We start from the raw sequence: 57671 nt of genomic DNA, 5'->3' as shown, positions 1-57671 counted from the left end.
CCGAAGGGCCGCTGTGAGAGTTTTGGAAGTAACGGGCAGGGATTTGTTCCGGGTGAAGGAGTTGGAGCAGTAGTATTAAAACGACTTTCAGATGCACAGAAAGACGGAGACCAGATTTATGCAACAATTCTTGGAACAGCTATTAATCACGGAGGTAAAGGTAATGGGTATACCATTCCTAATCCTGCTTCACAGGCGAATGTAATCAGTTCTGCATTGTCAAAAGCTGGTTTGTCCGGCGAATCAATTAGTTATATTGAAGCTCATGGTACCGGAACCAGTTTGGGAGATCCAATAGAAATTGAAGGACTGACAAAAGCGTTTAATTCAGAAAAAAAACAATTCTGTAAAATCGGTTCCATTAAGTCCAATATCGGGCATTGCGAATCTGCTGCCGGGATTTCAGGACTGACGAAAATACTTTTACAGCTCAAACACAGACAATTGGCTCCATCTCTTCATTCCCAAAGTCTTAATCCGAAGATACGTTTTGGTGATACACCTTTTTCAGTCCAGCAAAGGCTGGAAGAATGGAATGTTGAAGACGGCACTTTACGAACAGCAGGAATCAGTGGTTTCGGTGCAGGGGGTGCCAATGCACATATGATTGTTCAGGAATACAAGGCGGTACAAAAAAACTATACATCAAACGATCCTGCACTGATAATAATTTCTGCGAAAAACGGAAAGCAGCTACAATATTATGCACAAAAACTAAAACTTTATATTCAGGATCACCCGGATCTTTCTGTGTATAATGTTGCATACACGCTTCAAACAGGGCGTATGGCTATGGAACACCGTTTGGTCATTGAAGCAGATGACCTGCATGATCTGACGAAGCAGTTAAATGCTTTTCTTACTGGAGAATCAGGTAAATACCTTGTAGGTTCTTCAGAAAACGGTACTCGATCCGGAGTATTTTTTTCTGTATTTAATGAATTGGCAAATCAATGGGTAAGCGGATCAAATATAAACTGGTTAGAGATTTATAACGGACAATTCCCACATAAGATCAGTTTACCAACGTATCCATTCGACAATAAACGGTATTGGTTTGATAGCTTTTTGGATAAAGAGATCAAAAAGAAATTAGATACTGAAATAAAACCGGCCATTATCCCGGTTTCAAAATCACTATACCTCAATGGTCTGCAAGGTAAATCAACAGGCACGGTAAATACGACTTTTCCTGAAAATGGAATTGCTGTTGTGGCCATGGAATCCAGAGTTTCAAAAAATATGTTTACTTATGATATGGTCAATGACCTTTATCTGGCTTTCCATCAATTGAGCAAGCGAACAGATTTGAAAGTAGTAATTCTGACCGGATATGATACCATTTTTGCAATGGGTGGAGATAGGGAAGGACTTACAGATCTTTCCGATAATAAAGGAGCTTATACAGATTTGCCGTTTTTATATAAAGGACTGCTGGAATTTGATTTACCAGTGATTACAGCAATACAGGGGCATGCATTTGGCGGCGGCCTAGTTCTCGGATTATACGGTGATATAGTCTTACTTTCAGAAAAGAGTACTTACAGCGCCAATTTCATGAATTATGGATTTACACCGGGAATGGGAGCTACTTTCCTGTTGGGAGAAAAACTTGGCATCAACATAGCAAATGAAATGCTCTTTACCGGAAAAATGTACAGTGGTAAAGAATTGCGCGACAAAGGTTCATCAGTGAGAATCTGTATGGATGTTGTGGGAGAAGCTTTGAAAATTGCACGTGACATGGCAACAAAACCGGTTTCTGCACTGAAGCTCTTAAAAGAGAAACTGGCTTATGACCTTTCTGTGAAACAAACAGAACATATTGCCCGGGAGGTAGAAATGCAGAAAATTACTTTTGCGCAGCCAGAAGTAAAACAGAAAATAGCCGAGCAGTTTTCCAAACCTCATATACCGGTAGTTCACTCAGTAATCCTAGAAAAAGAATCAGTGCCTGGGAAAGTTAAGTTAATACCACCAGTAGAAGTTGCAGGAAGAAAATCAATCACAGATTCTACGGAAACAATAAAAATAACTCTGAGCAGGCTGTCATCAGATAATATACTGGTTCAGAATCCAATATTGAATGATCAAAGTGAAGAACAGTTGTTCGGGACCCTGCAAAGAATTGTGGGAAAAATACTTCATATTCCAGATTCTGAAATTACCGCTGATATTCAATTTACGGAGTTGGGATTGGATTCCATCAACGGAGTTGAGATACTTCGGGAAATAAATGAAACCCTGCAGCTGCAACTTGAAGGCCCTGTATTGTATGAGTACGGGACACTCAATTTGCTTGCTGCTCACTTGAACGGTCATAATTCGAAAGCTGTGGAAATAGGTGCAGATACAGCGATAATTGTATCAGAAACAATGCATGAAGATACTTCGATACTGTTTTTCCTGAAAGAGATTGTAGCAGAAGCACTTCATCTTCAAACTACAGATATCACTGACAGCAGCGTATTTACTGAGCTTGGAATGGATTCCATTAATGGAGTGGAAATCCTTAGGGAAATCAATACCAGATTCAGTCTTGATCTTGAAGGAGCCGTTTTATACCATTTTGCTACACCCCATCAGTTGGCCAGCCATATTTCCGGATTAACAGAAAAAGGACCTGCTGTCCAAACTCCTGATAACCATACTGTAGGGATAGAAAAAGAACTCCCTTTTCTTGAAAAAACAATAGGAATAGACCTTTCTGAAGCACGAAAAACCATCAGGATCATCATTTCCAACTGTTTGCATATTAATAGTGCTGATTTCAATGATAACAGCGTATTCAGCGAATTGGGAATGGATTCCATCAATGGCGTGGAAATCATACGTGAAATAAATACAGCATTTGGAACGTCTTTAGAAGCAGGAGACCTGTATCAGTATACTAGTATTGATGATCTGATTAAACAGTTCATTACTTCAGATAATAATGCTGCAGAACAGGTTGCTAATCCAGTGAGCGAAATTTCTGCAGATATTACTCCGTTTGAATTGTCCTATATGCAACAGGCATATTGGGTGGGTGAAAACAAAGAGCTTGAATTGGGAGGAAAGCAAGCACATCTTACAGTTCGTTTTGAATTTGATTCCATAGATGTAAAACAATTGGATCAGGCAATCAATCAGTTGATTCACCGACATGGTATTTTGAGAACCAGGTTTTTGGAGACCGGTCAGCAACAATTGATAGAACATATTCCGCTTTACAATACGGTAATAAGACATCTTGTTGATATGGATCAGGAAACTACTGAACAAGCCGTAATCAGTTATGTGAATGAAAAAAGAAAATCAAGTCCTGATAAACTTAGCTGGCCATTGTTTGATTTCACAGTCTTCAAAACCAATCTTAAAGATCAGGTGGTGGTTAATCTGAGCTTACTCGTATGTGACGGAAGTAGTGTAGCGATATTTTTCAAGGAACTATTTGATCTTTATACAAATCCGGATTTAATTCTTGAACCTTTAACAATTTCATTCAGGGATTATGTTGATTACCAAAAAGAGCTTCGTAATAGCCAGAAGTACAAAGAGGCAAAAGCATACTGGAAAACCCGCCTGAAAGATTTACCACTTGGCCCTGAACTGGCTTACAGTAATGGAACGGATGAAGGCATAATGATACACAAAGAGAAAAAAATAGATCGCGAAACCTTTTCCGGTCTAAAAGATAAAGTACGTAAAAGTAATTTGTCACTTTCATCAGTATTGTGTACTGCTTATACAAAAGTATTGGCGACATACAGCCGAAGCAAACATTTTTCATTAACGATGATGACCTTGGGAAGAGAATTCCCGAATGCAGAAATCAATAAGGTTATTGGAAACTTTTCCCGTATTTCAGTTTTAGAGCTGGATTATAGAAAAGAGCAATCCTTTTCTGCAGAAGTAGCTGCCGTTTCGCGTCAGATCTGGGAAGACCAGAAATACAAGTCGTATAATGGGATTGAGGTGATTCGAGATCTCAATATCGAACGTGGATTACTTGGAAAAATTGCTATTCCGGTAACTTTTGCCAGTGCTTTTGGCCTAGGATACGATGAAAAGCATCCATTCAGAAGAGTTTCTGCAAGCCTTCAGGTTCCCCAGGTTGCGATGGATCATCAGGTTTGTGAGGAACCGGACGGATCATTACTGCTTTCATTTGACATCGATGACGGATACTTCCAGAATGGTGTCACTGATGATATTATACGTTCCTATGAAAAAGCCATCCGTATGCTTGCTGCAGCAAACTGGAATATACCTTTGGAGTCTGTTATATTGGAAGATCAGTTAGCATTGATTAACCATACCAATGAAACGGAGGCTGAAATTCCGAAAACCTTTTTATTCGATCCTTTCGAGAAAAGTACACAACGATATGGAGATAAAGTAGCAGTAATCGACGGAGAAGTAAAACTCACTTATAAAGAGATACAACGCTTATCGAATCGTATTGCAAACAAACTTAAAGAAAACGGAGCCAGCCCGAATAAGCTCATAGGGGTGTTAATGCACAAAGGTTGGGAACAGGTTCCTGCAACACTTGGAATTATGAAATCCGGCGGAGCATATCTTCCATTAGATCCTACAATGCCAGAAAGCAGATTAAATTATATTCTGGAAAAAGCCGGAGTGCACCAGGTGATAACTACAGTTTCTGTTCAGGTAGAAGAATTTGCATTCCCTGAACACGTTCGCTGTTGGAATATTGAAACCGATTTTGCATATGAGTCAGATACAAGACCTCAAATCGAACTGACAGACAGTGACCTGGCATACACTATTTTTACTTCAGGTTCTACCGGCTTCCCAAAAGGAGTGATGATTGATCACCGGGGAGCGCTCAATACCTGTATAGATATAAACAGTCGATTTAAATTGGATAATCAAAGTGTGGTACTGGCACTTTCTGCTCTCTACTTTGATTTATCTGTTTTTGATATTTTCGGAATACTTGGCTGTGGAGGTACCATTGTATTTCCGGATTATAAAAAGCTGCGTGATCCAGGACATTGGATAAAACTGATTCATGAATATGAAATCACTGTCTGGAATTCTGTTCCTGAATTGATGAATATGCTTATCGAATACAATGCATTGCTGGAGAAAAAAGTTATTCCACAACTTAAACTGGTAATGATGAGCGGGGATTGGATTCCCGTAACGCTTCCTGAAAGGATACGGCAGTTTGTACCGAATGCAAAAGTAGTGAGTCTGGGCGGGGCAACTGAGGCTTCTATCTGGTCCATTTATCACGAAATCAAAGAGGTTGATCCAACGCTGCGTAGCATTCCTTACGGAAAAGCTCTGTCCAATCAAACCATGCATGTATTTGATCAGTTTATGAATCCTTGTCCTTTTCTTACTACCGGAGATATTTATATCGGTGGAATTGGAGTGGCAAAAGGCTATCTGAAAGATGAAGAAAAAACCAGAAATCAATTTGTCCGTCACCCGGAAACAAACGAAATCATTTATAAAACGGGTGATTTGGGGCGTGTGATGCGAAATGGTGATATTGAGTTTTTAGGAAGAGAAGACTTTCAGGTGAAAGTACAGGGTTATCGCATTGAAATGGGGGATATAGAAGCTGCTTTACTGCGTTCCGATCAAGTAAAAGCTGCTGTAGTTGATATACGGAAAGATATCATTGGTAACAATTACCTTGTGGCTTATACTGTACCTAAAAACCAGCCTATCAATGAACAGGAATTAACAGAAGAGCTGCGATCTCAGCTTCAAGCCTACATGATTCCGAAATACATTGTTTCCCTCGATGATCTTCCAGTTACACAAAATGGAAAAATCGATAGGAAAAGTCTTCCTGATCCGCGAACAGCTGAGCAAAAAGAGCCTAGCGCGGAAGCAGTATCGAAAAATCTCACCATAGCACTTCAAACAGTTTGGAAAGAACTGCTTCAGGTAAATCATATTTCAGGATCAGATGATTTCTTTGAATTGGGAGGCAACTCTTTGTTGGTAATTCGATTGGCTGCTTTGCTGGAAAGTAACCTTCAATTGAAGATCGACTTAAGTGAATTATTACAAAACAGCCGCTTCTCTGCCCAACTTCAGGTGATTGCCGGTAAATCCTCAGGCCAGAATACTATAAAATCGGTTGTTGCCATCCGAAATGCCGGTGCTGCCGGTCAACCGCTCTTTTTGGTTCATCCGATCGGAGGATCCGTCTTTTGCTATAACCAGTTAGCTCGCTTAATGGATCCGGAAACACCTGTCTATGGATTTCATGCCACAGGAAATGAATCTCAGGATGTAGTGAAAATGGCCGCAGCTTATATTAAAGACATGAAATCCGTTCAGCCCGAAGGTCCTTATTGTATAGGGGGGTGGTCTTTCGGCGGAATTATTTCGTTTGAAATGGTTCGCCAGCTCGAGCTGATGGGAGAAAAAGTAGAAGATCTGTTCCTGATTGATTCTTACTTCCATTCCAGTGGATATCAATTGGAAAACGTTCACGAAACGGAAGTTTTTGAAAAATTTCTGAAGGATCTTAGTTTTCAGAAAGGTGGGCAGCTTATAAAAGGAAGCACCATGCAGCAAATGTTGGATGAGGCAGTTGAAATGAAACTGTTTCCAGCCGAAATAACCATGGAAACCGTACAGAAACTCCTCGAAATGTTCAGGAATAATTGTGTTGCTTATTCCCATTATAAGGCATTATCAACGGTGAACAGCAATACCCACATTTTAGTGGCAACAGACCGTTCATTTATCGGATCTGAAAGAGATGCAAAAGCTTGGGAAGCCTGGCTTACCGGAACCTATACTTATTATGAACTGGAAGGAGATCACTTTACAATTTTCGAAGGAAACAGTCTGAAAAAATTGGTTGAAATAGTAACCATCTCATCAAAAATTACAAGCGTATGAAAAAAGCATTAATCTTTCCGGGACAAGGTTCCCAATTCAAAGGAATGGGAAAAGGATTGTTTGAAAAATATCCGGAAATAAAAATAAAAGCCAGAGAAATCCTGGGATACGATTTAGAAGCATTATGTTTGGAAGATAAAGACGATTTGCTTGCACAAACCCAATATACCCAACCTGCAATTTTTACTGTCAGTGCTATGAATTACTGGGAATACCTGAAAGAGAATCCCAAACCGGACTTCCTGGCCGGACATAGTCTTGGAGAATATAATGCCTTATTGGCGTCTGGAGTATTTGATTTTGAAACAGGATTAAGACTCGTTCATAAGCGCGGAGCTTTAATGGCTGCTGCTTCAGGAGGAGGAATGGCTGCTATTTTGGGTACTTCAGCAGAAAAATTAAAAAAATTACTCGCTGAAGGTGGCTTTGATGGAATTGATATAGCCAACTATAATACAACGAGTCAAATTGTAATTGCAGGTCAGGCAGAAGATATCCGCCGTGCAGTGACTTACTTTGAAGAACAAAAGATCCAGGCAATTCCACTTCAGGTTAGTGCTCCCTTCCATTCCCGTTACATGAAAAACGCGGCCCTGGAATTTGAGCAATTTATCAGTGGGGTTGATTTGAACCCGTTACATATTCCTGTAGTTGCAAATACTACTGCCAATTGGTACACATCAGCAGTTAAAGAAACTTTGGGATCACAGATAGCCCAATCTGTAAGATGGGTAGATTCCATTCGGTTTTTAATGGGGAATGAAGTAACAGAATTCAAGGAAATAGGCGGCCATATTCTTACAAGAATGGTAGCAGATATCAAAAAAAACTGTTCCCCCTTGACTCATCATAAATCTTCTGTACTTTCAGGAAACGAAAAGAAAGTTTTTCTTGGAAGCAAAGATTTTTGCCGGGATTATAATATTAAATTACCTTATGTTGCCGGTGGAATGTATCGCGGAGTCGCCTCTCCCGAAATGGTTATCCGGTTGGGAAAAGCAAAAATGTTTGGATTTTATGGTACGGGTGGATTACAGTTGAATGAAATTGAAAACGGAATCAGGCAAATAAAAACTGCTCTAAAAAATGGTGAATCATTCGGTATTAATTTACTGCATCATTTCGGAGATCCGGAAACAGAATGGAAGCTGGTAGACCTTTACCTTAAGGAAAATATAAAATATATTGAAGCTTCTGCATTTATGCAAATGACAAAACCGTTGGTATACTTCCGTGTCAAAGGACTTGGAAAAGATGCTCATGGTAATATTATTTCCAGTAACCAGATCATGGCAAAAATCTCCAGACCCGAAGTAGCTGAGGTATTCATGAATCCTGCTCCGGAACGCATATTGAAACAACTTATCGCTGAAGGAAAGATCACTGAACAGGAAGCAGAAATGGCAAGAGAAGTGCCGGTTAGCCAGGATATCTGTGTAGAAGCGGATTCCGGTGGGCACACTGATGCCGGAAGAGCATTGGTTATTTTGCCTGCAATCCGAACATTGCGTGATCAGATTTCTACTGCCAGTCGTTATTCAAAACCTATCAGAATTGGTCTTGCAGGAGGAATTGGCACGCCAGAATCAGTGGTTTGTGCTTTTATGATGGGAGCTGATTTTGTACTTACAGGTTCCATAAATCAATGTACCGTTGAGGCTGGAACCAGCGACCTTGTCAAGGACCTGCTACAGGAAATGAATGTTCAGGATACAGACTATGCACCGGCAGGCGATATGTTTGAAATAGGAGCAAAGGTACAGGTACTTAAAAAAGGAGTACTCTTTTCTCCAAGAGCCAATAAGCTATATACACTTTACAATCATTATGAAAGCCTGGATGAACTTCCCGTAAATATCCGGAAACAGCTTGAAGAATCCTATTTCAAAAAAAATCTGGATGAAATCTGGCAGGAAGTCAAAAATTATCAGTTATCAAAAGGGAATAGCAGTGACATTGAAAAAGCAGAAAAGAATGGAAAGCAGAAAATGGCTATGGTATTCAAGTGGTATTTTGGATTCAGCAGCAGAAGTGCCTTGAATGGATTCAGTGACCGAAGAGTTGATTTTCAGATTCATACCGGCCCGGCATTAGGAGCCTTTAATCAATGGGTAAAGGGAACAGGATTAGAATCCTGGCGGGCACGTCATGTTGATCAGATTGGTGAAAAACTGATGCATGAGGCCACCCTCTTTTTTGAAGAAAAAGTAAACACTATATATAACAACTAAAACTAAAAAAAAATGAAAGAAGAACTAGAAACAGTAATCCGTGAAAATTTAATCGAAATCATGCCTGAATTGGAAGACCAATCATTTTCCAACGAAGAAACATTTGTTGATCTGGGAGCAAACTCCCTTGATCGTGGAGAATTAATTACATTGACTCTGGAACGTATTGGACTGGACATTTCAAGAATTGATTTTGTGAATGCAAAAACGATCGGAGAATTGGCGGATCTGATTGCCGAAAAACGTAAGGAATTAAACTAAGTGTATGAGTATCTCTGTTGAAATAACAGGAATAAGTGCAGTGACTCCAATTGGGGTTGGAATTGCTGAGTTTACAGATGGGCTGAAGAATGGACATGCAAACTATACTTCTGTCAATCTGGAATTGGAAAATCAGCAGTTCCGGTTCCCAATAGCGCAAAATCCGGATTTAGACATCAAAAAATGCTTCCAGCAACACCCTTCAAATGATGAGCTCTTTAAAAAAGCAATTCGCCTGAGAAACCTTTCAAAAGGACTTCAAATGGGTATTTACACTGCACTTGATGCCTGGTGTAATGCTCGTTTGAATGATACACAGGTCGATCTTTCCCGTGTAGCAATTGTGGCCTGTGGAAGTAATTTTCAGGCAGGAAATCAATTTGAAACCATGGAGAAATACAGACTCAAACTTCAAAGTCTGTCTGCCAGCTATGGAATCAACTTTCTGGATACCGATATCGTTGGCACTATCAGTGAACTAATAGGAATAAAGGGAGAAGGTTATACTCTGGGAGCTGCTTCCGCAAGCGGGAATATGGGATTGGTACAGGGCAGCCGTTTAATCAGAACAGGTGAATACGATGTAGTAATTGTCGTTGCACCGATGATGGCTTTATCTATTTATGAATTTGTAGGATTTACCGAGATGGGTGCAATGGCAAAACTGAAAGATAATGGTGATCCTGAACACTTGTGCCGTCCTTTTGATAAAGAGCATGCAGGTTTTGTATTTGGAGAAAACGCAGCATGTGTTATTCTTGAATCTTCAGAACATGTGCAAAAACGGAATGCAGAATCATTAGCAGAAATCAGAGGATATGGGGTAGTACTGGATGCAAACAGAAATCCGAATCCGGATTTGAACGGTGAAGCTGCTGCAATGGGGAAAGCCCTGAAAATGGCAGAAATATCTGGTAATGAGATTGATTATGTCAATTCACATGGCAGTTCATCCCCATTAGGCGATCAGACTGAAGCCGAAGCACTGTTGCTTGCAGGATGCCATTCGGCGCTTGTTAATAGTACAAAATCGCTGATTGGACATGGTATTACTTCTGCGGGACTGGTAGAGGTAGTAGCAAGTGTCATTCAGATGAAAGAAGGATTTGTACATGAGTCACGAAATCTTGAATCTGCAGTAAAAAATAATATAAACTGGGCAAAGACCCTTAACGATCAACGCCAATTGAGCTGGTGTATCAGCAATAGTTATGGATTTGGAGGCATCAATACCTCCATCGTATTAAAAAATAAAATAAATGAGAGCAGGAATTGAAAAAATGAACGTTTATTGTGGCTCTGCTGCCATTAATGTAAAAGAACTTGCCGTTCGAAGAAATCTGGATAATGAACGTTTCGAAAACCTCCTGATGAGAGAGAAAACGGTTCCTATGCCGTACGAAGATCCGGTTACAAATGCTGTGAATGCTGCAAAACCGATCATTGATCGCTTAAGTAAAGAGGAAAAGGAATCCATTGATATGGTGATTACCTGTACAGAATCCGGCTTGGATTTTGGTAAATCACTCAGTACCTATGTACATCACTACCTGGAGTTGGGCAGAAACTGTCGTTTATTTGAGATGAAAAACGCCTGTTATTCCGGGACTGCCGGATTCCAGATGGCCGTTAATTTCATTTTCTCGCAGGTTGCGCCAGGGAAAAAAGTATTGTTAATTGCAACGGATATCACAAGAGCATCTGTAGTAGAAGGCCTTTCCGAATTAGGCTATGCAGAGCCAAGTTCCGGATCAGGAGCGGTAGCAATGCTGATCAGTGATAATCCCCTGATATTTGAAGTGGATAAAGGAGCCAATGGTTACTATGGCTATGAAGTGATGGATTCCTGCAGACCAATTCCGGATCATGAAGCCGGAAATGCTGATTTATCCTTGCTTTCATATCTTGATTGTTGTGAGAAAACGTTCCTGGAATATCAAAAAAGAGTTGAAAATGCCGATTATCAGGATTCGTTTGATTACCTGGTCTTCCATACTCCATTCGGCGGAATGGTGAAAGGAGCACATCGTACCAATATGCGAAAGTTCAAACGGGCTAAACCTAATGAAATTGAAACTGATTTTCAACAGCGGGTTGAACCGTCGTTGCATTATTGTCAGCGTGTTGGAAATATCATGGGTGCTACAGCTCATCTTGCGTTAGCCAGTGCAATTGATAATGGTGATTTTTCTGTTCCGAAACGCTTAGGTATATTTTCTTACGGATCAGGATGCAGCTCTGAATTTTACAGTGGAGTAGTGACTCCGAAATCACAGGAAATATTAAGAGAATATGGTTTGAAAGAACATTTGAATGACCGTTATGTGATGACAATGGACGAATACGAAGAAGTTATCTATTCCAACAAAGATATCCGATTCGGATTGAGAGATCTGGAAATTGATTTTAATCGTTTCCCAAAACCATTTAATCATGTTAAAGGAAAAAACAAGTTGGTCTTTTCAGCAATCAAAGATTTTCATAGAAAATATGAATGGGTATAACAGTATGACAGGAATTCTGCAGACAGTATTTTCTACGGTCAAACTCAGACAGGATGGAGGGACTGTAACCATTCGCATAGATCGGCCTGAAGCACAAAATTCTATAAACAGTGTTTTGCTGTCCGAAATGAGAAGTATATTGACCGGAATTGAAGAAAATACGGAGATAAAAGTGGTTATTCTGGAAGGAACCAACGGTATTTTTTGCACTGGAATGGATTTCAGGGCATTAACATCCGATGTTGAAGGGAAACTGGCTTCAAGAGATTCGGAAGAATATTATGAATTATTGAAACAATTTTCATCAACAGGTAAAATCATTGTTTCCAAAGTAGATGGAAGGGTAAATGCAGGAGGTATTGGTTTGGTAGCTGCATCAGATATCGTTATTGCATCAGAGCGTTCCACATTTGCCCTGTCAGAAGCCTTATTTGGTTTGCTTCCGGCATGTGTACTGCCTTATTTGATCCGGAGAATAGGCTATCAAAAAGCATTAATGATGACACTCACCACTCAGGTATACCCATGTGAACGGGCCTATGAACTTGGCTTAATTGATGTGAAAGCGAATGACCCGGATAATGAAGTACGTAAACTCTTACTTCGGCTGACAAAACTTGAAGCACAAACCATCAAAGGTGCTAAAAATTATCTGGAAAAACTTTGGATTATTGATGAGCAGACCAAACAACTTGCAGTAAATACTATTTCAGAACTTGCCGGATCGGATCAGGTACAGACGACAATTAAAAATTATCTATCAACAGGGCGTTTTCCCTGGGAAGGAAAGTAATATGAAAGAAACAAAGAAAAAATATGCCATTATTGGCGCAGGATTTTCAGGGCTTGCTATGGCGAATGAACTGAAAAAATCAGACGTTGATTTTGTAGTTTACGATTCAAATTCACAAATCGGAGGAAACTGGTACAACATTGTCTACGAAAGCGGGCATACCATTACCCCTAAGAAGGTCATGGAATTTCCAGACTTTAAAATGCCGGAAAGTTTCCCTGTTTTTCCAAGTAAGAAACAAATTCAGGATTATCTTCAGGATTTTGTAAAACAAAAAGGATTGGAAGAACATCTCAGGCTCAATACCGGAATTCAATTAATCAAATGTTTGCCAGATGAGCGATGGCTTATTCAGTTCAGGGATGGTAATGAAGAAGAGTTTTCTGGAATTGTTCTGGCAATCGGTTTGTTTAGAATTCCTGTAATACCAAACTATGAAGGGACCTTTACAGGTGAAATCCTGCATTCTTCAGTATACAAAACACCGGAAATCCTGAAAGGGAAAAATGTATTGGTCGTAGGTGCAGGAAATTCAGGAGTGGATATCGTTGTTGAGTCCGGATTGAATGCCCAAACAACAGATGTGAGCCTGAGAGATACTCCATGGATTATTCCGAAAATGTTCAAGAAAAAACCCATTACAGATTACCTTGGAATGAATGTTCCTTTGTGGATTAAAAAGCGCATTATCAAACATACTCACAATGTAATATTCGGAGATATTCGTGATTATGGGCTTCCAAAACCCAAACATGAATTATTTACCAAACCTCCAACGGTCAACGAGAGCTTTATTCACAGCATAAAACACGGGAAATTTGCCCTGAAACCTGAAATAAAAGGTTTTGATGGGAAGAATGTTCTGTTTGTGGATGGTACAGCTAAAGAATATGATTTGATCATCTTTGCTACAGGATACCGGCCCTCTTATCAGATCGTTGAACCTGGAGTGATCCCGGTTGAAGAAAATAGGCCTGCATTGGTTCACGGAATTTTTACTCCATTGGCTAAAGAATTTTATGTGATAGGCTCCGGAGTACCGAATAATGGTATTGGTCCTATTGTCTTTACCAACGCAAAACTGATTTCCAAAGCAATCCAATTGCAACAGAAAGAATCCAAACCTGTAGGTATCATCTATGCCGGTCTCGGCGAACGGACGAATCCGTTAAGAACAACGCCTAAAGCTTGTATCAAAAGATTTAGGAAACTCATAGAGAAAACTGATAGTCTTATCGCATTGCAAAAAAACTAAAAACATGTACGAAGAAAAAAAACTGGTAACAGACAATACTGTTGAATTATTTACAAGGCAATGGAGAGTAGAACAACCTATTGCAAATGTGGTTATCACACACGGATATACTGATCATAGCGGTCGCTATGAAGAGGTAGCTCAATACCTTAATCAGCATCAGATTTCTGTTTTTGCTTTCGATCTGAGAGGGCATGGTCAATCTACCGGAGAACGAACTGCTATTCAGTCATTTGATGAGTATGTTCATGATCTTGATCATTTTGTAAAAAGCCTTGGAACAGTTACACCCCTCTTCTTGTTGGGGCATAGTATGGGAGGATTAATCACTTACAAGTATGTTACAGGCAGTAAAACTCCCAATGTCCGTGGAATGATTCTAACATCTCCATCGCTGATTCAAAATGCCTCGGCATCAAAACTGAAGATAAAAATTGTTCTTGCTCTGTCAAAACTCCTGGCACGCAAACGTTCTTCTGTCAAATTGAATGCATTGGCACTTTCAACAGACAAAGGAGTAATTGAAAAGTATAATAATGATCCACTTGTAGCTAATATTGGGGCAAAGTGGAAGTTTTTGGGAGAATTAATGCGTGCCATGAATACAGTTCCACCATCAATTAATCAAATGAAAATGCCATTTTTAGTATTTCATGATTTAAATGACCAATTATCAAATCCAGCCGGAAGTAAATTATTATTTGAAAAATCAACTTCTTCTGATAAAACGTTTGAAACTGTTGAAAACTGTGGTCATGAATTACTGCAGGGAGATAGAAGTATAGGGCAAAAAAGAATGATAATAGATTGGATAAAGAATAGATTATAATAAATTTGTAATAAAATAATAAAAAAGCTAAAAAAAATGAAACTTGCAACAGTAGTAGATAATATAAATAGTAGAGACGGACAATTGGTTGTGGTCAGCAGAGATCTGAAAACTGCCGTTAAAACAACTGAAATAGCCAAAACAATGCAGGAGGCAATTGATAACTGGAATGTTGTAGAACCTCAGCTACGTAAAGTTGCAGAAGATCTCGAAAAGGGTGTATTGGAGAATACTTTCGGGTTTTCAACAGCTCACGTTATGTCACCGATTCCAAGAGCCTACCACTGGGTAGATGGAAGTGCGTATGTAACGCATGTTGAATTGGTAAGAAAAGCACGGGGAGCAGAGCTGCCAGCTTCTTTTTGGACAGATCCGTTGGTTTATATGGGGGCTTCGGACGCTTTTATTGGTCCCAATGATGATATTCTGGTAGAAAACGAAGAATGGGGAATCGATTTTGAAGCTGAAGTTGCTGTAATAACTGATGATATTCCTGCCGGAACAAAAACAGAGCAGGCTCAAAAACATATTAAGCTGGTTATGTTGGTAAACGATGTAACCTTGCGTAATTTGATTCCAAACGAATTGGGTAAACAATTTGGATTTTACCAGTCGAAACCTTGGACGAGTTTTTCTCCCGTTGCTGTTACTCCTGATGAATTAGGGGCTTCATGGGATGGTGCAAAAGTTCATTTGCCATTGACTTCTACATTAAACGAAACTAAAATAGGATCTCCCAATGCCGGAATTGATATGACATTCGATTTTGCCCGTTTAATTGAGCATGTTTCAAAGACGAGATCTCTAACTGCCGGGACAATCATAGGTTCCGGAACAGTAGCCAATAATGGCAGCCCTGATGGCTCGAGTTGTTTAGCAGAAGTAAGATGCCTGGAAACCATACAAAACGGTGCTCCGGAAACACCTTACATGAAATTTGGAGATACAATCGAAATAGAAATGCTTGATCAAGAGGGGAACTCTGTTTTTGGAAAAATAAAGCAAAAAGTAGTTCAATATTTTCCGGGCTAATTGTATGGAACCCTATTTTGTGAATGGAAATTTTCCTTTATTAAGAAAAGATGGAGTATATACTATCGGCTATGCGTTCATTACAGGAGAATTTTCATCTTTAAATAAATTAGCATATTTATTAAGCGGAAAGGAAGAAAAAGAGTATCATCATTTCAGATTTGAAAAGAGGAAGATAAGCTATATTTTAGGAAGGGTCTCCGCAAAACTGGCGATTTCGAATCTGTTGCCTGATATCCAATCCAACTCTATAAGTATTGGACATGGTGTTTTTGGATTTCCTGTTGTAACCGGATTATCTGAAAATATAAGAGTAAGTATTTCACATTGCTCTAACCTGGGTGTAGCATTGGCTTTTCCAGAAGAACATCCTGTCGGAATTGATATTGAGCAAATTGACTATAAAAAAACAGATCTTATAAAACAGTTTGTTACGCTGGATGATCATAATTGCTTTCCCGGTATCACTGAAACTGAAGAAGCTTTTATGCATTGGAGTGCTATGGAGGCATTGTCAAAAATTTTAAATACAGGCTTAACTCTTGACTTTAAATTCCTGGCTTTAAATCAGTCCAGACCTCTTACAAATGATGTATGGGAATGTCATTTTAAAAATTTCAGCCAATACAAAGGGATTATGTTTAAAACAGTTACCCATGTGTGTTCAGTTGTTATTCCTGCTAAATCAGAGATGGAATTAAACAGTATAATAAGGTTTAAAGATCATTTGATAAAGGTACTTTCAATGAATATGGAAGGTAATATTCCAAAAAACTGTATATAATACCTGAAGTTTGTGATCTTATTATATTTTTAAAACTCTTTATCCATAAGGATTAAATAAAGTTTAGGCTTTACGGATTTCGTAAAGCCTATTTTTGTGATAAAGTGAGAACCCCAATTGAGATGCTTTCAGAAATCTAATTCCCGAGGAAGCCTTTAAACCTCATATGAATGGATAGAGCTGGATGAGGATCTTTTATCCAGGAACACCATTTAGTCAGCTTAAGAAATACTACTTTTTGAGTCTGACCTGTCCAATTCTGTCTATAAAATGGGGATAAGATAATAAGTGGTATCAGAATTGCAACTATAGGAGTAATCACACTTAATCTAATATTATGGCAACAAAAACAGTAACAAGAAAAACATCTGCAGCCAAATCGGCAACTACTAAAAAAACAGCGAAGACTCCTGCAAAGAAAAATGCAGCAAAGGAACTGAGAGACCTGTTTGAAGATGGAATGAAAGATATCTATTGGGCTGAAAAGGCATTGGTAAAGGCTTTACCAAAAATGTTTAAAAATGCAACAGACAAAAAGCTTAAAACAGCCATTGAGAATCACCTGATGGAAACACAAATACATGTCAAAAGACTTGAAGAGTGTTTTAAATCTATCAAAAAAAGAGCACAGGCTAAAAAATGTGATGCTATGCAGGGGCTATTGGACGAAGGTAAAAGCATCATGGAAGAAACAAAGCCCGGTTCTGTAAGAGATGCCGGAATTATTGCAGCGGCACAAAAGGTGGAACATTATGAAATTGCAACCTATGGAACCCTTGCAGCATATGCAAAGATTCTCAAAGAAAATGTATGTCTTAAGAATTTCCTGGCCACACTTAATGAAGAAAAGAAATGTGATAAGCTCCTGACAAAGGTTGCTGATGTAGGATTAAACAGTAAGGCACTGTAATCCATCATTTCTCATATACTTAAAAAATATCTTCCTTCAACGGAGGATATTTTTTTATTTTCTACTCAATAAAATGATAAAGGAAAACCACATCACCTGTATAAGCAGGCTTAATCTGATTTTTAATCAACAATTTCGCTTCAACAACGGCTTTTACTGTACCCTTAAGGTTGGTGACTGATTTTACTGTGGCTTGCAGCCTCACTTCACTATTTACAGGGACAGCCTGTCCGAACCTGAGATTTTCTATTCCGTAGTTGATTTCCATTTTTACATTTCGTACCGCTGCAATCTGTTTCCAGAGATAGGGAATGAGGGCTAATGTTAAATAACCGTGAGCTATGGTGGATTTAAATGGACTTTCCTTTTCCGCTCTGTCTTTGTTGACATGGATCCACTGATCATCTAAAGTTGCACCGGCAAATCTGTCGATCTGATCCTGATTTATTTCATGCCAGCCGGAAACACCAATCATCTTACCCTCCAGAGATTTATAGTCGTTAAAACAATTTATAACAATCATATTATATTCTTTGTTTTTACAGGAATTTTTTCATGTAGTGAAAAAAAAATTTATACCAATGGCATTACGAATGCCTTTTAATATTTTTTGAATTGTATCCTATTCAAAATACAGTACAAAAAACAGGCTAAACCATAAAAAAGTCAGTTTTTAAGCCCATAAAAACCTCTCACATGGTGTGAGAGGTTAAATGAACATTATAGAAAATAAAAAGTAATCTAACTTGCATCAATGTTCTTTTAAACATTTGGTCCGAATACTGATAGTATATGGATTTTGAATTTGTAAAAATGAAACTGAGGTTGCAAGGTTATTATTTATATACCTTCAATCAGGGTTTCAATTATGCTAACTTAACGTTAATAGCATTTAAACCTTTGTCGCTTTTTTGAACTTCAAAAACTACTTTGTCGTTTTCACGAATTGCTTTTGTACTTAATCCTGAAGAATGTACAAATATATCCTTACTCCCATCTGCAGGAGAAATAAATCCGAAGCCTTTTGCTTCATTGAAAAATTTTACTGTGCCTTGTTGCATTGTAATTATTATTAAAAATTGTATATTTTAATCTGTAACTCACAGATCTTATTTATTAAATTGTCTGACAGCTATTTTAAAGCCTATCAGGTTTTGCATATTCTTTTCCAACATGTCTGATCATTTTTGCCGGTGAAGTTACAGGAACAGCCGTAACTTCTACAGGGTTACTGAGAATTGTTTCAGAAAACTTTCTTACGCTCAATGACATAGTTGAAGAAAAAAACAGCGTTTGTCTTTTCCGTGGAATTAACTGTAAGATTTTTTTTACATCATTCATCAATCCCATATCAATCATTCGGTCTGCCTCATCCAAAACAAATATTTCAATTTTAGACAAGTCAATATGTCTTTGATTGATCAAATCTAAAAGTCTTCCGGGAGTAGCGACAAGTATATCCACTCTTTTTCTTAAGGCAGCAAGCTGACCTCCTATTGAAACTCCACCAAAAATAGAAAGCTGTGATAATGGCAGATACTTACTGTAAATACCAAAGTTATTTTCTATCTGTATTGCTAGTTCCTTGGTTGGAGTAAGTATTAATGTTCTTATTTCTGAGTGATCGGGAGTATATTTTTTAAGTAGCTGTAAAATGGGCATAACAAATGCTGCTGTTGTTCCAGTTCCTGTCTGTGCACATCCTATAATGTCTTTTCCGGCTAAAATATAAGGAATAGCAGTATACTGTATTTCAGTAGGCTTAGCATATCCCGCTTCTGTAACAGCACGAATAATTGGATTGATTAGGTTTAAATTCTTGAAATTCATTATAAAATTCCCCGGCCTTCCGGTAGTTTGTAAACAAATCTGTTTATCAGTATTTGAGTGGGTATATTGTGATAAACAAAAAAGGAATATTCTTGTCGGCTTATCATGGTTTGCTTTAGCTGTAGCAATAAGACTAAAGTATTATTGATGAACCTGCAATAACATATCGCTCCTATTTACAATAGGACTTTTATAACCTTTACTACTTTATTTTGAAATCAAGATTATAAATTGGCAGCTGAAAAAGCAAAACTGAAAGAAAAAATTGTGATTTTAAACTATTACAGAATAGCAAAGGCAGTGGCCTGTTTTATAAATACATCACAAACCTACGATAAATAAAATAAACAATACTATGTTTAATTGGTTGATTATCAAAAATATATTCGTAGCTTCCGCCCGATGCAGATTTATATAAGGATTAAACTGGCTCAAGCCATTATAATTTCAATAATTTTTTGTATCGTCTTCCTGATTAGAAAAACTCTTCAAATATTCAATATTTAAGTTCTATATCATTAAAAGAGATTTGTAATATTATATATTTGTCAGTAGATATTACGAAACTAACTTGAAATAAAACTAATAACACACTCAGATGTTTAATCAGCCATTTATTAAAAAATCAATTCTTACGGCATCAGTATTTTTATATTCTTCTGTTGTACTTGCACAAAAAGCACCATTAAATGTATTACCCTCCGGGCATCTTATTGTGCAGGCTGAAGTAGAAGGGAAAAAAGGAAATTTCATTTTCGATACCGGAGGAGGAATTAATCTGTTCCTGGGAAATTTTCACAAAAACTTTCCTCAGAAAGAATCCTATAACTTTCTAACTGCTTTCCGTGCTACCGGTGAAAAAATGACCGTTCCTATCTTCAAATCAAAAGAGGTCATTTTTAACGGCAAAAAATTTAAAGATATTTGGTATGCTACTCATGATATGGAAATCAAAGGAATTGACGGCTTAATTTCTTTGCCTATGTTTTATGACACGGAATTTATTATTGATTATACCACTAAGGAGATCATATTCCCTAAAGAAAAACTAAATGGCAGTAAAGTGTTGGATATCCAATTAAGTACTAATGCAGACCAGTCATTGGATATTTCAACGTATATTCTTGTCAATGATATTTACAAAATCAATGTTCTTCTGGACTCTGGGGCAGGCAATGATTCTTTCTGGCTTAGTGAACGTCTTATGGGTACTTTGGGGATTAAAAAAGAAAATCTGCAGCTTATCGAAAAGAAAAGTGAATTTGATCCTTCAATTGTCAATAAGTTTTACAAAGGAAGCATAAGCTCCGTTTCCAATTCGTTTGCGAAGGTAGAGAAGCCTAATGTACTTTTTGTGGAGGGATTAATCTATGAAGGGAAGACAAGTATCAACTGGCTAGGGAAGAAACTTGGATTTAACCTTAAAGAAAAGAAAATCTATATTTTAGATTAATTTTTTTAACTTATTGACTGGTCCTAATTGATCTGTATGTTTATTTAGGACTGGTATTTTCTTTTTATACCGCTAGTTATGGCGTCTGTTGTAGATTAAATACGGTGCCTGCGGGGTCTGTAATCCAGTGCATGTTTTCCGGAAGCTCTTCGATTTCGTCACAGGTTTCTACACCATTTGATTGCAGATATTCTGTGGCTTCTTCTACATTAGGAACCGTCAGCTGTAACCATGTTTCTGAATGGGTATAATTATCTACACAGTCTAACCAAATAATATTATTTCCAAACTTCACTTCATGAGTTCGGGAAATTGTAGGATTATCAATCCTTTTTTCTTCTACAGTAAGTTTTAAAATATCTCTGTAAAAAGCAACTGTCTTTTCATACTTGTTTTTCGGAATTTTAATGGCAATATTGATCCCGGCTTCAAATCTTGTCGTCATATCTGATGTTTTTTCAATTAATTTCATAAAGCTATTAAAATGATTCTTCAGTCAGCCTGTCTTATGACAAGATTTGTTAGTTGTTTACTGTTTCTGTACAAAATAAAAAACGGGCTTCCAAGGAAAACCCGTTTTCTGTTTGTAAGGCGATGGACCAGATTTTATATTTTCACATTGATATAATTGATCCAGATCTGTTCCCGGTCTTTAGTGTCATTAAAAATCTGCAGCATGAATTCCCGGTTATATTTTACTTTCTCACTGAAATATAATTTCCCATTGACATACACTTTTACTTTTTCCTTCAGATCCACAGCTTCAGGGGATATGTTTACTGAAAAAGATTTAATATCTGATGTTTCAATCCGGAAAACATTATGGTCATATACTGCTTTTATTTTACCAGATTTTCTTGGGAAATCAAATGCTTTTTTATCAACTTGTTTGGCAATAAGACTGTCTTTGTCATCATAAGCCAGCCATTTGTTTATTGTAAAGTTCAGTTCTTTATGCTGGCGGATTGTCCTGTTTAGAGTATCTAGTTTTATATCGGAAATCCAGTCAATATTTCCATATTTATTATCATCAAACTCCCATGAGATTTCTTTTGGAAACGGATTTCTTTTTCGGTTTTTCAGGTCTTTAAAGAGAATCTGATAGGCAGGTTCCGATTCATTAAATTGAGGAAACCAATGAGGAAATCCATTATAACGGTACTCCTTGTAATCAGCAGATATTCCGTTCATCAGTTTTGTAAAATCATCGTTGGCATTGGGCGGATAGTAGTAATCATTATCTGTTGAGAAATTAATAAACGAGCGGTTTTTAATATTCTCTACAAAAGTTCCCCCTGTAAAAACTTTTGGATAAGTGTTGAATCCATAAAATCCTGAAAATTGTGTGGGCTGTTTCATCAGATAGGAAAAAGAACCTGTTGCTCCGTTCGAATGTCCTGATATAAAAACTTTATTATCATCAATATTTATGGACTTTTTGATCTGTTTAAGCATTCCGGGAATCATAAAAAAACCATGGTCAGACAACATCCAGTTATATTGTTTACTAGCCCTTGGAAAGACCAGAATCACATCATCCGGTTCTGCATATTTTGTATAGTACCTGTTCCAGCCGCCTAAATTCCAATCAGCCTTCTGGTAATCTATCAGTTCATTATTTCTTACCGCACCATGAAGAAAAAAGAGTAAAGAATATTTCTTTTGAGGATTATAATTTTGGGGTAGATGAATAATAAACGAAGTGGTGGCAGAATCATTTATTTTGAAAGCAATAGAGTAGTCGCGATCCTTTTTTGGCTCATAAGGGTTGAAGTTTTTGATTTCTCTGTACAAAGCCTCTGGATTTTCAACTGTACTTAGGGTGCTTTTATGGGTGTGATAAAACTCAGTTTCCCTTTCCTGTAGCTCATTATAGAACTGTTTTTTATATCCGTACGCTTTTTGTTTCAAAGCATTCCATGCCGGATCTGAAAGTAGGTTTTTATATTCTTTTTCAGCATTTTCACCAAAGATATAGCTCCAGCCGGGATAATTGTTTCCGTCATCTTTTATTTGAGAAAGTGGGATAAGATACTGAAATGCCTTTTCATTATTTTTCAGTGTTGAAGCCAATACCGATGCATTATACAAACCTTCTCCGTCTATATTTTCAGGATACATTTTAAATGCTTTTTCATATAGGGCAAGTGCATTTCGGTACCCGGTCTCATCTTTGGCTTCCTCCATTAATTCTGATGCCTTTTCAGTTAATTCAGAATATTCTTTCTGTGCTTTTGCAAAAAAGCTGAACAGAATCAAAAGCAGTACAGTATAATATTTCATAGATATTGTTATCCGGCAAAAATAAAGACAACAGATCAAAAAACTTGTAAAAACAGGAAATTACTTTCGCAAGACAAAAAAATAACCATACAATTTTGGAAACTGAAAATATGATATTGACACAGGTCTGAATCCCTATCAGAACATATTTTAAATATTTTGATGAAACCATAATTTTGCATCTCCTTTAAAAAAATAGATTTACTTTAATGAAAAGCAAAGGTTTTATAGGCTTTTTAATGTAAAATAAGACCTTGTTTTCTTAATTTTATCAGATATTTTATATTATTGAGTAGACAAAAATTAATTTAACTTTGTCAATTGAATAATATGTTACGATTATTAAATATTTATTAATAATATTATATTGTTTAAAACTAATAAAAGAGACTTAAGAAAACAGAAGATTAATTTAGCTGGCAGTAGACATGAAATATAAATTCTTAAATTTTAAATTGAGGAAGGTTGTTCATTACTCATTGATTATGTGTATTTTATTGATACAGGTAATTATAGGCGTATTTTTTTATAATGAGGTTGTCAATGAGAAAAAGTTGCAGTTTATCAAGACACAGCTTGAAGATAGCAGGGCTCTCGGCGGATTAACGGATAATTCAAGAAAGGATTTTATGGATGCCCAGGAGCATCTTCAAAGATATATGGCCACCCAGGATAATAAGGATCTACAGCTTTATTTTGAATCCCTTAGAAAACTGAAAAAGAATTTTGATAAGATCGGGGAGTATGAAAATACAAGCCCAAGACTGAAAAAAAGCCTGGCCCAGAAGAAAATGGATACCCTGAAGGTTACCAAACTGAAAACACTTATAGATTCTGTATACGAATCTTCTCTGAAAGCTCCTGCAAAGATTGAGGATAAACAGTACGAGCCGGAAAAGTATAAGAATGACTTTGAGAACTTCAATGTACAGACCCGTACCTATGCTGATACGATCAAGAAGAAAGGGTTTATGGGACGTTTAAAAGATGCCATTACAGGAAAAGTTAACGTTCAGAAAGAAAGTACAGTCATTACTTTAACAAATAATAAAACGATAGACCTTTCCAATGTAAAGACTGAAATGAATAAGGCTTTGAAGTCTATGGATAAGCATTATGCGGCGGAAGTAAAGAAAGCACAGCAGTATGCCATCAAAAATCAGCGTGAGAATATACAGTTTTACAGTAATTTCAGTAAGCTGCTGGTCTATAGTAATGGATTGATCGATGTATATGAAAATGCGATCAAGGATTTCAAATCTGAACTCGAAAAAGAATATGCCAAGCAAAGCTCTGACAATAATAAGATCAGAAGATATCTGGTACTTGGGCTGATGATTCTGATGTTCATCGTATCTATTCTGATCATGTACTTTACAAGAGTAGCTTTTATCTATGAAAGAAAACTGAATGCTGCCAATAAGGAAATTAAGAACAACCTGAACTTCAAGAACAGGATCCTGGGAATGCTGAGCCATGATTTAAGATCTCCATTGAAGATCATTAATATTTTTATTGATAAGATTTACAGAACAACAGGAGATGAGACAATTAAAGATTATCTGAAATCTATTAAATTTACCAATAGCACTCTGCTTTTACAGTCCAACCAGATTCTGGAATATACAAAGAATCAGGATGCTGAGAAGAAACTTATAAAGTCTGTTTTTAACCTTAAAGATGAAATTGGTTCTATTGTAAAAGTTATTTCTCCTTATCTGGAAACCCGAAATAATAAGTTTGCGGTAACGGACAGGATTCCCGAAGGAATAGTGGTATTCTCTGATAACATCAGAATTAACCAGATTTTTATGAACATTCTTGGAAATGCCAATAAGTATACGGAAAACGGGAAAATAGATCTTGTTATGGCAACAGAGCCATTGGGAAATGATAAAATTACCCTGATCACAACAGTAGGAGATACCGGAGTGGGAATTTCGGAATCTGATCTTAAAAAGATTTTTGATCCTTATTATCAGGGAACTGTTTCAGATGAGGTGGATAATCTTGGAGTAGGACTGGGATTGAACCTTGTTAAGGAAATTGTAGAATTGTTTGAAGGAGAAATTTCGGTTTCCAGTAAATTACACAAAGGAACACAGGTAACATTCAGGATCAATTTAAATATCAATAATAAATAATGGAAATGCCAATTGAAAACAGGGAGATAACATTCCTTTTAGCAGATGACCACAGTATTGTAAGACAGGGAATGGAAATCGTTATTAGTGATATTGCTCCCAATGCTAAAGTGTATCATACTTCATCTTTACAACAGGCTGTGGAGCTGGTAGAGACAAAAGGAATTGAAATTGCCATTATTGACGCACATTTTCCAGAAGGAAACAGTCTCCACATTTTACCAAAATTGAAAAGTGTAAATCCGGATATTAAAATTCTTGTTTTTACAGGACTTGAAGAAGATCTGTATGCTCTTAAATTTATAAAAGCCGGAGCTAATGGGTATCTGAGCAAGCTGAGTGAAGAGGATGAAGTAAGACAGGCCATCTCAGTTTTTATCCAGAAAGGAGAATATTTCTCTGATCTGACAAGAAATTTATTGGTACAGTTTATTTATAATCCAAATGTAATAAGCCCGCTTAGCAGTTTAACCAAAAGAGAGCTGCAGATTGCAGAATTGTATGCCGAAGGATATGGCAATCTGGAAATTGCAAATAATTTAAATATAAAGCAAAATACCGTAAGCACTATCAAAAAAAATATCTTTGAAAAATTGAAAATTGAAAATCTTGTTGAGCTCATTGATCTTATCAAGACCCATCATAAAATATAGATCCACTAAGGGATATTCCGCACTTCTTCATCCATTTTAAATTTTTATCGATAAATATCTATAGAATATCCGATATGTATCTACGGAGTTTGTAGGTGATATTATCCTGCGATGTTGTTACTTTGTAGTATAAAATTTACCAAATGAAATGCGAATGCTTTTTTTTAGTTTTTTCACTTCATGATCACAGGTAAATGAAATAACTGTAAAAATAATAAACTATAGTTATATAAAACACAAGTGATGAGAAAGAATTAATAAGTGATGAGATTAATATAGAAGCGTATGAATGACCTTAAACGTGGATTTCTTGAAAAAACCAAATGATAAGAAAAAAACACAAATTACTATAAAGAAATCCAAGGTGTGGTTACTAGTACAACTAAAAAGGAGGCAGAAAAGCCTCCTTTTTTTGTTTTAATATTCTTGCAGTAAAACCAATGAGAATCTATCTTTAATTGGAAAAAACCGTAAGATAGTAAGCCATTGAAACCTATTGATTAAGTACTATAGTAAATATTTATCTGAAAGTAACTTCTATCTTCCGGCTTCCGTCTTTATTTAAACTTTTGAATAGCTTCCGGACTTACAGGCGTAAAGAAATTAATCAGATTCCCATCCGGATCACGGAACAGGAGAGAGCGATTGCCCCAAGGCATTGTGGTAGGTTCCTGCACAATATGATCTGTCAGATTTTTAATTTTTTCAAATTCAGCATCTACATCAGCCACTAAAAACTCGATAATGGTACTGGTTTGGCCTTTAGATTCAGTAAAATCTTCACCACCAAACATTTTCATGGTATGGGTGCTTCCAATAGCTATAGTAATGGAACCGGTAGGAAGTTCAGCAAAATCTTCCGTATACCATTGTGCATTTTGTCCTATTGCTCTTTCATAAAACTGAACCGATTGCCTGATGTCTTTGGTAATGATTCTTAATGATGTTAATTTCATAATTCTGTATTTAAATAATTGATTACAAAATTAAGAACAGGGTATGACAACAGTCTGTCAGGAGTTTTTTGAAATGGAAACTATTTTTCCTAAATATGGGCAGTTAAGCGGTTTATTAATAAAGGTTAGCAATATGGATGAGTTGCTTAAAGTTAAGAATCTGTATTTTTCTTCCTTCCGATCTGATTAGTTTTTCCTGCTTAAAATCATTGAGAATACGGGCCAGGGTTTCTCTGGCGGTTCCTACCATGTTGGCGAGGTCCACCCGGGATAAAGAGATCAATACCTCTTCTTCCTGTAAGTTATTGGGTTTGTATTTGTCATGCAGGATCAGCAAGCTCAGTGCAGCCCGCTCTCGGACAGTACGGTGAGATAAAACTGCAATAAGATTGGCCATGACACTGAACTCATGGCTTAAAGACTTTAATAACAATCTTGAAAAAACCGGAGATTGGTCAATAATTTCGAGAAAGCTGTCTTTTGAAATAAATGATATGACAGAATTTTCAAGAGTGGAAGTAGTATCTCCATAAGATTCCTGGCTCAAAATAGCAGAGTATCCGAAAAATTCCCCGGAACTGTAGATATAAATGATTTGTTCCCTTCCATCATTATCTACCTTATATTTTTTTATCTTTCCTTCCTTCAGATAATAAATTCCATTGGGTTTTGTGCCATCCGTAAATATCGCCTCGTTTTTGCGGTAGTTTTTAGTTTTCATTACCCTTATAAGTAAATCCTTATCAGACTCAGGCAGCTCATCAAAAAGGTACTGATTATTGAAAATAAATTTTGAGATCATAATTTTTCTACGCAGGCTGTTGAATAAACGTCCAGTTTGTAACTTAAATCACATTTTAAACGGATATAAATCACCAGACTTTCTGCCTGAACGAATTAATTTTACAAAAGTAATAAAATAGATTTTGAATGGGGCACAATACTCGTTTAGGTCTTTATAAGGCAGTGTTTATCCCATTCAGAACTAAAAACATCTTGTAATGAGAATTTTTAATAAAACTCATTAAATGTATACCACCTTACTCATAATAAGGAGGTAAAAGAGCACTGGATAAAAATTTAAGTTGACATGTTTTTCACAGCGATTGCTGGCATTTTTAAATTATTTTTTTTACTTATTTATTTTATCCAGTTGTTTTTTGTGATTCTTTTTTATGATGATCTCCCGAAGCTCCTCAAAAGAGTTCTTTATATAAATTAATAAAAATAAACGGTTATTCCAATACTCTGGAATAACCGTTTTTATTGTAGCCATAGAAAATCCTATTGAATCTGTGTAACAAGAGATCTTACTGTATGTGCTGAGAAATATCCCAAAGCTCCGTTATCGATATTACTTGGCGGATTGGCAGGTGTAACACTCCCACCGTAGCCTTCCGAAATCTTAAGAAGTGCGCTGTAATAAGTGAATACATTAGTGTCGATAGACTGCATTTCAACCAAAATAACATCTCCGGGTACTACTTCGTGATCTCTGCCTTTATTATCATCATTAGGAAGTCCTAAAGTCCATTGATTAGGTAATCCGTTGTTTAAATTATCAGAAAGTACGCTGATGTACTTTTTAGGTAAATTATTGATGGTAAAGCTGAAAAGATAACGGTTGCCCAATTCTGCAGGATCATTAAAAACAGGAAGAAGGGTATAGCTTTTCTTACTTCCGAACATAAAAGAATCCTGTACAAGACCCTCCAAGTCCACAGCCTTTGGCATGGTACTTTGTGCGGTATACTGTTTCCCTTCTGCTAAAACTTTAAGAGTATAGGTTCTTCCCGGTACTCCGAGAAAGGTACTTGTTTTATATTCTCCGTCACCTGTATACCCCAGTGTTTCTGTTTGTCCGGTATTATCACTTAAAATAACCTGAGCGTCTGTAACAGCCGGATATTGATTAGGCTGGGCAAAACCGACAGTCTTGGTGATTTTTACAGTATATGAACCATTTTTATCAGTGACATTTCCTTCAATGACAATGTTTCCGCTCTGGTCATTCAGATCCAGATCGATCTCTTTTTCACAAGAAGTTAATGTAAATGCAGATAATATGATAAAGAATGCTTTTTTCATGATTTAAAATTTGAAATTGTAAGTGATGTTAGGTACCCAACGGAAAAGGGAAGTCTGCATGGCGCGGGTGGTTCCCGGGTTGTTTGGATTGTCTTCGAAAGTAATGGTGTAAGCATTTTCACGGCCATACAGGTTATAAATTCCGAATGTCCATGATCCGCGGAAACGTTTATTTGATTCCGGTTCGTAGGTCGCACTAAGATCCATTCTGTGATAAGCAGGCATTCTGTCAGCGTTTCTGTTGTTGTATTGGAATACAGTCTGTCCGTTCAGTTCATATTTTCCGACAGGGAAAGTCACTGAATTTCCTGTACTGTAAAGGAATAATCCAGAAAGAGTCCATTTTGAATTAAGCTGATAAGTGGCTACTATGGAAAGATCATGAGTTTTGTCCATTCTGGCGTTGTACCATTGGTTATCATTGATTCCGTTGATCTTTCTTTCTGTTTTGGATAACGTATAGGAGATCCAGCCTGTCAGCTTTCCGCTTTTCTTTTTGGCGATAAGTTCCAGCCCGTAAGCTCTTCCTTTCCCGAAAAGCAGTTCACTTTCTACATCTTCAGCAGTACTGAATCCGATCTGCGCTCCGTTTTTGAAGTCGATCTGGTTTTGCATAGATTTGTAGTAGACTTCTGCGTTCAGTTCATAATTATTGTTCTTGAAGTTTCTGCTGTAGCCAACACTGATCTGATCTGCTATTTCAGGCTTTACAGAGTAACTGCTTCCGATCCACTGATCAGTAGGATTTCCACTGCTGCTGTTGCTTAAAAGATGAAGATTCTGGGTATTTCTTGAATAACCTCCTTTCACACTGCTTACCTCATTGATGCGGTAATTTGCTGTAATACGCGGCTCCAGGTTCGTATATGTTTTTCCGAATTTACCTTTTTCTAAATATTGACTTTCCGAAAGTTCTCCATTTTCATAGGTATTGAAAGTATCTCCACCCAATACACTGAATAGAGAAAGTCTTAGTCCATAATTAATGGTAAGTTTTTCTGTTGCTTTGAAATCATCATTGATATACAGAGCATTTTCCCATGAATATCTCGGATTTCTTGAATAAGAATTCACAATCGTTCCCGAAGCACTGCTTGGAGTAAGTGTATGGTAAATAGACTGCAGACCGAAGCGTACGGAATGTTTGTTTCCTGCAAACCAGGTAAAGTCCTGCTTAAGATTCCAGTCCTGTATCTTTGAATTTAATTTGAACTCACTCTCATTATTTTTCAGACCGATTTTATAATCATAATTACTGTAGATTAATGAGGTATTCGAGAACAGTTTACTGTTGATGATACTGTTCCAGCGTAACGTTGCCGTAGTATTTCCCCAGTCGGTTGAGAAAGTATCTCCCAGTCCCAATACATCCCTTCCGAAATATCCCGAAAGATAAATACGGTTATTCTCATTGATCTGATAATTGGCTTTCAGGTTGAGATCATAAAAGTATAACTTATTGTCTTTGTAGTCTTTGGAAGATTTAAGAAATAGGTCGGCATACGTTCTTCTTCCGGATACAATAAAAGATGATTTTTCCTTCTGAAGTGGTCCTTCTACACTCAGCCTGCTGCTGATCAGTCCTATTCCTCCGTTAATATTGTAATTTTGATTATTTCCGTCTTTCATTTTCACATCCATTACCGAAGAAAGACGTCCTCCATACTGGGCCGGGCTGTTTCCTTTGATAATACTGGCATCCTTCAGAGCATCACTGTTGAAGGTACTGAAAAAGCCAAGCAAATGCGATGCATTGTAAACAGGAGCCTCATCCAGAAGAATCAGGTTTTGATCCGTAGCACCCCCACGAACACTGAAGCCGCTGCTTCCTTCACCGTTACTTTTAATACCCGGCAGAAGCTGTATGGTTTTCATAACATCCTTTTCACCAAACAATACAGGAAGCTTCTCTATATTTTTGATATTTAATGTCTCAGTCCCCATTTGAGCACTGGAAAGATTTTTATCCTTCTTGACTCCGGAAACCACCACTTCATCTATGGTATTGGATTTTTGCTCTTCCTGATTGAGGAATAAATCCAGCTTTATGTTCTGATCTACTTTGATCTGCTGCTCAAAATCTCTGTAACCCGGATAGGAAATGATGATGGTGTGATCTCCTTCCGGCAATGATAGTGAGTAAAACCCATATTCATTAGCTACAACACCTATTGAAGGATCATCGCTTACTTTTACCGTTACACCAATCAGCAGTTCGCCGTTTTTTTTGTCTTTCACTGTTCCGCTTACAGAACGGGTTTGCTGCTGAGCCATCACCAGAGTGCTGAAACAGAGCGCAGCGGTGGCTGCGGTAATTTTGAAAAAAGATATTTGCATTAGTTTTTGTTAAAGTAGTAGATCTCTTCTATAGAACTGAGTTTATTGATTAGTTGAATGAATGGAAAATAAGTTACACACAGAAGCTTTATTATTTGAATAAATTAATTTCTGATTCGTCTTTTTTATCGACCTTCATTAAATCCTGGGCAAATATAGCAGAACTTATGTAAAACATATTAATTATCTAGACTAATTGTTCTATTTTTTCTTTCGGTTATAGAAATATAGAAGATAGATTGTATTTAATCGCACTAAAAATTTATATTTTTGAAAATCAAATTTTTAAAGTGAAATCACAATTCATATTATCAGAATGAAAAGTATGGGAGATTTAAAAAAATGGATGAGGGCTCATTGGTCTACAGTGATCATGACAGTTTTACTGATCATTGTATTGATTAGTCCTGACGCCAAAGCATGGCTGATGAGACAGGTGGCATCTACAGGAATTCTTAATTCCAGTATTTCTGAATCTGTGGAGAAATCAGGAAGTAAAGCTGCTTATACAGGGCTGATGCTGAAAAATGAAGACGGAATCCTTATTGATCCCTCTCATCTGAAAAATAAAGTTGTCTTTATCAACTTCTGGGCATCATGGTGCCCTCCCTGCCGGGCAGAGTTTCCATCAGTTGAAAAACTCTATAATAAGTATAAGACTCATCCGGATATGGTCTTTCTTACAGTAAACCTTGACGATAATCCTGCTCTGGGAAAAGCCTATTTAAAGGAAAAAGGATTTACGGTTCCTTTTATAACTCCTGCAGGGACTATTCCGGGAGAACTTTATAACGGTTCATTGCCTACTACTGTTGTACTGGATAAAAAAGGAGAAATCCGTCTTCATCATACCGGAGTGGCAGATTACAGCAAAGATTCTTTTTATCAGGAGATTGATTTATTACTGAAATAATACCATAAATATTCTTAGGGACTGGAGAATTGCTATATTGGGCTAATGTTAATGAATAAGACATGAATTTGTACACCTTATTTTCCTTTCATCCGAAGGAAGACTTTTACTTTTCAGTGATTGATAAGCAGGGAAATATTTTTAATAAATTTCAGCTTCCCGAATACAGGGAAACGACTATTAGAAATAATAGCATTCCTATTAAAGAAGAGTTTACAGATCAGCATTGTTTGGATTTGAATGACTTTTTAAAAGGATATGATATTTATACCTGCTATACAGGTGGAGTAGGTGATTTATTTTCTGAAAAAGCAGTGGTAGCTTTAAAAGAAGAACTTCAGGAGGAAATTGAATTTATTCCCTGTATGCTGAAAGGCCAGCTTATACCTGTCTATGCAGCTTTATTCCTGAAATCAGCTCCTATTGTAAAAGATTTTGAAGGAATGGGTTTCAGCTTTGAAGATATCCCGTTGCCGGATATAAAATATGCTGTTCAGGATGAAAATAAAGGAATTAAATTTGTTACTCAGGCTTTTATAAATCTTGTAAAGAAGTATGACCTGAAAATTGAATGTAAACTGAGAACTCATGATAAAGCATAGCAATAATGTCATTTAAAATACGATCCATTGAAGAAATAGTAGCTGAAATTTTAAAGGAAAAAGGGAACGTACAGAATTTTCCCAAAACCATTGATTTTCCTTTTCCCGAATATTACAAAAAGCTGGCTCCTTTAATCAAAACAACAGAGATTGCATCGGAAGCTATTTTGTATAATGCTGTTGAAGCAGTTAATCAAAATAAGGAATTTATACTGCCTGATTATTGGTGTTTTGCCGGGAATGGACAGGGAGATCAATGGTTTCTGGATAGAAATGGAGTTGTTTTCTTTTATGATCATGATTATGATGAAAAATTACAGTCCATGCATATCAATTTTGAACAATGGCTGCAGATGGCACTCATTATTCAGCAGTTGGATGTGTACTTTGAGGAGCATAATGAGATTTCAGAATCTGTGAGACAAAGGTTTTATGATGCATTGAATGTTATCCATACTAAGCTGGGTGAAAATTATCCTTTTGAAACTTAACTTTAGCATGAATAATGTTCTGAAGGTTGTAATGTATGGGGATATGGACTATTTTTGATTCGAAAGAAAGTTATTTAAAAACATCAATACCATTTTTTATATTTCTTATGAATGTAGACCAATTGAAGGAAAAGGCACAACCCATGATCCGTAAGGCACAGGTGTTTGTTTCAGCCAATGATTCCAATGAAATCATCGCTTATGCGAATGAAAACGAACCAGTTCGTTTTCTGATAAAACATTTAGATCAATGGATGGGGATTACGGAAGAGCAGGATGAATTCAGCTTTTTACCGATTGATATAGAATCGGTTGATTTGCATACATACACTGCTTTAACAGAAAAAACAATAGAAATTTACCCACCATTTGAGACATTAATGCATTATGGTGATGAGGAAATTCAGAAATGGATTACCGAAAATGATGGTGATAAGAATGACTTGTTCAGCTTATTTGCTTTTGCCTCCGATGAATACACAGATATCTGGATGGCTTCTCATCCTATCTATTCCAACGATGGGATTTTTGCTTATCAGGGTGGTTGGGCAATGACCTGGCCGGAAGATGATGTTCCTATGCAGTGGAATGAAGATCTGGAGTTCCTTTTTCAGATCGGATTACAAGATGAACCTTTTATAGAAGTATTCTATGACAAAAAGAACTCTTCTTATATCTGCGTGGAACGTAATACATAAAAAAGATGGATGAGCCGCTGTAATCTTCCTCGTGAAAAAACAGTATTTTTATATCCTAAGAAATAGAATATGCCTGACCGGTTAAGAGTTCATATCGAAAAAGTACTTCCTCTTAGTGATGAAGAATTTGAATATATATCTTCCTGTTTTACCTATAAAAAATATAAAAAGCATCAGTTTTTAGTACAGGAGGGAGAGCTTGTACCCTACAATTACTTTGTCCTGGAAGGTCTTCTGAAATTAGTATATACTGATGATACCGGAAAGGGACACATCATAGGATTTGCAATGGAAGACTGGTGGGAAACCGATTTTCCTGCTTATTATCAAAGCAAAAAAGCAACCATGTCATTGGAATGCATAGAAGATGTGGAAGTATTATGTCTTACCCTTGAGGATTACAGAAAAATATGCAGTATTCACCCTAAAATGGAACATTTCTTTCTGGAAAAAGCCTATATGGGATTTATTTCTGCACAACAACGCATTATTTCTACTATGACTACCGGGATAAAAGAGCGCTATGAACAGCTCTTGAAGAAATATCCGTCTCTCGTACAGCGTGTCCCAAAATCATTACTTGCAGCTTATCTGGGAGTTTCCCGGGAAACCTTGAGCCGTTTACCAATATAAACTGTGACCTTTCTCACTTGATAATCGTGATTGCGGTCACAGAATTTTGCCATACCTATTCTGCAATTTTGCACAGTAACGTATAACAAAATTCAACAATGAAAAAAAGAATTATAAACCCATGGAAATGGCAAAATGAGAGAAGCTATGCACAGGCTGTAGAGGTAAAGAATGTAGAAAGTACTTTATACTGCTCAGGGCAGGCAGCCATTGATCCGGATGGTACTTCCAGTAATGAAGATATGAAAAGTCAGCTGGAGCAGGCAATAGCAAATCTTGAAGAAGTAATTACAGCAGCAGGGTATGAGTGTAGAGGAATTGTAAGATTAAATATCTATACCACTTCAACTCAGGAGTTATGGCCTCATTTTCCTGTTCTTCAGGAATGGATTGCAGCCCATAATATTGAGCAAGCAGTTACGATGCTTGAAGTCAATGGGTTATTTGAAACCTTGAAAGTAGAGCTGGAAGCTACGGTAGTTCAATAATTGGCAGAATCAATTTTTAAATCACAGCCTTTGAAGTATTTAAAGGTTGTGATTTTTTTATGAACATAAAGTTAATTTTTTGCATTTATATGGATTTATTTATGGGTTGTATTTAGTTTAATACGATGCCTTAATTCTTTGTTTTTATGATTTATTGGTATTTTTTTGTTTATATTATTGTTGATAATTATGTATATATGTTTAATTATTAATGAATAATTATCATTATATTTGTTAATCCATACATGGTGATTTGTTTAAAGTCATTATTAAAATTGTATTTAATTAGATTTTGCATTCTCAATTTCAGACAATATATTTTTAATAATAATCAGAAAAATAATTTATTATGAAACAAGTACACATCTTTTACTTTTCAATTCTTTTAATAGGGCATTTTTCTTTCTTAGATGCCCAGGTAGGTATTCAGACCTCTAATCCACAAGGAGTTTTTAACATTGATGCAGCCAAAGATAATCCGGCTACCGGGGTTCCATCCACTGTCCAGCAAGCCAATGATGTCGCTGTAACAGCAGCAGGAAATATGGGAATTGGCATTACAGCGCCCACCAACAAATTACATGTCAACGCTACTAATCCGTTACGGTTGCAGGGGGTTACTGCCGGGAATACGACTACCGATCCCTTAATGGTCATTGATGCTAGTGGTATTGTAAAAAGTATTGGCACATTAGGAGCGTTATCTATTCCCAATCCGGCGGTTTTCCGACTGGAAACAGCCCAAGCGAATTTTTTACAGGCGCAGGGGGCTGGGGGTTCACAGGTCGTTCCTATGTCTGTCATTAAAAACTCTATTTCGGGAATGAGCTTTAATGCAGGAACAAGCACAATTACTTTTCCGGCAGGAACTTATCAGATTACCTTTGTGTATGAAGCAACACATAACGCAACAGGCTGTAATATCAGCTCATACTTTATAGACTTTCCTCTCAATTCCGGAACAACCAGAATACATAGTACAGCTTCCCACGTAGAAGGAACCCTTTCCAATCATGGTGGAGCCGTAACTTATGCTACGACAGTTCCTGCGAATAGGACATGGACAATAACGCTTGGGAGAGGACAATCTGGTAACTGCGGAGGAGCAGGGATGAACCTGGCAGCAACATCTACTCAGTTGTTGGTTTTCCGAATCGGAGATTAGTTCTGTATAAGTTCCCATATCAGGTATTGTAATAGCGGAAATTCTGATAACACAAATATAACACTGGCGTCAGTCGGTGTTTTTATTATATATCAAAGGTTGTAATTATACTATTCTAAAGACAAACTTTTTTAGAATTCAGGTTTTTCTTACCTTTATATTGTTTAATTTCTAATCATTACTGAACAATGGATATTCAACTTTTTTCAAAAAATGCACTGGTAGGAGGAGCTACGCAGGGAATAGGAGCAGGAATAGCCATTGAACTGGCAAAATGTGGAGCCAATGTTACCATTATGGCCCGCAACGAAGCAAAGCTTAAAGACTTTATGGCTTCATTACCCATTGTAGGTCCTGAGCAGAAACACCAGTATCTGGTGGTTGATTTTTCAGATTTTAATAATTATAAAAAGAGTATTAGAGAATACTTTAATACGAATTCTATAGATATTTTGGTGAATAATACCAATGGTCCGGAGCCAGGACTGGCGCTTGAAAAAAACACTGAAGACTATCAAAAAGCCTTTGATCTTCTTTTTAAAACGGTTTGTGAAACTACTTTACTGGCTCTTCCTTATATGATTTCACAGAAAAAGGGGCGTATCATTAATGTTTCTTCACTTTCTGTAAAAGAACCTATCGGGAATCTGGCACTTTCGAATTCTATCCGTTCAGCTGTAGTGGCATGGGCAAAAACTCTATCCAATGAAGTGGCTCAGCATCATATTACCGTGAATAATATTCTGACCGGGTATTTTGATACAGAACGTATTCAGAAGCTGGTGAATCATGAAGCAGAGCAAACCAATGCGTCCTCAGATGAAATAAAAAAAGCCCGTGAAAACAAAATCCCGATGAAAAGGTTCGGAAAACCTGAAGAATATGGCCATCTGGTAGCTTTCTTAGCTTCAGAATATGCGTCTTACCTTACCGGAACAAGTATTCCTCTGGATGGAGGACTGAATAATACATATTAAAATAGAGTTGGACACTGGAAGTTACCGCCAGGCTAAATATTCAATGAAGTTATTTTATACTCAAAAACGTCTCGTTTCCAGTCTGATTCATAATTTTATTAAAAAAAATCACAGGTTGATGTAATGTCTCTTTACCATCAGTTGTCATATTAATATTGGAAAATATGATATGAAACACTGGACTTTTAAAAAATGGAACACCGTACTGGGATGGTTCCTTTTCGTTATTGCATTAATTACTTATTTCTCTACGATGGAGCATTTTCTGAGTTTCTGGGACTGCGGGGAATATATTTCTTCAGCGACTAAGCTTGAAGTGACCCATGCTCCGGGTGCGGCCTTATTTCAGATTGCAGGAGCTGTAGCCGGAATTTTTGCCTTGGGAAATACTGAAAATTATTCAATAGTAATCAATGCAATGTCAGCACTTTTCAGTGCATTGACGATTTTGTTCCTTTTCTGGACCATTACGCATTTTTTAAGAAGGCTTTTAAATAAAGATTTTGAAGACATTACCAGGCACCAGGAGATTTCAATTCTGTTTGCAGGTGCTATTGGAGCTCTGTGTTTTACATTTTCAGATACATTTTGGTTTTCGGCGGTAGAAGGAGAAGTATATTCAATGGCTTCTTTATTTATTGCCCTTGTGGTCTGGTTGATTACGAAATGGGAAAACGAATATAAAGCTGCTGACAGTGAAAGATGGATTATTCTTATTTTCTTTATTCTCGGGCTTTCGGTGGGAGTACACATGATGTGTATGCTGGCTATTCCAGCCGTTTGTCTGGTGTATTATGCCAGAAAATATACATTTAGCTGGAAGAGTTTTATCTGTGCTAATCTGATAACACTTGGTGTGCTTGCATTTGTTTTTAAAATTATTTTCCCATTGATTATGACAATGTTCGGACAATTGGAAATTTTCTTTGTGAACGGTTTAGGACTTCCTTTCCATTCCGGAACTGTTGTCGCTTTTATTTTGATGGCAGCCATTTGTTATTTGATGATTAAATATGCGGGGAAAGCAAAAAGAAACATCTATCAGACCATTGTTTTATCTGTGGTGTATATGATAATAGGCTTTTCGTGCTGGATGGTTATTCCGATCAGGGCAAATGCCAATCCGCCAATGAACCTTAATAGTCCTGATACGGCTATCGGAATGAAGGATTACTACAACAGAGAGCAGTATGGAGACTGGCCAACAATTTATGGGCAGAATTATACAGCCGCCCTTGACAGAAAAGGGTTGGAAAAGAATGAAGATGGAAGTTACAAAAGGAAAATAACCGGAGATACTTATGAAAAGGACGAAAAAACAAAGTCTTACAGGAAAACAGGTGAGAGGTTTAGCTATGTCTATAATAAAGCCCATATAAGCTTTATGCCAAGAATGTTCAGTGAGGACAAAGAAGTGATGGCTAATTATATTTCAATGTACGGAGCTCCGGATTTTACATTCAACGATGGTAATGAAGATGTGGCAGACAATCCGCAGGCTAAGCAGATCTTTAATGAACTAAGGGCAAAATATGAAGATGATTCTATTACAGTAGAAGATTATATGAAAGTAAAACCTTATGATCTTATCAATGTACAAAAGCCTTCTTTTGCCCAGAATATGGATTATTTTATCTCCTTTCAGAACGGGTATTATTTTGTAAGATATCTAATGTGGAATTTCGTGGGAAGACAGAATGATTTACAGGGACATTTGGAAAATACCCATGGGAACTGGATTTCAGGATTCTCTTTTATAGATAATGCTTTATTGGGCAGTCAGGATAATATGCCGGCTAAGTTTAACAATGAAAGTACTGTAAGATTCTTTTTTCTGCCACTTATATTGGGGCTAATTGGTTTCTTTTTCCAGCTGAACAGAGATTTTGGAAGATTCTATGCGATTCTTTCACTGTTTGTTATTACCAGTATTGGAATTGTTTTTTATACAGGTGTGAAACCTTTTGAACCAAGAGAAAGAGACTATGCAATGGTAGGTTCGTTTTATGCTTTTGCGATCTGGATCGGACTGGGTGCTGGAAGTATTCTTTGGTTTATTCAGTCCAAAATAAAATCTAATACAGCCAATATTGTACTTGGAGTAATCCTGTTGGGAATTCCTTTCATGATGGGCTTCCAGAACTATGTTCCACACGACCGCAGCAAGAAATCGGCTGCTTATGATTCTGCCCATTCCTTTCTGGCATCACTGCCTAAAAACGGGATTGTTTTCTGCTATGCTGATAATGATACTTATCCGGTTTGGGGCCTTCAGGAAACGGAAAGGTTCAGGGATGATGTGAAAACCGTAAATTTTACCATGCTGGCCACTCCATGGAATATTGATCAGGTAAAAAGAAGAACCTACAATGCAATGGGAATTCCGGGTGAATTAAAACATGAAGATTACCGGGATGGGGTAAATGACCAGGTATACCTGATGAAAAAAGAAGACTGGGAAGGGATATTTACCATGTTAAAAGAACAGGGAGCGCCCGATACAGAATTTCAGGAATTTAGGAAATTCCTGACTCAGGATTCAATGACGGTAAAAGAGGCTATCGGGTTTCTGAAATATAAATCTCCTGCAAAAGACGAGCTCCTGAAAATGTATTTCGGGGAGAAAGAATATGAAAGATATAATATTATCCCGGTCAATAAATTCATTCTTCCGGTGAATAAAGACAATGCTGTAAAGTCTGGTATCATTAGTCCGTCTGATCTTGCGGATACTGTGGATCAGATTCCTATTAATTATGAAGCGAATACTCTTTATAAAAGTCATCTCATTATGCTGGATATACTTGCAAATTTTGATTGGAAACGCCCAATCAGCTTCTCATCAGGAGGAATGTATGACAGTGAAAACATCTTTTACCTTGATGATTATCTTCAGTTTGACGGCTTTAGTTATAAGCTTGTTCCTATCCATACTCCTCAAAGTCCTGATGGCGACAAAGGCAGGGTAGATGCTCATTCGTTGTATAACGTGGTGAAAAATTACAAATGGGGCAACTTTAAGGATCTTAGCATCCATTATGATGATACGGGAATATCTGATATTATGAGCTATAGAATGTCCGTGAGCAGGGCAGTTTCTGCATTGATTGCGGTTGGTGAGAAAGCAAAAGCTTCAGAGTTGCTGGACTTTGTAACGAAGGAAATTCCTGCTGAAAAATACAATGATCCCCGTTCATTAAGTTCTATTGTTACGGCTTATATTGTTGCAGGCCAGGAAGAAAAAGGACTTCAATTGGCTAAAAATCTTAAGAAAGATATATTTTCTGAATATGACTATTATTTGGGACTTTCTCCTAAATTCCGGGCTGCAGCCAGAAGACAGATGAGATCTAAGCCCATGGAATATAGTCTTGTTGTTTCTGCAGTAACGGAAGCATACAGAAAACTGGGACAGAATGAAAAGGCTCAGGCTTATCTTCTAAAATCCGTGGAACCAATAGATAAAAAGTTCAATATTTTTATCAGCAGACTCCAGCAGATGGATAAAGAAAAAGCAGCGAAGGAATCTGAAAAAGTTCAGCAGATAGCTCCTTTTTATCAGTATTTATTCAATGTAATGGAACCTTTTGATTCTACTTATGCAAAGAAGAAGGAAGAGCAGATCACTACAGCAATCATTAAAGCTACACAATAATAATCATTAAGATCAGACAGGACTTTCAGAATAAGGATTTTGTTTTTATAGTTTCGTTTTAAAATCTTTTGATTTTACCTTATACGATTCTGAATCCTGTCTGCTTAATGGTCTTTTAATAAAGAGGCTGTTTCAAAAGTATTGTTTTTTACTTTTGAGACAGCCTCTATCTTACCCGTATTTCAGATAAGTAAAAAAAATAAACGAACAAACAATATAATGATAACTATAAACTGAAATTGGTAACCAGATAAAATGCTCCCCATGCTGCAAAAACAAGCGCAATGATCCATACCCAAACCGGTATGGTACGTGGATTTTCACTTCCTTTGATAATAAAGCTCTGGTTCTTTCCTGTATCATAGGCATTAAGCATTAAAGGAAGAACACCATTTACAGTTTCCTGGTCAGAAAGCCCTTCCAGGTGAATAATAGGACCGTTCCGGACATTGAAATGAATAATTTTTAATCCTTCTTTATTTCCAAACTTGCTGATTATCTTTAAAGTATGTTCTCCATCTGTAAGCTTGGTTGTATCCAGATTAAAAACGATAGGAGTCTGAAGTTCAGCAATCGGGTCAGGTTCTTCATCTATATAAAGAAAAACGGTGGCATTGTGCTTTCCCATTTATTTCAGATTTAAAAATTAAGGACATTATTTTTGATATGCTTCTTATTCTTTTCGCCTGGTTTGATCAGAAACTTCAGCGAATAAAATAGGGTAACCAGTGTAAACAAGGCCATTCCACCCACGATGAACCAATCCCAGCCGGATTCAGGACCCGGGCCGTGGGTGAAATTTCTTGTGATTTTAGGCTGTTGTAGTTTACAGGCATCACAGGCCTGAAAATAGTTTGTCCATAATATCAGTATTGGCAGTATTATATAATGTATCTTTTTCATATCATTTTATTTTATCCATGATTGTTTTTACTTCTTCAACAGTAACTTTCTTACCGTTGTTCCCCCAGCTTGTTCTTTCGTGATTGATAAGGGCTGCCACATCTTCAGGTTTGAAATTGGCATTGGTTCCTACAGGTGGCATTTCTCCGAATTGAGGGGCTAAACCATTATATCCTTTCATAATAATGGTAACATACAGCTCCAGGTTATCACCTAAAACTACTTTATCACCTTTCAATGGAGGAAATGCTCCGGGAACACCTTCTCCGGTAGCCTGATGACAGGTGGCACAGTTGGCTGCAAATAATGCTTCTCCATCCGGGAGATTATCACCTCCGGCAGTTCCATTAGTTTTTTTCTCTTCTTTTTTGTACAGGAACTCCCTTGTCGGAATACTTTTAGGAAGCTCTGTCTGTTTAAGGCTAAGCAGATAAGCCACCAGATCACTTGCATCTTTTGACGGAACTACCTTACCCTTAATTTTCCTTTTAAAAGCATCGGGAAGACTGATCTCCTTATCTCCGGGATCTAATTGTTCTTTGATGAGAAACAGCCATTGATATGAAGGCATTATGGATTGTGGAACGACTGACCTTGGATTGAAAAGGTGAGAATACTGCCAGTCTTTGCTGGATTGCCGTACGCCAATATTGGTAAGATCTGGACCCGTTCTTTCGGTCCCCATCAGGGTAGCTGTATTCTGAAATAGATTCAGCCTTTTGTTTCTCGCGTAATCTACTGCCAGACTTGGGCGGTTTCCGAATACCTGATCCATATCCACATTACGGACCTGTTGGGTATGGCATGCCACACAACCTTCACGAATATAGATTGCTTTTCCGCGGCTTTCTTCTTCTGTGAGTGCTTTACTTCCCTGCAAAGGCTGATATACTTTCTGGTTGTTCAGAGCAGGAAAGATGCATATAATCAGTGTCAGAAAAAGGAAAAACGCCAGTGCTGAAGAAAAAAGTTTCTTATGGTCATTAAAGAAGTCCATTATAATGCTTTATTTTGTTGGGTATGTATGATATCTAAAATTTCTGAAGGGGTTTCCGGAATTCTGATTTCTTTCCGTGGGCAGATCATCCTGTAAAAGTTATAGGCAAAAATGATATGTGATATCCACATCATGGTTCCTCCGATAGCTCGCCATAACCAGAAAGGGAACATTTTTATCACACCTTCAAGAAAAGGCTTCTTATCCATCCAGAGTATGCCTTTTTCGGTGGAACCAATCATCAGGGAAATAGTATATACCAGCACTCCGATCAATGCCATCCAGAAATGGAGTCCTACTGTGAGGCTTGGTGGCTCATGAGAGGTAAGTCTCGGAACGAGTGTATAAGTAAAAGACCATAGCATAAAAGTAATGATTCCGTACATGGTCAGATGGGAGTGAGCGACTGTAAAATCTGTGAAATGCCACAAAAGATTAGTTGTTCTGAACGCTTCAGCCGTTCCCTGCATTGACCCGGTAAAGTAAAAAATTACAGAAACCACATAAAAAGGCAATACATAGCTGAGCTTTAACCTGTGCCATGATCCGCGTATGGTCATCATAAAGTTAACACTTCCTGCAGCTACAGGAATCACCATTCCTACACTGGCTACAATAGCCACTGTCTGCATCCACCATGGAATAGCACTGAAAATAAAATGATGGGTTCCGATCAGGGTATAAAATAAAATCTGTGTCCAGAATGCCAGAATACTCAGGCTGTATGAATATACCGGGCTGTTAAGTTCCTGTGGCAGAAAATAATACATTAGTCCCAGATTGAAAAACATGAACCACATGCCAACCCCCTGATGCATAAAGTAGCCCTGTGTTATCGTTTCTCCGAGGCCATCCTGCCATAATGGGAGATAGGCGACAAAAAGGATGACCACTACATACATCATAGCAGAAACCACATACCAGTTGGAAACATAGATGTCTTCCGTTTTCCTGAATTCGATGGTTTTGAAATGATTATAAATGCTGATCATAATTCCTATGGCAAAAAGCATCATAACAGGCCAGATATATTCCCGGTATTCACCACCACTGTTGTTAATCCCTGCCATCAGGCAGACGCTTCCGAGAAATACGGCAGAGTTCATCAGTATTAAAGACCAGTACCCGATCTTCAGGTTGAAAACTTTGGTATTTCCAACTCTGGGAACTACATAATAAGAAAAACCAAGCATAGCCATAGAAGCCCAGCCCCAGAAAACCATATTGGTATGAACAGGACGCAGCCTTCCGAAACTCAGCCAGCTGAGATGATCCGAGTCTGGCGCTACAAATTTTATTCCCAGATATTCTCCCACCGTAGTTCCCATGAAAAGCCAGAAAACAGCACATCCCAGAAACCAGAGAATGAGCTTTTTTTCATCCTCAGGAACCGCAATTTTTCCGCCTTCTTTTCTTTTGCTCTGAAGAAACCGGATGTCATGAATTTCATTAGCCTGATCTACCAGGCCACGTGGGTCTTTTACATTTTTATTCAGACTGAGCTCATTCCCGGAAAGCTGAAATTCAAGTTCTTTTTTACGTTCTTCTAAAGCGGTAATTTCTTGTGGAGGTAAACTTTCCAGATGTTTGTAAATCCTTTTCAGTTCCCTTTTTTTAAGAGTGTTGGAAATCATTCTGTTCACTTTTATCAAAATCAGAATGAGAGCGAAGATGATAGGCAGCGAAATAAGAATAATGGTAATTTGTAAGCCTGGTTCATTGAGAAACTCGTCCATTGCATAAGTTTTAAGAAATTCTGTTTCCTAAAATTACAATGAATACAAATTTTACTGTTATGATCTCAATCACAATCAGATTCTTAATTTAATAGTAAATTTGTCTGTTTATTATGTTAAGGAGATGTTCTTTTTCCATCGCTTTAATGGTCCGGATCACAGTTTCAACCCGTAAACCTGTAAGATCAGCCATTTGTTGACGCGTTAAAGGAATAATGTATTCTGTTTCAGTTTCTTCTGTGCAGTGAGTTTGCTTAAAATAATCCATTAATACTTTAAGCCTGATCGCAGGGTCTTTTGAAAAAATATGCTGGGACATGATCATTTTATAATGAAGTCGCCGTGAAAGATTTTCGTTGATCTTCAGTGAATATTGTGGATGTTCTTTCAATATCTCAAAAAAGTTTTTGGAAGTAAGCTGGCAGATGGTACAATCCGTTAAAGCTATGGCATTTGTAGGATAAATCCCATTGATGAAAAGAAAAGCCTCACCAAAGGACTGAGGAGCTTCAAAAATATTCTGGATAAATTCCCTGCCGTCTTCGCTGAAATTATTCAGTTTTACCTTTCCGGAAACAATCTGAAAATAGAAGGCACTTTTCATCCCTTCTTCGTAGATGAAATCACCACATTTATAATCTTTGCTTATGCTGCCATATTGCTTTAAAAGGTCTTCGGGAATCATAGTTTAAATATACAATATTAAAGGAGATGATTGGAGTGAATGGATAGGAAGGAGGCTGGAAGAGGAAAGTCCTTTTAGTTTTTCAATTTTAACGGAGCCAACTGTATTGAAGTATTATGATTTTTCTATTCAAAAATCACTTTTAGTGGTTTTCTCCGTATAACAGCAATTTCCAGCCTCCTTCTTCCGGCCTCCAGCTGAAAACAATTATTCGGAAAACTGTTTTTCCAGTTGGATAGCTTTTGGAAAAAGGATATTATTTTCCAGGTGGATATGTTTGTGAAGATCATTTTCAAATTCCTGAAGCATGGCAAATGCTACTTTATAAGTATTGCAGGCATCAGCAGGAGGAAAAAATTCATTGGTAATTTCAGCGATCTTTCTGAAACGGTCTCCTTCAACACTATGCTCATGCTGCATCATGTTCACCGGGTTTTCTACAGTCCCGAATCCAGGTCTTGTAAGATCTCCACCGGATATTTTAGCCTTGACCATATTTCTTACAAACGGAAAGAGAATGAGTTCTTCTTTTTTCATATGAGCAGCCAGATCATGGGCTGATTCACGAAACAAAGTATTAACCTCAAATAATTCAGGATGTCTGTCGCCATGTACTTTACATAGTTTATCAAGAAAAGTTTGTAAAACAGGAGTTTTTTCCTCCACATAACGGTGGTGAGACTTTTCAATATAATCTGTCAGAAGATCCAGAGGCCAACTGCTGAAGTCTATGGTGGTATCATTATTTTTCGGAAGTGTATCCAGTTCTTCATAAATTTTTTCCGGATTCAGTTTTTTATTCTGGCAGGCTTCCTCAATGGTTCTTCCTCCTTTACAGCAGAAATCAATTCCGTATCTTTTAAAAATAGCAGCTGTTCTGAAGTCTTCCGCTACAATATTTCCGATAAAATCTGTTTTTGTATTCATATTATGGGGCGTTTTATTGATTTAAATTGTTCTTATTTTTTTAATGATAAAATGTATTTTACCATCAGTTTTGCATTGTTTTTACTCATTCCGTTATGAGGGGCCATTGGAATGTCTCCCCAGTTTCCTTTCCCGCCTTCAATAATTTTATTTGCCAGCATATCGATATCTGTTTCGGTATATTTTGCAGCCACCTCCTGATAGGATGGACCTATCAGTTTTGCATCAGTTTTATGACAGGTAAGGCAGTCTGTACCTTCAATTAATTTCAACCCTTCATCTATGGAGTTTGCGCTGGTTGCTACAGGAACGGGAGGTGTTTCTACAGGCTGAGCAGGCTGTTGGCTAGAATATGGATCTGCCTGTGGAATAGGAGTTGTTTCAGGTTTTGAACAAGATAGCAGGATGGGAGATAAAGCCAGGATTATTACGGTATTAAAAAAAAATGTTTTCATAATGAGTATTATTTATTATTATTTTTTCTGGGCAAGAATGGCTACCGCACAAAGGCAGTTATTATGCTTTTTAAAGACCCTTCTCATTTGTAGAATCCGGGAACGTATTTTGGGCTGTATGATGATATTTCCGGCAATTTTTAGGAATCCGGAAAGACCTTCATCACTGATGATTCTTTGCAGTTCCAGAAGGTGCATAGGAGCTGTTTCCGTTTTTAAAATCTGAAAACCTTCTTTTTCCAGTAATTGTGTCCATTCGGAAACTGTTAATGGGCGGGTATTTACCTTTAGGCTTAAAGCCAGTTCTTTCTGAATCTGTAATTTCACATTTTCATCCAGACTATCAGGTGCCAGAGCTAATTCATGGATAGCATAATAGCCCTTTGGTACCAAAATTCTGGAAGCTTCCCTGATAATTTCCGATTTCCTGTGGTCACTGTGCATACTCAGCATAGCTTCACCATATACTTTATTTGCAGATTGTTCGGCTAGATCTGAATGTGCTGCATTCCCCAACTTAAATTGAGCTGCTGTATTTATAAAATTCTTTTTCAAAAGATCAACAGCTTCTTGCTCTGCATCAATTCCTGTATAGGATTCCGGATTTTTCTTCAAAGTGAGCTTTGCTGTAAAACCAATGCCCGGGGCAAACTCTACGATTCGGTCATGAGAATTGATATCCAGCATTTTCAACATTTTCTGAGTCAGGACTAAGCCGCCTGGCCGCAAAACTTTTTTACCGATTTTAGCTAATAGCCAATGGGCAGACATTTTTTCAATAGCAGCTGTTTTCATTGGATGAGGTTTTAAGTTGTAACAATCATATAATCAGTATGAACGCCTGTTAAATTGAGTTTTATTGTTGTTATTAATATATTAAGATCTTTTTATCTTTTATTATGGTAATTTTTTTTAAGTTTTGAGGTAGGTTAATTCTAAATCCAGATTATCCACAAACATTTGTATTTTAGATGTTTCAAGCATGATGCGAAGATCCTGCCTGATACTTTTGAACTGTTCATGAAGTGGACATGGGTGGGTTTCTGAACATTGATCAAGACCTAGTCCACAACCCGTAAATAATTTATCACCGTCTATTTCCTTTACAATATCAGCAATACTTATATTCAGATTTTTAGGATCCATATAAAAACCTCCGTTTGGCCCTTTTGCCGATTGTACAAAACCTTTTCTGCTCAGATCCTGAAGGATTTTTGCAATAAAGTGTTCCGGAGAATGAATGTTTTTCGCAATATCCTTAATCCCGACCCTGCTGTCATTTTTAGACTGCTGGGCAATGTAAATTAATGCTCTTAATGCATATTCGCAGGTTTTGGAAAACATTGTATCTGATTTTTATAGGACAAATGTATGAACTTATCTTGAATAAAAGACAAAATTATCTTTTATTTTTAAGGGACTTGATAAAGATCATTCAAACACGAATTAATGGATGAATAAGTGAAAGATTTTGATCACTTTAGTTATTTTAAATAATTGCCAACTAATTGGGAGTTCCCCTTATATTCTCTGAAATATTAAATTTTACTGAGATATCAATTGAAAGATCGTATATTCTATTTCTCTGGAGGGGTCTCAAATTATTTACTTGACCCGTCACCTCCTAATGACAAAAACAAATACATCAAAATGCCTTACTGCTTTTCCGAAGATCAGATGGTCTGGATTGTGTAAATTCATGAAACGTATCACTGAAGGCGCTGATCGAGCTATAGCCGACATCATCTGCAATTTCATTAATGGGTTTGTCTGTATTCAAAAGGAGCTCAATAGCTTTGATGATTCTTAATGTTTTCAGGTACTGAAGAAAGGAGATATCCATATCAGCTTTAAACAGCCGGGACATAGAGCGTTCACTCAGCCCGAACCTGGTGCTTACATTGGTAAGTGTCAGTTTTTCTCCCATATTCCATTCAAGATAAGAGACTATTTTCATCATCTGTTTGTTGTGAGTGGCAGGAAGAATAATAGGGAGGGGCTGCTTATGGGTTTTAGGTAAGATCTTTTTTAAAGCCACCAGAAACTCAAAATTTTCATCTTTATAGGTGACGTGTTTTTCGTCCCACATTTCTGTGTATTTAATCATCTGGATCAAAAGTTCTGATGCCGGATAAATTCCCAGTTTTCCATAAAACGGATCTGAAATATCATCATGAGCATAAAAATAAAGTGAACGAAGAACGGTAGCGGTATGCCCGACTTCTAAAATATGTTCCATGCCCTCCGGGATCCAAAAAAAATGTCTGGCGGGTACCACATATGTCCGGTTGTCAATCGTAATATAAGCAATACCACCTTCTACATAACTTAACTGTCCTTTGGTATGTTTATGAAAAGGAATCAGTTTTTCTGATTTTTCGTGCATGACAAATACACTTTTATCATGTCTGTCGATGTCCGGAAGCGCTGCAATTAATCCCATATCAAAACTAAAATACTGTTGAAAATGCAAATATAATCATTTGGCCGGAATCATGTAAAAGTTGACTATTTTAGATAAATAAAATTTGCGGATTGCCAATAAATTTGCAGTGCAATAATTCGAAAAATTCAAATGAAAATTTATGTCACCGGACTGCTGATGCTAGGAGTTTCCTATACAATATCGGCTCAGACAGGCAGTCCACGAAATGATACCATACGGATCTCCCTGAGAGACGCATGGCAAAGAGCTGAAGAAAACAGCCGTCATATTAAAATCAACACCATCAATGTAGACATTGCTGAAGCTGAAGTAAAAGACACCAAACGAGAGCGACTTCCGGAAATACAGGTCAAAGGATCTGCTGAAAAAGCTTCCAACATCCCCATCTATGAAAACGGAATTTTTTCCAAACCTACCCAACATGAGGTCATCCACACTCTTTACAAAGTGGGGGCCGATTTTTATCTGAACATTTACAACGGAAATAAACTCAATCTTAAGATCAAAGAGAACCAGACCCTTCAAAAGATTAAGAATATTCAAAAAGATCAATCCATTTCCGATATTCATTACAAAACAGCCAGTCTTTATCTTGAACTTCAGAAAACACTAATCTTCAGGGATCTTATTAAGCAGGATATCAAAGATCAGGAAATACAGCTTAAAGAAATCAAGTCTTTATACAAAAACGGTGTGGTGTTGAAAAGCGATGTTTTAAGGATAGAGCTTGAACTTTCCAAACGTAAAATGGCTTTGGTGACTATTGAAAATGATATTCTGATCGCCATGCAGAAACTGAATATTATTTTAGGCGTTCCAGATGAGCAGATAGTTATTCCGGAAGTACCCTATAATCAATGGGATGCCAATACAACCTATGCAGAATATCTGAAAATGGCGTTGGATCATTCATTTGATTACCATGTTTCAGAACAGCAAACGGAATTGAGTATTCTTAAACTGAAGCAGGTAAAGGCCAATGTAAGGCCCAAAATCGGGATGTACGGTGAATTTTATTATGCCAACCCGCAGATTTTCCTTTATCCCTACAATCCTTATTGGTATTCATTGGGAATTGTTGGTATTAAGGCTTCATTTTCAATATCCTCACTTTACCATAATACCAATAAAGTAAAAGCAGCCAAACTAGAATTTGAAAAAGAAGAAGAGGCCCATAAGGATACGGAAGATAAGGTAAGGCAACAGGTAAAAGAAGCGTATCTGAGGTATCAGGAAGCTCTCGAACAGATTAAGGTTGCTGAAACCAACGTTGTTCAGGCCAAAGAGAATGCCCGGATTATTAAAAATACCTATTTCAGTCAAACCTCTCTTATCACAGAACTTTTGGATGCCGATATACAGCTTCTTCAGACAAAATTTGAACTTGAAGCAGCAAAGATCATGGCACAGAACAATTATTATTTACTACAAAATATTACAGGCGTTTTATAATACAATGAAAAAGAAATATACTCCCACCGATAGGCTGATCACAAAGATCACAGGATGGATTTCAGTTTTAATCGTTGCTGCACTTGCTGTTTGGGGCGGTTTTACTCTTAAGAATTATTATCGCTATGAGCAGACGAATGATGCTCAAATTCAGGAATATGTAAACCCAGTTATTTCAAGAGCGGGCGGATTCATTGTAGCCGTAAAATTTGAGGAAAACCAGGAAGTTAAAAAAGGAGATACCCTTTTACTGATTGATAACAGGGAATATGTCCTTCAACAAAAGCAAACTCAGGCAGCCCTTCAGAAAGCACGTGCCCAGCTGAAAGTTCTGGAAAGTAATACCAGCACTACGTCAAAAGAAGCTGCCTCAGCACAGGCCCAGATAGATGCCAATAAGGCGAAAGTATGGAAACAACAGCTTGATTATAACCGGTACAAGAAACTTTATGATGAAGAATCTGCTACTAAACAGAGACTGGAAGATGTAAAAGCTACATTGGACGTGAACGAAAGTGATTATAAATCTTCTCAGGATGATTATGCTGCATCTGTTTCTAAAATACATGATATTCAAGCTGAAAAAACAGTGGTTTTGGCTGAAATTGCCAGACTGGAAGCATTACTGGACCGTCATAAGCTGGATGTAAGCTATACAGCAGTAGTCGCTTCATATGATGGAAGAATGGGACGAAGAACTGTTGAAGTAGGGCAAATGATTGATGCCGGAGAAACGCTTGCATTCATCGTTAATAACGAAACGGATAAATGGGTGGTTGCCAATTATAAAGAAACCCAGATTAAGGATATGAAAATTGGAGATCACGTAAAGATCGTTGCAGATTCCTATCCTGATAAGGAGTTTCAAGGGACTATTATTTCTCTTTCACCAGCAACAGGTTCAAGTTTTTCATTATTGCCACCTGATAATTCTACCGGAAACTATGTGAAAATTGTTCAGCGTATTCCTGTCAGAATCAAAGTGGATGGAAAAAGAAATGAAATTGACGTTCTGAAAGTAGGAATGAACGTAAATGTATATGCCAATAAAAAGCATTCCTAATGGTTAAAAGACAAATGCCCTTTTTTAAAAAATGGGCTCCGGAATGGCTGGTAAAAATTATACTTTTTTCCATGACTTTACCGGGAATCATCATATTTTTCTTACCTCTTACCAATATCAATGCAGCAGCAGGATATTATGGTGGTGAACCTGCTGATATTCAATTTTCAGTAGCGTTGTTCTATGCGGGTTATGTAGGGTTTTACAGCCTGGAAAGAAGATTTTTCAGTTTTCTGGCTGCCAAAGAGTATTTTCTTTTATTTACAACTTTGCAGATCGTTGCTTGTTTGACCTGTTATTTTACCCGGGAGATCTATGTACTGTTTCCTGTCCGTTTTATTCAGGGAATGTTATTTGCCGGGAATGTTAACCTTTCACTCACCCTGATCTTTACACGATTAAACAGTGAAAGGGGAAGGGAAATAAGTTTTTCCGTGTTCTTCGGTATTCTGATCTGTGCATTGCCGTTTAATAACCTGATTACAGCAGATCTTATTGATTCTTACAATTTTAATATAGTTTATAAAACTGCCATTTTTTCGTATCTGCCGGGTCTTATTTTCCTTACTATGGCCATGACGAATTACAGACCTAATGTAAGGTTTCATTTGTATAAGCTGGATTGGCAGAGTTTTGCGGTTTTCAGTGCAATTTTGGTACTGGTAGGATATATAGCCATTTTCGGACAGGAATATTATTGGCTGGAAGATCGCAGGATTCTGGGGAGTGTAATCGGAATCATTGTATTGGCAGTAATTTCAATTTTCCGTCAGAGTTCAATTAAAAGATCTTATATAGATCTTCGGGTTTTCAGATACAGAAATTTTAAAGTAGGGTTGCTGATTCTTTTTGTCATGTACATTTGTCGTTTTGCTTCAGGAATTACGAACAGCTTTTTTGCTACAGAGCTGCACCTGGATCCGTTTTACATTTCCTATATTAATATTTTCAACCTTTCAGGGTTGGTGTTTGGCGTTATCATTGCCTGTTGTATGGTCCTGCAGAAAAGAAATATACGCTATATCTGGGGGCCCGGTTTTTTAATGTTGCTTCTGTTTCATGTATTGATGTATTATTCTTTTGATGTTCAGGCGGATGAATTTAATTATTATATTCCTTTATTTCTTCAGGGATTGGGAGTGGGATTGATCATGGTCCCGACTATTATTTTTATTATTTCATCGGTTCCTGCTTCTATTGGACCTTCTGCAGCTGCAACAGCACTGGCAATACGTTATTTCGGGTTCTGCGCCAGCATTGCATTGATTAACTTTTTTGAACTTTTTGAAAAAAGCCGCCATTATAATGCTTTTCAGGATCATTTAAGTGCCGTAGATCCTTCTGTGAAAGATTTTCTTCATAAACAGACTGCTAAACTTATGTCTAAAGGAATGCTTGAAGATCATGCTGTAAAAGCATCTAATAAACTTTTAGTCGGAAGAATGAATGCTCAGGGACATGTCCGTTTTGCTATGGATTATTACGAAATGATGGTATGGCTTTTAGCAGGTACATTACTGTTGATTATCCTTTTCCCATACCTGAACCGTACTGCTCTTTATTTAAAATCCCGCAGGTTATCTCCTGCATAAAATGTAAACTATTCATCCCATTATTATGAAAATAGCCAAAATACTTTCAATATTGTCCTTACTTTTTTTCTGTTTATCATGCAGCAATGATGATAATATATTTCATCTTAAAACAATAAGAATCAATGAATATGAACAGTATATGTCGTTACCGGAGCAACATCTTTTTATAAAGATTGTAGATCATGAAAATTCAGGTGTTATGGCAGAAACAGAGCCTTTTCAAAGTAACCTTCATTTACCGTTGCTTCTTAAAACAGAGCATGTGTCGGATATGAATTTATATGCAAGACCCTATCGTGTGGAACTTTGGGGAGATATTTCAGGATTGATCGGAAGTTGCACTGTGAAAATGGACGATTACAGGATTACATTTCCTATTGATATGGAGGTGAAAAGTAATAGTCTTGAAGTTGCTATTCAGGGAAGCTGGGAATAAGTAAAAGAAAAATAATGGAAGAAATCAGATTAGTGAATGAAGTCGTTACAGAGCTCTTAGACAGCGGGTATTCTGCCAATTTTGGACTGATGGAATATCTCAGTTCTCTGAAGCCTGTTAAGGAAATAGCTGATATCTCCGGATCGGATTTTAATATTGATGAAGTCTACTGCTGTCATGAAAATGAATACAATTCTGAAATTGTGTATGTTTTTGCAATCTCATGTGCGAAATATGACTTAAAAGGGATCTCCACCTCTATAAGTATTGTTGACAATTCGTTTTCTTTTTCAGAATTGTTTGAAAAGATGAAAGAAATGTACAGGAGAATTTTTTAGATTTTAAAAGTATAGCTTGTTTAGCTAATTTTATAGTGAGAGTGCTGAGACTGTCTTTAAAGGCAGTCTCTTTTTTCTGATTAAAGTAAAAAATGAACAATGGCCGGAAATGTCTGTTTTTTGTCATTGCAGCCATTTGACATTGTCATTACATTTGCATGATACAGATTGAGATATGGAAAATGCAGAAAAACAGGGAAAAATAAAAAATATAGTTCTTTTGATCTTACCAAAGGTTCAGCTGCTGGATGTTGCAGGTCCCTGTGATGTGTTTACATCAGCCAATCTCTTTTTGCCGGATGACAAAGCTGGATTACAGTATCAGGTTCATTTGATATCCGGGACTTCAGACAAGGTAATATATTCAGGTTCAGGAATCTCTTTAACCTGCAGTCGTACTATTTATGATATTGATTTTCCAATAGATACCTTACTGGTTGCCGGTACTGATCTTAGAACACTAGATGAAGTTAATCCCGATCTTTATACTTATTTGCAGAATACAATAGGAAGCGTAAGACGTTTAGGATCAGTTTGTGCAGGAGCATTTATTTTAGCAAAAGCCGGGTTGCTGAACGGAAAGCAGGTAACTACGCATTGGAAATATGCCGATATTCTGCAACGGACCTATCCTGATTTGGAAGTAAATATCAATCCGTTTTTTATCCGGGACCGGGGAATATATACTTCAGGAGGTGTTTCTTCCGGAATAGATCTGGCATTGGCCCTTTTGGAAGAGGATTGGGGTAGGCCTCTAGCCTCAGAAGTCGCCAAACATCTGGTGTTGCATTTAAAAAGGTCAGGAGCACAATCCCAGTTTGGAAATGCTATTTCCGATTATGAAATGTTATCTCCTTTCACAAAGGGTATCAGAGATTTGCTTAAAGATAAATTAGGCCAGTCCATCAGCATAGAATTTATGGCTGAATCTGTACATATGAGTGTCCGTAATTTTTCCAGGGTCTTTTTGAGGGAGTCAGGAGTCACTCCCGGTAAGTTTCTTGAAAAGATGAGGCTGGATCAGGCAAAGGATATGCTGGAATATACAGAGATGAGTATCGAAATGATTGCTGCAAAATGTGGTTTCGGAAATGTAGTCTCCCTCCGGCGGTTATTTTTTAAATACATTTCCATTTCTCCAGCACAATACCGGAAATCCTGTAAAGGAACAGGTTAACTCTCTTTACTTTTTTGTATTCCACAAGGTTGATAATTGATTATCAACAAGGAAATCTACGTCTTAAAAAATATTAATCTTTAAAATATAATTATGAATCAGAAACAACAGAATGGGACAATGAATATAGCATTTTTGATTTACGATCAGGTAGAAGCGCTGGATCTGAATGGTCCGTTGGATGTCTTTATTAAGGCAAATGTAATATCTGCCGGAAGCTATAACTGCTATACTGTAGGAAAAACCAGAGATGCCATTCATATGGAAGGAAATACTATGGCTGTGATTCCGTCATATGATGTACAGACCGTTTTGCAGCCTGATATGATCGTAATTCCGGGAGCTAATCCTGATTATGTGATGGAATACCTGCAGGATGATGATTTTCAGAATACTGTAATGAGCTGGATAAAAGATCAGTATCGTAAAGGAACTATTATTTTCTCAGTTTGTACAGGAAGTATGCTTTTATCTAAAACCGGGATATTGGATCAGCATGAAATTACCACCCATTCTATGCTGCTGGATACTTTGGAACAATATAATCCGAAGAGTATTGTGAAAAGAAATGTCCGGTTTGTAGATCAGGAACAGCTGATTACTACTGCAGGAATAACGGCAGGAATAGATGCAGCCCTATATCTGGTTGAAAAACATCACGGGAAAGAGCTGGCAGATACCATCGTGACGCTTTTTGAGTACCAGCAACGGGAATTTGAACACTGATATATTCACAAATTATAGGTATTCATAAAGATTATAGATCTGCGTAATCTGTACAAGAATTTAAAAATTATCGAAATTAAAATGATATGATGGGTAAGGTTTCGGCGGGCCTTTGGCCCGCCGAAACTGTTTTATATAATGTCAAACTTTATAGAACCCCGTTTTCCAGGATAGAAAATGTCTGATCAATACAGTTGATTTCTGCTAATTTTCCATAAGGAATGGTGAAAGTAGGGCAGGTATGCCCAAAATCCATCTGTGTAATCACCGGAAGAGCATCTAAGCCTTCTTCGTCCAGAACTTTCAACAGCTCAGTTTCATATTCTTCAGTATAGAGGTTGTCATAAGGCCGTCCGAAAATAATTCCTTTGGCATTTTTCAGAATTCCCGTTACTGCGTAATTTCGGAGCCAGTATCTGATATAATCAGGGTTTGGTTTGCCTTCTGATGTTTCAAAAAACAGGATAGAGTCTTTCCAGACTTCAGAATCTGGCCAATAGTCTGTTCCTTTAAGCATTTCCAGTACTTCCATACAACCGCCAATCAGTGGTCCCTGTACAATAGAATTTCCTCTGATAAATCGCCATCCGGTGGAAGGAGTTAATTTTCTTTTTACATCCTGAAGGGAAATATCGAACCAATCAAGGAATTCAGTAGTCCAGCCTTCATCATTTGGATGAACCTGTCCGATAACAGCAGGAGAGAACAGAGTTCGTCTGATATCATTGATCTGGTAGTCATGCATAGCTCCGTTCTCTGCAAAACCAACCAGTAGGGAAGTCCCATAGAATGAACTTAAACCGGCTTTCAGGCATATAAAATGAGTAATGGTACTGTCGGAAAAGCCGAGAAATATCTTGGGATTGTTTTTAATAATATCAAGGTCAATATATTTCAGCATCCGGATACTGTCATCACCGCCAATATTTGAAATAATAGCTTTTACAGATGGATCCAAAAATGCTTCCATAAGATCATTTGCCCTGGCTTCCGGATTATTATAGATCCATTGGGCAGATTGTAGGGAATGCTTAGTTTCAGTAACTTCCAGATTGAAAATCTGATTCAATCGTTCCTTACCTTTTAAATATCGGTGTGGTAAATCTCCGGCAGCACCCCATGACATAGAAATGCTTGCCACTTTATCACCATCGGATAATCTTTTGGGAGTAATTAATTTCATAAATAAAAATAGAAACTGTGATTTTGAGATGATTTATTTATTGAAAAGATAAATATAAGAATAGCGTTGTGTAGCCACTTTGCCCAAAAATAGAACATCTTTATAAGAAATACAATAACAAACGGCAATAAAGTAATGAAGTGGCTTTTATTTGAATATTTACAGATTTTGATTCAGAAAGAAATTCTGTGAAATTTAAACAATCCGATGTCAGGGTATTTTTTTTTATAAAATAAATTACATAATTAATTTATAAACAGATGTTTGCTGATTTAGAGTAAAAATTTATGATAAAAAAGCTAAAAAAAACTTGGGTTTAAAGGAGATTTTTCTATCTTTGCAGTCCCTTAAACAAAGGGATTTACTTAAAAAAGTAAGTGACCGACTCGGTAGCTCAGCTGGTAGAGCAATACACTTTTAATGTATGGGTCCTGGGTTCGAATCCCAGCCGGGTCACAAACTAAAAAAACTGCTGTTTCAGTGGTTTTTATCTTAAAAAATATTTACTTGAAAAAGTAAGTGGCCGACTCGGTAGCTCAGCTGGTAGAGCAATACACTTTTAATGTATGGGTCCTGGGTTCGAATCCCAGCCGGGTCACAAACTAAAAAGCTGCTGTTTCAGTGGTTTTTATCTTAAAAAATATTTACTTGAAAAAGTAAGTGGCCGACTCGGTAGCTCAGCTGGTAGAGCAATACACTTTTAAT

The 57671-nt window shown here is 37.2% G+C and carries 50 protein-coding genes and 2 tRNA genes (1 of these 52 running past the window's edge); 32 read left to right on the top strand and 20 right to left on the bottom strand.

Going from position 1 to position 57671, the window contains the following annotated elements:
- From M2372_RS06470 to M2372_RS06420, 11 genes are all read left to right on the top strand, one after another.
- On the top strand, window positions 1–6882 hold the 3' portion of the coding sequence (locus M2372_RS06470) for a non-ribosomal peptide synthetase (protein ID WP_123319606.1). The gene continues 2478 nt to the left of window position 1, outside the view; the window shows 6882 of its 9360 coding nt (coding positions 2479–9360); its start codon lies off the left edge, out of view; the stop codon is at window positions 6880–6882.
- Window positions 6879–9113, top strand: a complete 2235-nt coding sequence (gene fabD / locus M2372_RS06465; RefSeq protein WP_123319605.1) for an ACP S-malonyltransferase — start codon at window positions 6879–6881, stop codon at window positions 9111–9113. Before M2372_RS06470 ends, fabD begins: the two co-directional genes overlap by 4 nt.
- 12 nt (window positions 9114–9125) lie before the next feature.
- On the top strand, window positions 9126–9374 hold the full coding sequence (locus tag M2372_RS06460) for an acyl carrier protein (protein WP_115972401.1): 249 nt from the start codon (window positions 9126–9128) through the stop codon (window positions 9372–9374).
- Window positions 9375–9378: 4 nt separating this feature from the next.
- Window positions 9379–10650, top strand: a complete 1272-nt coding sequence (locus M2372_RS06455; RefSeq protein ID WP_123319604.1) for a beta-ketoacyl synthase N-terminal-like domain-containing protein — start codon at window positions 9379–9381, stop codon at window positions 10648–10650.
- Complete coding sequence (locus M2372_RS06450; RefSeq protein ID WP_123319603.1) at window positions 10634–11878, top strand: hydroxymethylglutaryl-CoA synthase family protein; 1245 nt, start codon at window positions 10634–10636, stop codon at window positions 11876–11878. Before M2372_RS06455 ends, M2372_RS06450 begins: the two co-directional genes overlap by 17 nt.
- A complete protein-coding gene (locus M2372_RS06445; RefSeq protein ID WP_228455717.1) occupies window positions 11865–12671 on the top strand; it encodes an enoyl-CoA hydratase/isomerase in 807 nt (268 codons plus the stop codon). The genes M2372_RS06450 and M2372_RS06445 overlap by 14 nt, the downstream gene beginning before the upstream one ends.
- A 1-nt stretch (window position 12672) precedes the next feature.
- Window positions 12673–13926 (top strand): NAD(P)/FAD-dependent oxidoreductase, encoded by a 1254-nt coding sequence (locus M2372_RS06440; protein WP_123319602.1) that lies wholly within the window; start codon window positions 12673–12675, stop codon window positions 13924–13926.
- 4 nt (window positions 13927–13930) lie between these two features.
- Entirely contained in the window at window positions 13931–14755 is an 825-nt protein-coding gene (locus M2372_RS06435) for an alpha/beta hydrolase (RefSeq protein WP_123319601.1), read from the top strand.
- Window positions 14756–14791: 36 nt separating this feature from the next.
- Window positions 14792–15787, top strand: coding sequence for a fumarylacetoacetate hydrolase family protein (locus tag M2372_RS06430; RefSeq protein WP_123319600.1), 996 nt, complete (start codon window positions 14792–14794; stop codon window positions 15785–15787).
- A 4-nt stretch (window positions 15788–15791) separates the two neighbouring features.
- The gene (locus tag M2372_RS06425) at window positions 15792–16571 is read left to right on the top strand and encodes a 4'-phosphopantetheinyl transferase superfamily protein (protein ID WP_123319599.1); all 780 of its coding nucleotides are present in this window, start codon (window positions 15792–15794) and stop codon (window positions 16569–16571) included.
- A gap of 337 nt (window positions 16572–16908) precedes the next feature.
- Window positions 16909–17481 carry a ferritin-like domain-containing protein gene (locus M2372_RS06420; RefSeq protein WP_123319598.1) on the top strand — a complete coding sequence of 191 codons (573 nt, stop codon included), beginning with the start codon at window positions 16909–16911 and terminating at the stop codon, window positions 17479–17481.
- A 61-nt stretch (window positions 17482–17542) separates the two neighbouring features.
- Here the strand turns inward: M2372_RS06420 and M2372_RS06415 are convergent, their stop codons facing one another.
- The 3 genes from M2372_RS06415 to M2372_RS06405 form a co-directional block, all read right to left on the bottom strand.
- Window positions 17543–18004: a MaoC family dehydratase gene (locus M2372_RS06415; protein WP_123319597.1), complete on the bottom strand. Its 462-nt coding sequence runs from the start codon at window positions 18002–18004 to the stop codon at window positions 17543–17545.
- Between the two features lie 343 nt (window positions 18005–18347).
- A complete protein-coding gene (locus M2372_RS06410; protein WP_115972392.1) occupies window positions 18348–18542 on the bottom strand; it encodes a cold-shock protein in 195 nt (64 codons plus the stop codon).
- A gap of 76 nt (window positions 18543–18618) precedes the next feature.
- Window positions 18619–19311, bottom strand: coding sequence for a DEAD/DEAH box helicase (locus M2372_RS06405; protein WP_228455716.1), 693 nt, complete (start codon window positions 19309–19311; stop codon window positions 18619–18621).
- Between the two features lie 598 nt (window positions 19312–19909).
- Between M2372_RS06405 and M2372_RS06400 the strand changes: the two genes are divergently transcribed.
- Window positions 19910–20764 (top strand): hypothetical protein, encoded by an 855-nt coding sequence (locus tag M2372_RS06400; RefSeq protein WP_123319596.1) that lies wholly within the window; start codon window positions 19910–19912, stop codon window positions 20762–20764.
- Between the two features lie 76 nt (window positions 20765–20840).
- On the opposite strand, the gene M2372_RS06395 is transcribed toward M2372_RS06400, so the two are convergent.
- Window positions 20841–21236 carry a VOC family protein gene (locus tag M2372_RS06395; protein ID WP_228438811.1) on the bottom strand — a complete coding sequence of 132 codons (396 nt, stop codon included), beginning with the start codon at window positions 21234–21236 and terminating at the stop codon, window positions 20841–20843.
- A 134-nt stretch (window positions 21237–21370) separates the two neighbouring features.
- Entirely contained in the window at window positions 21371–23047 is a 1677-nt protein-coding gene (locus M2372_RS06390) for a hypothetical protein (RefSeq protein ID WP_123319595.1), read from the bottom strand.
- Window positions 23048–23532: 485 nt separating this feature from the next.
- Here M2372_RS06390 and M2372_RS06385 point away from each other — a divergent pair, with 485 nt between their 5' ends.
- A complete protein-coding gene (locus M2372_RS06385) occupies window positions 23533–25191 on the top strand; it encodes a HAMP domain-containing sensor histidine kinase (protein ID WP_228438809.1) in 1659 nt (552 codons plus the stop codon).
- On the top strand, window positions 25191–25844 hold the full coding sequence (locus tag M2372_RS06380) for a response regulator transcription factor (protein ID WP_123319594.1): 654 nt from the start codon (window positions 25191–25193) through the stop codon (window positions 25842–25844). Before M2372_RS06385 ends, M2372_RS06380 begins: the two co-directional genes overlap by 1 nt.
- Window positions 25845–26401: 557 nt before the next feature.
- On the opposite strand, the gene M2372_RS06375 is transcribed toward M2372_RS06380, so the two are convergent.
- From M2372_RS06375 to M2372_RS06360, 4 genes are all read right to left on the bottom strand, one after another.
- Window positions 26402–26800 (bottom strand): VOC family protein, encoded by a 399-nt coding sequence (locus M2372_RS06375; RefSeq protein ID WP_123319593.1) that lies wholly within the window; start codon window positions 26798–26800, stop codon window positions 26402–26404.
- A gap of 115 nt (window positions 26801–26915) precedes the next feature.
- Window positions 26916–27602, bottom strand: coding sequence for a Crp/Fnr family transcriptional regulator (locus M2372_RS06370; protein ID WP_123319592.1), 687 nt, complete (start codon window positions 27600–27602; stop codon window positions 26916–26918).
- A 482-nt stretch (window positions 27603–28084) separates the two neighbouring features.
- The gene (locus tag M2372_RS06365) at window positions 28085–28888 is read right to left on the bottom strand and encodes a DUF4249 domain-containing protein (RefSeq protein ID WP_123319591.1); all 804 of its coding nucleotides are present in this window, start codon (window positions 28886–28888) and stop codon (window positions 28085–28087) included.
- 3 nt (window positions 28889–28891) lie between these two features.
- On the bottom strand, window positions 28892–31225 hold the full coding sequence (locus M2372_RS06360; protein ID WP_115972384.1) for a TonB-dependent receptor: 2334 nt from the start codon (window positions 31223–31225) through the stop codon (window positions 28892–28894).
- A gap of 325 nt (window positions 31226–31550) precedes the next feature.
- On the opposite strand from M2372_RS06360, the gene M2372_RS06355 reads away from it, so the two are divergent.
- The 9 genes from M2372_RS06355 (at window position 31551) to M2372_RS06315 (ending at window position 40847) form a co-directional block, all read left to right on the top strand.
- Window positions 31551–32138 carry a TlpA disulfide reductase family protein gene (locus M2372_RS06355; protein ID WP_123320110.1) on the top strand — a complete coding sequence of 196 codons (588 nt, stop codon included), beginning with the start codon at window positions 31551–31553 and terminating at the stop codon, window positions 32136–32138.
- Between the two features lie 62 nt (window positions 32139–32200).
- Window positions 32201–32740: a hypothetical protein gene (locus M2372_RS06350; RefSeq protein ID WP_123319590.1), complete on the top strand. Its 540-nt coding sequence runs from the start codon at window positions 32201–32203 to the stop codon at window positions 32738–32740.
- Window positions 32741–32745: 5 nt separating this feature from the next.
- Entirely contained in the window at window positions 32746–33231 is a 486-nt protein-coding gene (locus M2372_RS06345) for an SMI1/KNR4 family protein (protein ID WP_115972382.1), read from the top strand.
- Window positions 33232–33338: 107 nt separating this feature from the next.
- On the top strand, window positions 33339–33929 hold the full coding sequence (locus M2372_RS06340; RefSeq protein WP_123320109.1) for a hypothetical protein: 591 nt from the start codon (window positions 33339–33341) through the stop codon (window positions 33927–33929).
- A gap of 69 nt (window positions 33930–33998) precedes the next feature.
- Window positions 33999–34562, top strand: coding sequence for a Crp/Fnr family transcriptional regulator (locus M2372_RS06335; RefSeq protein ID WP_123319589.1), 564 nt, complete (start codon window positions 33999–34001; stop codon window positions 34560–34562).
- Between the two features lie 98 nt (window positions 34563–34660).
- Window positions 34661–35050 carry a RidA family protein gene (locus tag M2372_RS06330; RefSeq protein WP_123319588.1) on the top strand — a complete coding sequence of 130 codons (390 nt, stop codon included), beginning with the start codon at window positions 34661–34663 and terminating at the stop codon, window positions 35048–35050.
- A gap of 349 nt (window positions 35051–35399) precedes the next feature.
- Window positions 35400–36215: a hypothetical protein gene (locus M2372_RS06325; RefSeq protein ID WP_123319587.1), complete on the top strand. Its 816-nt coding sequence runs from the start codon at window positions 35400–35402 to the stop codon at window positions 36213–36215.
- 188 nt (window positions 36216–36403) lie between these two features.
- Window positions 36404–37192 (top strand): SDR family oxidoreductase, encoded by a 789-nt coding sequence (locus M2372_RS06320; RefSeq protein ID WP_123319586.1) that lies wholly within the window; start codon window positions 36404–36406, stop codon window positions 37190–37192.
- 169 nt (window positions 37193–37361) lie between these two features.
- Window positions 37362–40847 (top strand): DUF2723 domain-containing protein, encoded by a 3486-nt coding sequence (locus tag M2372_RS06315; RefSeq protein WP_123319585.1) that lies wholly within the window; start codon window positions 37362–37364, stop codon window positions 40845–40847.
- A 226-nt stretch (window positions 40848–41073) separates the two neighbouring features.
- On the opposite strand, the gene M2372_RS06310 is transcribed toward M2372_RS06315, so the two are convergent.
- The 10 genes from M2372_RS06310 to M2372_RS06265 form a co-directional block, all read right to left on the bottom strand.
- Window positions 41074–41475, bottom strand: coding sequence for a cytochrome C (locus M2372_RS06310; RefSeq protein ID WP_115972376.1), 402 nt, complete (start codon window positions 41473–41475; stop codon window positions 41074–41076).
- An 11-nt stretch (window positions 41476–41486) separates the two neighbouring features.
- Entirely contained in the window at window positions 41487–41750 is a 264-nt protein-coding gene (locus tag M2372_RS06305; RefSeq protein ID WP_123319584.1) for a hypothetical protein, read from the bottom strand.
- 1 nt (window position 41751) lies between these two features.
- Window positions 41752–42747, bottom strand: coding sequence for a cbb3-type cytochrome c oxidase subunit II (locus M2372_RS06300; protein ID WP_123319583.1), 996 nt, complete (start codon window positions 42745–42747; stop codon window positions 41752–41754).
- Window positions 42747–44483, bottom strand: coding sequence for a cbb3-type cytochrome c oxidase subunit I (locus M2372_RS06295; RefSeq protein WP_123319582.1), 1737 nt, complete (start codon window positions 44481–44483; stop codon window positions 42747–42749). Before M2372_RS06295 ends, M2372_RS06300 begins: the two co-directional genes overlap by 1 nt.
- 88 nt (window positions 44484–44571) lie before the next feature.
- Window positions 44572–45168 (bottom strand): Crp/Fnr family transcriptional regulator, encoded by a 597-nt coding sequence (locus M2372_RS06290; RefSeq protein WP_123319581.1) that lies wholly within the window; start codon window positions 45166–45168, stop codon window positions 44572–44574.
- A 207-nt stretch (window positions 45169–45375) separates the two neighbouring features.
- Window positions 45376–46095 (bottom strand): iron-sulfur cluster repair di-iron protein, encoded by a 720-nt coding sequence (ric, locus tag M2372_RS06285; RefSeq protein ID WP_123319580.1) that lies wholly within the window; start codon window positions 46093–46095, stop codon window positions 45376–45378.
- Window positions 46096–46127: 32 nt separating this feature from the next.
- Window positions 46128–46550 carry a c-type cytochrome gene (locus M2372_RS06280; RefSeq protein ID WP_123319579.1) on the bottom strand — a complete coding sequence of 141 codons (423 nt, stop codon included), beginning with the start codon at window positions 46548–46550 and terminating at the stop codon, window positions 46128–46130.
- 18 nt (window positions 46551–46568) lie between these two features.
- Window positions 46569–47345: a class I SAM-dependent methyltransferase gene (locus M2372_RS06275; RefSeq protein WP_123319578.1), complete on the bottom strand. Its 777-nt coding sequence runs from the start codon at window positions 47343–47345 to the stop codon at window positions 46569–46571.
- Between the two features lie 117 nt (window positions 47346–47462).
- On the bottom strand, window positions 47463–47894 hold the full coding sequence (locus tag M2372_RS06270) for an Rrf2 family transcriptional regulator (RefSeq protein ID WP_123319577.1): 432 nt from the start codon (window positions 47892–47894) through the stop codon (window positions 47463–47465).
- 301 nt (window positions 47895–48195) lie between these two features.
- Window positions 48196–48993: an AraC family transcriptional regulator gene (locus M2372_RS06265; RefSeq protein WP_123319576.1), complete on the bottom strand. Its 798-nt coding sequence runs from the start codon at window positions 48991–48993 to the stop codon at window positions 48196–48198.
- Window positions 48994–49125: 132 nt separating this feature from the next.
- Here M2372_RS06265 and M2372_RS06260 point away from each other — a divergent pair, with 132 nt between their 5' ends.
- The 7 genes from M2372_RS06260 (at window position 49126) to M2372_RS06230 (ending at window position 55783) form a co-directional block, all read left to right on the top strand.
- Window positions 49126–50448 (top strand): TolC family protein, encoded by a 1323-nt coding sequence (locus tag M2372_RS06260; RefSeq protein WP_123319575.1) that lies wholly within the window; start codon window positions 49126–49128, stop codon window positions 50446–50448.
- A 4-nt stretch (window positions 50449–50452) separates the two neighbouring features.
- Window positions 50453–51511 carry an HlyD family secretion protein gene (locus M2372_RS06255; RefSeq protein ID WP_123319574.1) on the top strand — a complete coding sequence of 353 codons (1059 nt, stop codon included), beginning with the start codon at window positions 50453–50455 and terminating at the stop codon, window positions 51509–51511.
- Window positions 51511–53103 carry a beta-carotene 15,15'-monooxygenase gene (locus M2372_RS06250; RefSeq protein WP_123319573.1) on the top strand — a complete coding sequence of 531 codons (1593 nt, stop codon included), beginning with the start codon at window positions 51511–51513 and terminating at the stop codon, window positions 53101–53103. Before M2372_RS06255 ends, M2372_RS06250 begins: the two co-directional genes overlap by 1 nt.
- Before the next feature lie 25 nt (window positions 53104–53128).
- Window positions 53129–53542 carry a hypothetical protein gene (locus M2372_RS06245; protein WP_123319572.1) on the top strand — a complete coding sequence of 138 codons (414 nt, stop codon included), beginning with the start codon at window positions 53129–53131 and terminating at the stop codon, window positions 53540–53542.
- Between the two features lie 14 nt (window positions 53543–53556).
- The gene (locus M2372_RS06240) at window positions 53557–53880 is read left to right on the top strand and encodes a hypothetical protein (protein ID WP_123319571.1); all 324 of its coding nucleotides are present in this window, start codon (window positions 53557–53559) and stop codon (window positions 53878–53880) included.
- A gap of 175 nt (window positions 53881–54055) precedes the next feature.
- Entirely contained in the window at window positions 54056–55057 is a 1002-nt protein-coding gene (locus M2372_RS06235; RefSeq protein ID WP_123319570.1) for a GlxA family transcriptional regulator, read from the top strand.
- A 93-nt stretch (window positions 55058–55150) separates the two neighbouring features.
- Complete coding sequence (locus tag M2372_RS06230; RefSeq protein WP_123319569.1) at window positions 55151–55783, top strand: DJ-1/PfpI family protein; 633 nt, start codon at window positions 55151–55153, stop codon at window positions 55781–55783.
- Between the two features lie 148 nt (window positions 55784–55931).
- Here the strand turns inward: M2372_RS06230 and M2372_RS06225 are convergent, their stop codons facing one another.
- Window positions 55932–56966 carry a S66 peptidase family protein gene (locus M2372_RS06225; protein WP_123319568.1) on the bottom strand — a complete coding sequence of 345 codons (1035 nt, stop codon included), beginning with the start codon at window positions 56964–56966 and terminating at the stop codon, window positions 55932–55934.
- Between the two features lie 383 nt (window positions 56967–57349).
- Between M2372_RS06225 and M2372_RS06220 the strand changes: the two genes are divergently transcribed.
- A tRNA-Lys gene (locus M2372_RS06220) sits at window positions 57350–57422 on the top strand.
- A gap of 69 nt (window positions 57423–57491) precedes the next feature.
- A tRNA-Lys gene (locus M2372_RS06215) sits at window positions 57492–57564 on the top strand.
- Window positions 57565–57671: the final 107 nt, after the last annotated feature.

Origin of the sequence: Chryseobacterium sp. BIGb0232 (assembly GCF_024810195.1) — a bacterium.
Lineage (GTDB): Bacteria > Bacteroidota > Bacteroidia > Flavobacteriales > Weeksellaceae > Chryseobacterium > Chryseobacterium pennae.
The sequence above is the reverse complement of the archived record's forward strand: the minus strand, read 5'-3'. Positions and strand labels throughout refer to the sequence as shown.

Excerpts from the sequence above, each read along its gene's own strand:
- fabD (WP_123319605.1), top strand. The coding sequence starts at position 6,879 with ATGAAAAAAGCATTAATCTTTCCGGGACAAGGTTCCCAATTCAAAGGA.
- M2372_RS06460 (WP_115972401.1), top strand. The coding sequence starts at position 9,126 with ATGAAAGAAGAACTAGAAACAGTAATCCGTGAAAATTTAATCGAAATC.
- M2372_RS06455 (WP_123319604.1), top strand. The coding sequence starts at position 9,379 with ATGAGTATCTCTGTTGAAATAACAGGAATAAGTGCAGTGACTCCAATT.
- M2372_RS06450 (WP_123319603.1), top strand. The coding sequence starts at position 10,634 with ATGAGAGCAGGAATTGAAAAAATGAACGTTTATTGTGGCTCTGCTGCC.
- M2372_RS06445 (WP_228455717.1), top strand. The coding sequence starts at position 11,865 with ATGAATGGGTATAACAGTATGACAGGAATTCTGCAGACAGTATTTTCT.
- M2372_RS06440 (WP_123319602.1), top strand. The coding sequence starts at position 12,673 with ATGAAAGAAACAAAGAAAAAATATGCCATTATTGGCGCAGGATTTTCA.
- M2372_RS06435 (WP_123319601.1), top strand. The coding sequence starts at position 13,931 with ATGTACGAAGAAAAAAAACTGGTAACAGACAATACTGTTGAATTATTT.
- M2372_RS06430 (WP_123319600.1), top strand. The coding sequence starts at position 14,792 with ATGAAACTTGCAACAGTAGTAGATAATATAAATAGTAGAGACGGACAA.
- M2372_RS06425 (WP_123319599.1), top strand. The coding sequence starts at position 15,792 with ATGGAACCCTATTTTGTGAATGGAAATTTTCCTTTATTAAGAAAAGAT.
- M2372_RS06420 (WP_123319598.1), top strand. The coding sequence starts at position 16,909 with ATGGCAACAAAAACAGTAACAAGAAAAACATCTGCAGCCAAATCGGCA.
- M2372_RS06415 (WP_123319597.1), bottom strand. The coding sequence starts at position 18,004 with ATGATTGTTATAAATTGTTTTAACGACTATAAATCTCTGGAGGGTAAG.
- M2372_RS06410 (WP_115972392.1), bottom strand. The coding sequence starts at position 18,542 with ATGCAACAAGGCACAGTAAAATTTTTCAATGAAGCAAAAGGCTTCGGA.
- M2372_RS06405 (WP_228455716.1), bottom strand. The coding sequence starts at position 19,311 with ATGAATTTCAAGAATTTAAACCTAATCAATCCAATTATTCGTGCTGTT.
- M2372_RS06400 (WP_123319596.1), top strand. The coding sequence starts at position 19,910 with ATGTTTAATCAGCCATTTATTAAAAAATCAATTCTTACGGCATCAGTA.
- M2372_RS06395 (WP_228438811.1), bottom strand. The coding sequence starts at position 21,236 with ATGAAATTAATTGAAAAAACATCAGATATGACGACAAGATTTGAAGCC.
- M2372_RS06390 (WP_123319595.1), bottom strand. The coding sequence starts at position 23,047 with ATGAAATATTATACTGTACTGCTTTTGATTCTGTTCAGCTTTTTTGCA.
- M2372_RS06385 (WP_228438809.1), top strand. The coding sequence starts at position 23,533 with ATGTGTATTTTATTGATACAGGTAATTATAGGCGTATTTTTTTATAAT.
- M2372_RS06380 (WP_123319594.1), top strand. The coding sequence starts at position 25,191 with ATGGAAATGCCAATTGAAAACAGGGAGATAACATTCCTTTTAGCAGAT.
- M2372_RS06375 (WP_123319593.1), bottom strand. The coding sequence starts at position 26,800 with ATGAAATTAACATCATTAAGAATCATTACCAAAGACATCAGGCAATCG.
- M2372_RS06370 (WP_123319592.1), bottom strand. The coding sequence starts at position 27,602 with ATGATCTCAAAATTTATTTTCAATAATCAGTACCTTTTTGATGAGCTG.
- M2372_RS06365 (WP_123319591.1), bottom strand. The coding sequence starts at position 28,888 with ATGAAAAAAGCATTCTTTATCATATTATCTGCATTTACATTAACTTCT.
- M2372_RS06360 (WP_115972384.1), bottom strand. The coding sequence starts at position 31,225 with ATGCAAATATCTTTTTTCAAAATTACCGCAGCCACCGCTGCGCTCTGT.
- M2372_RS06355 (WP_123320110.1), top strand. The coding sequence starts at position 31,551 with ATGGGAGATTTAAAAAAATGGATGAGGGCTCATTGGTCTACAGTGATC.
- M2372_RS06350 (WP_123319590.1), top strand. The coding sequence starts at position 32,201 with ATGAATTTGTACACCTTATTTTCCTTTCATCCGAAGGAAGACTTTTAC.
- M2372_RS06345 (WP_115972382.1), top strand. The coding sequence starts at position 32,746 with ATGTCATTTAAAATACGATCCATTGAAGAAATAGTAGCTGAAATTTTA.
- M2372_RS06340 (WP_123320109.1), top strand. The coding sequence starts at position 33,339 with ATGAATGTAGACCAATTGAAGGAAAAGGCACAACCCATGATCCGTAAG.
- M2372_RS06335 (WP_123319589.1), top strand. The coding sequence starts at position 33,999 with ATGCCTGACCGGTTAAGAGTTCATATCGAAAAAGTACTTCCTCTTAGT.
- M2372_RS06330 (WP_123319588.1), top strand. The coding sequence starts at position 34,661 with ATGAAAAAAAGAATTATAAACCCATGGAAATGGCAAAATGAGAGAAGC.
- M2372_RS06325 (WP_123319587.1), top strand. The coding sequence starts at position 35,400 with ATGAAACAAGTACACATCTTTTACTTTTCAATTCTTTTAATAGGGCAT.
- M2372_RS06320 (WP_123319586.1), top strand. The coding sequence starts at position 36,404 with ATGGATATTCAACTTTTTTCAAAAAATGCACTGGTAGGAGGAGCTACG.
- M2372_RS06315 (WP_123319585.1), top strand. The coding sequence starts at position 37,362 with ATGAAACACTGGACTTTTAAAAAATGGAACACCGTACTGGGATGGTTC.
- M2372_RS06310 (WP_115972376.1), bottom strand. The coding sequence starts at position 41,475 with ATGGGAAAGCACAATGCCACCGTTTTTCTTTATATAGATGAAGAACCT.
- M2372_RS06305 (WP_123319584.1), bottom strand. The coding sequence starts at position 41,750 with ATGAAAAAGATACATTATATAATACTGCCAATACTGATATTATGGACA.
- M2372_RS06300 (WP_123319583.1), bottom strand. The coding sequence starts at position 42,747 with ATGGACTTCTTTAATGACCATAAGAAACTTTTTTCTTCAGCACTGGCG.
- M2372_RS06295 (WP_123319582.1), bottom strand. The coding sequence starts at position 44,483 with ATGGACGAGTTTCTCAATGAACCAGGCTTACAAATTACCATTATTCTT.
- M2372_RS06290 (WP_123319581.1), bottom strand. The coding sequence starts at position 45,168 with ATGATTCCCGAAGACCTTTTAAAGCAATATGGCAGCATAAGCAAAGAT.
- ric (WP_123319580.1), bottom strand. The coding sequence starts at position 46,095 with ATGAATACAAAAACAGATTTTATCGGAAATATTGTAGCGGAAGACTTC.
- M2372_RS06280 (WP_123319579.1), bottom strand. The coding sequence starts at position 46,550 with ATGAAAACATTTTTTTTTAATACCGTAATAATCCTGGCTTTATCTCCC.
- M2372_RS06275 (WP_123319578.1), bottom strand. The coding sequence starts at position 47,345 with ATGAAAACAGCTGCTATTGAAAAAATGTCTGCCCATTGGCTATTAGCT.
- M2372_RS06270 (WP_123319577.1), bottom strand. The coding sequence starts at position 47,894 with ATGTTTTCCAAAACCTGCGAATATGCATTAAGAGCATTAATTTACATT.
- M2372_RS06265 (WP_123319576.1), bottom strand. The coding sequence starts at position 48,993 with ATGGGATTAATTGCAGCGCTTCCGGACATCGACAGACATGATAAAAGT.
- M2372_RS06260 (WP_123319575.1), top strand. The coding sequence starts at position 49,126 with ATGAAAATTTATGTCACCGGACTGCTGATGCTAGGAGTTTCCTATACA.
- M2372_RS06255 (WP_123319574.1), top strand. The coding sequence starts at position 50,453 with ATGAAAAAGAAATATACTCCCACCGATAGGCTGATCACAAAGATCACA.
- M2372_RS06250 (WP_123319573.1), top strand. The coding sequence starts at position 51,511 with ATGGTTAAAAGACAAATGCCCTTTTTTAAAAAATGGGCTCCGGAATGG.
- M2372_RS06245 (WP_123319572.1), top strand. The coding sequence starts at position 53,129 with ATGAAAATAGCCAAAATACTTTCAATATTGTCCTTACTTTTTTTCTGT.
- M2372_RS06240 (WP_123319571.1), top strand. The coding sequence starts at position 53,557 with ATGGAAGAAATCAGATTAGTGAATGAAGTCGTTACAGAGCTCTTAGAC.
- M2372_RS06235 (WP_123319570.1), top strand. The coding sequence starts at position 54,056 with ATGGAAAATGCAGAAAAACAGGGAAAAATAAAAAATATAGTTCTTTTG.
- M2372_RS06230 (WP_123319569.1), top strand. The coding sequence starts at position 55,151 with ATGAATCAGAAACAACAGAATGGGACAATGAATATAGCATTTTTGATT.
- M2372_RS06225 (WP_123319568.1), bottom strand. The coding sequence starts at position 56,966 with ATGAAATTAATTACTCCCAAAAGATTATCCGATGGTGATAAAGTGGCA.